At 73.0% G+C, this 55,972-nt stretch carries 55 protein-coding genes (1 of these 55 only partly in view); 26 read left to right on the plus strand and 29 right to left on the minus strand.

The genetic code is table 11. The features are described from left to right. Nucleotides 1-423: 423 nt before the first annotated feature. The 3 genes from RM446_RS11585 to RM446_RS11595 form a co-directional block, all read right to left on the minus strand. The gene (locus tag RM446_RS11585) at nt 424-564 is read right to left on the minus strand and encodes a GPGG-motif small membrane protein (protein ID WP_311545233.1); all 141 of its coding nucleotides are present in this window, start codon (nt 562-564) and stop codon (nt 424-426) included. Nucleotides 565-629: 65 nt separating this feature from the next. Beyond that, on the minus strand, nt 630-1,436 hold the full coding sequence (locus tag RM446_RS11590; RefSeq protein WP_311545234.1) for an NAD-dependent epimerase/dehydratase family protein: 807 nt from the start codon (nt 1,434-1,436) through the stop codon (nt 630-632). Nucleotides 1,437-1,616: 180 nt separating this feature from the next. Further along, nucleotides 1,617-3,881 (minus strand): anthranilate synthase component I, encoded by a 2,265-nt coding sequence (locus RM446_RS11595; RefSeq protein ID WP_311545235.1) that lies wholly within the window; start codon nt 3,879-3,881, stop codon nt 1,617-1,619. Between the two features lie 369 nt (nt 3,882-4,250). On the opposite strand from RM446_RS11595, the gene RM446_RS11600 reads away from it, so the two are divergent. Further along, nucleotides 4,251-6,779: a HelD family protein gene (locus RM446_RS11600; protein ID WP_311545236.1), complete on the plus strand. Its 2,529-nt coding sequence runs from the start codon at nt 4,251-4,253 to the stop codon at nt 6,777-6,779. Between the two features lie 309 nt (nt 6,780-7,088). Continuing rightward, on the plus strand, nt 7,089-8,291 hold the full coding sequence (locus RM446_RS11605; protein WP_311545237.1) for an MFS transporter: 1,203 nt from the start codon (nt 7,089-7,091) through the stop codon (nt 8,289-8,291). A gap of 4 nt (nt 8,292-8,295) precedes the next feature. Here RM446_RS11605 and RM446_RS11610 read toward each other — a convergent pair whose 3' ends face one another. The 4 genes from RM446_RS11610 to RM446_RS11625 all read right to left on the minus strand — a co-directional run bounded on the left by RM446_RS11610 (nt 8,296) and on the right by RM446_RS11625 (nt 11,140). Continuing rightward, on the minus strand, nt 8,296-9,330 hold the full coding sequence (locus RM446_RS11610; protein WP_311545238.1) for a LacI family DNA-binding transcriptional regulator: 1,035 nt from the start codon (nt 9,328-9,330) through the stop codon (nt 8,296-8,298). Nucleotides 9,331-9,431: 101 nt separating this feature from the next. Then, entirely contained in the window at nt 9,432-10,040 is a 609-nt protein-coding gene (locus RM446_RS11615) for an SRPBCC family protein (protein ID WP_311545239.1), read from the minus strand. A gap of 25 nt (nt 10,041-10,065) precedes the next feature. Then, nucleotides 10,066-10,413 carry an ArsR/SmtB family transcription factor gene (locus RM446_RS11620; protein WP_311545240.1) on the minus strand — a complete coding sequence of 116 codons (348 nt, stop codon included), beginning with the start codon at nt 10,411-10,413 and terminating at the stop codon, nt 10,066-10,068. Between the two features lie 82 nt (nt 10,414-10,495). Continuing rightward, nucleotides 10,496-11,140 carry a TetR/AcrR family transcriptional regulator gene (locus RM446_RS11625; protein WP_311545241.1) on the minus strand — a complete coding sequence of 215 codons (645 nt, stop codon included), beginning with the start codon at nt 11,138-11,140 and terminating at the stop codon, nt 10,496-10,498. A 328-nt stretch (nt 11,141-11,468) separates the two neighbouring features. On the opposite strand from RM446_RS11625, the gene RM446_RS11630 reads away from it, so the two are divergent. Further along, a complete protein-coding gene (locus RM446_RS11630; RefSeq protein WP_398695014.1) occupies nt 11,469-11,999 on the plus strand; it encodes a GNAT family N-acetyltransferase in 531 nt (176 codons plus the stop codon). Nucleotides 12,000-12,063: 64 nt separating this feature from the next. On the opposite strand, the gene RM446_RS11635 is transcribed toward RM446_RS11630, so the two are convergent. The 4 genes from RM446_RS11635 to RM446_RS11650 form a co-directional block, all read right to left on the minus strand. Continuing rightward, complete coding sequence (locus RM446_RS11635; RefSeq protein ID WP_311545243.1) at nt 12,064-12,957, minus strand: LLM class F420-dependent oxidoreductase; 894 nt, start codon at nt 12,955-12,957, stop codon at nt 12,064-12,066. Between the two features lie 118 nt (nt 12,958-13,075). Further along, the gene (locus tag RM446_RS11640) at nt 13,076-14,314 is read right to left on the minus strand and encodes an acyl-CoA dehydrogenase family protein (RefSeq protein WP_311545244.1); all 1,239 of its coding nucleotides are present in this window, start codon (nt 14,312-14,314) and stop codon (nt 13,076-13,078) included. Nucleotides 14,315-14,537: 223 nt separating this feature from the next. Then, nucleotides 14,538-15,401 (minus strand): helix-turn-helix domain-containing protein, encoded by an 864-nt coding sequence (locus tag RM446_RS11645; RefSeq protein ID WP_311545245.1) that lies wholly within the window; start codon nt 15,399-15,401, stop codon nt 14,538-14,540. 224 nt (nt 15,402-15,625) lie between these two features. Beyond that, nucleotides 15,626-17,062, minus strand: a complete 1,437-nt coding sequence (locus RM446_RS11650) for a helix-turn-helix domain-containing protein (RefSeq protein ID WP_311545306.1) — start codon at nt 17,060-17,062, stop codon at nt 15,626-15,628. 217 nt (nt 17,063-17,279) lie between these two features. Here RM446_RS11650 and aceA point away from each other — a divergent pair, with 217 nt between their 5' ends. Beyond that, nucleotides 17,280-18,578: an isocitrate lyase gene (gene aceA, locus RM446_RS11655; protein ID WP_311545246.1), complete on the plus strand. Its 1,299-nt coding sequence runs from the start codon at nt 17,280-17,282 to the stop codon at nt 18,576-18,578. A 245-nt stretch (nt 18,579-18,823) separates the two neighbouring features. Continuing rightward, nucleotides 18,824-19,690: a CPBP family intramembrane glutamic endopeptidase gene (locus tag RM446_RS11660; RefSeq protein WP_398694988.1), complete on the plus strand. Its 867-nt coding sequence runs from the start codon at nt 18,824-18,826 to the stop codon at nt 19,688-19,690. 88 nt (nt 19,691-19,778) lie between these two features. On the opposite strand, the gene RM446_RS11665 is transcribed toward RM446_RS11660, so the two are convergent. Beyond that, nucleotides 19,779-21,053 carry a CynX/NimT family MFS transporter gene (locus RM446_RS11665; protein WP_311545247.1) on the minus strand — a complete coding sequence of 425 codons (1,275 nt, stop codon included), beginning with the start codon at nt 21,051-21,053 and terminating at the stop codon, nt 19,779-19,781. A 157-nt stretch (nt 21,054-21,210) separates the two neighbouring features. Here RM446_RS11665 and RM446_RS11670 point away from each other — a divergent pair, with 157 nt between their 5' ends. Continuing rightward, nucleotides 21,211-21,909, plus strand: a complete 699-nt coding sequence (locus RM446_RS11670; RefSeq protein WP_311545248.1) for a FadR/GntR family transcriptional regulator — start codon at nt 21,211-21,213, stop codon at nt 21,907-21,909. Here the strand turns inward: RM446_RS11670 and RM446_RS11675 are convergent. Further along, on the minus strand, nt 21,873-22,541 hold the full coding sequence (locus tag RM446_RS11675; RefSeq protein WP_311545249.1) for a TetR/AcrR family transcriptional regulator: 669 nt from the start codon (nt 22,539-22,541) through the stop codon (nt 21,873-21,875). The genes RM446_RS11670 and RM446_RS11675 overlap by 37 nt on opposite strands. A 467-nt stretch (nt 22,542-23,008) precedes the next feature. Continuing rightward, nucleotides 23,009-23,275 (minus strand): hypothetical protein, encoded by a 267-nt coding sequence (locus RM446_RS11680; protein WP_311545250.1) that lies wholly within the window; start codon nt 23,273-23,275, stop codon nt 23,009-23,011. 144 nt (nt 23,276-23,419) lie between these two features. Between RM446_RS11680 and RM446_RS11685 the strand changes: the two genes are divergently transcribed. The 6 genes from RM446_RS11685 (at nt 23,420) to RM446_RS11710 (ending at nt 28,861) form a co-directional block, all read left to right on the plus strand. Beyond that, a complete protein-coding gene (locus tag RM446_RS11685) occupies nt 23,420-24,235 on the plus strand; it encodes a helix-turn-helix domain-containing protein (RefSeq protein ID WP_311545251.1) in 816 nt (271 codons plus the stop codon). After that, entirely contained in the window at nt 24,216-24,395 is a 180-nt protein-coding gene (locus tag RM446_RS11690; protein ID WP_311545252.1) for a DUF397 domain-containing protein, read from the plus strand. The genes RM446_RS11685 and RM446_RS11690 overlap by 20 nt, the downstream gene beginning before the upstream one ends. A gap of 164 nt (nt 24,396-24,559) precedes the next feature. Further along, entirely contained in the window at nt 24,560-25,360 is an 801-nt protein-coding gene (locus RM446_RS11695) for an ABC transporter permease (protein WP_311545308.1), read from the plus strand. A gap of 4 nt (nt 25,361-25,364) precedes the next feature. Beyond that, nucleotides 25,365-26,156, plus strand: a complete 792-nt coding sequence (locus tag RM446_RS11700) for an ABC transporter permease (protein ID WP_311545253.1) — start codon at nt 25,365-25,367, stop codon at nt 26,154-26,156. Between the two features lie 6 nt (nt 26,157-26,162). Next, on the plus strand, nt 26,163-27,107 hold the full coding sequence (locus tag RM446_RS11705; protein ID WP_311545254.1) for an ABC transporter ATP-binding protein: 945 nt from the start codon (nt 26,163-26,165) through the stop codon (nt 27,105-27,107). 188 nt (nt 27,108-27,295) lie between these two features. After that, nucleotides 27,296-28,861: an alkaline phosphatase D family protein gene (locus tag RM446_RS11710; protein WP_311545255.1), complete on the plus strand. Its 1,566-nt coding sequence runs from the start codon at nt 27,296-27,298 to the stop codon at nt 28,859-28,861. 102 nt (nt 28,862-28,963) lie between these two features. On the opposite strand, the gene RM446_RS11715 is transcribed toward RM446_RS11710, so the two are convergent. Continuing rightward, entirely contained in the window at nt 28,964-29,578 is a 615-nt protein-coding gene (locus RM446_RS11715; protein ID WP_311545256.1) for a TetR/AcrR family transcriptional regulator, read from the minus strand. An 88-nt stretch (nt 29,579-29,666) separates the two neighbouring features. Here RM446_RS11715 and RM446_RS11720 point away from each other — a divergent pair, with 88 nt between their 5' ends. Then, nucleotides 29,667-30,101, plus strand: coding sequence for a nuclear transport factor 2 family protein (locus RM446_RS11720; protein WP_311545257.1), 435 nt, complete (start codon nt 29,667-29,669; stop codon nt 30,099-30,101). After that, nucleotides 30,098-30,955 (plus strand): NAD(P)H-binding protein, encoded by an 858-nt coding sequence (locus tag RM446_RS11725; RefSeq protein ID WP_311545258.1) that lies wholly within the window; start codon nt 30,098-30,100, stop codon nt 30,953-30,955. The genes RM446_RS11720 and RM446_RS11725 overlap by 4 nt, the downstream gene beginning before the upstream one ends. A gap of 60 nt (nt 30,956-31,015) precedes the next feature. On the opposite strand, the gene RM446_RS11730 is transcribed toward RM446_RS11725, so the two are convergent. From RM446_RS11730 to RM446_RS11740, 3 genes are all read right to left on the minus strand, one after another. Further along, a complete protein-coding gene (locus tag RM446_RS11730) occupies nt 31,016-31,693 on the minus strand; it encodes an RraA family protein (RefSeq protein WP_398694992.1) in 678 nt (225 codons plus the stop codon). 198 nt (nt 31,694-31,891) lie between these two features. After that, nucleotides 31,892-32,767, minus strand: coding sequence for a dihydropteroate synthase (gene folP, locus RM446_RS11735; protein WP_311545259.1), 876 nt, complete (start codon nt 32,765-32,767; stop codon nt 31,892-31,894). 148 nt (nt 32,768-32,915) lie between these two features. After that, on the minus strand, nt 32,916-33,815 hold the full coding sequence (locus tag RM446_RS11740; protein ID WP_311545260.1) for an Lrp/AsnC family transcriptional regulator: 900 nt from the start codon (nt 33,813-33,815) through the stop codon (nt 32,916-32,918). A 354-nt stretch (nt 33,816-34,169) separates the two neighbouring features. Here RM446_RS11740 and RM446_RS11745 point away from each other — a divergent pair, with 354 nt between their 5' ends. Beyond that, the gene (locus RM446_RS11745; protein ID WP_311545261.1) at nt 34,170-35,714 is read left to right on the plus strand and encodes an LCP family protein; all 1,545 of its coding nucleotides are present in this window, start codon (nt 34,170-34,172) and stop codon (nt 35,712-35,714) included. A 109-nt stretch (nt 35,715-35,823) separates the two neighbouring features. Here RM446_RS11745 and RM446_RS11750 read toward each other — a convergent pair whose 3' ends face one another. Further along, nucleotides 35,824-36,381 carry a flavin reductase family protein gene (locus RM446_RS11750; protein ID WP_311545262.1) on the minus strand — a complete coding sequence of 186 codons (558 nt, stop codon included), beginning with the start codon at nt 36,379-36,381 and terminating at the stop codon, nt 35,824-35,826. 359 nt (nt 36,382-36,740) lie between these two features. On the opposite strand from RM446_RS11750, the gene RM446_RS11755 reads away from it, so the two are divergent. Continuing rightward, nucleotides 36,741-37,487 carry a hypothetical protein gene (locus RM446_RS11755; RefSeq protein WP_311545263.1) on the plus strand — a complete coding sequence of 249 codons (747 nt, stop codon included), beginning with the start codon at nt 36,741-36,743 and terminating at the stop codon, nt 37,485-37,487. A gap of 94 nt (nt 37,488-37,581) precedes the next feature. Here the strand turns inward: RM446_RS11755 and RM446_RS11760 are convergent, their stop codons facing one another. After that, nucleotides 37,582-38,793 carry an MFS transporter gene (locus RM446_RS11760; RefSeq protein WP_311545264.1) on the minus strand — a complete coding sequence of 404 codons (1,212 nt, stop codon included), beginning with the start codon at nt 38,791-38,793 and terminating at the stop codon, nt 37,582-37,584. A 654-nt stretch (nt 38,794-39,447) separates the two neighbouring features. Between RM446_RS11760 and RM446_RS11765 the strand changes: the two genes are divergently transcribed. Together RM446_RS11765 and RM446_RS11770 are read left to right on the plus strand one after the other, a co-directional pair. Next, nucleotides 39,448-40,935 (plus strand): TldD/PmbA family protein, encoded by a 1,488-nt coding sequence (locus RM446_RS11765; protein ID WP_311545265.1) that lies wholly within the window; start codon nt 39,448-39,450, stop codon nt 40,933-40,935. Nucleotides 40,936-40,940: 5 nt separating this feature from the next. After that, nucleotides 40,941-42,359 carry a metallopeptidase TldD-related protein gene (locus RM446_RS11770; RefSeq protein WP_311545310.1) on the plus strand — a complete coding sequence of 473 codons (1,419 nt, stop codon included), beginning with the start codon at nt 40,941-40,943 and terminating at the stop codon, nt 42,357-42,359. A gap of 128 nt (nt 42,360-42,487) precedes the next feature. Here RM446_RS11770 and RM446_RS11775 read toward each other — a convergent pair whose 3' ends face one another. After that, nucleotides 42,488-42,697, minus strand: coding sequence for a dodecin (locus RM446_RS11775; protein WP_311545266.1), 210 nt, complete (start codon nt 42,695-42,697; stop codon nt 42,488-42,490). Nucleotides 42,698-43,134: 437 nt separating this feature from the next. Here RM446_RS11775 and RM446_RS11780 point away from each other — a divergent pair, with 437 nt between their 5' ends. Further along, nucleotides 43,135-43,362, plus strand: coding sequence for a hypothetical protein (locus tag RM446_RS11780; protein WP_311545267.1), 228 nt, complete (start codon nt 43,135-43,137; stop codon nt 43,360-43,362). Between the two features lie 40 nt (nt 43,363-43,402). On the opposite strand, the gene mobA is transcribed toward RM446_RS11780, so the two are convergent. The 3 genes from mobA to RM446_RS11795 form a co-directional block, all read right to left on the minus strand. After that, the gene (gene mobA / locus RM446_RS11785; protein ID WP_311545268.1) at nt 43,403-43,993 is read right to left on the minus strand and encodes a molybdenum cofactor guanylyltransferase; all 591 of its coding nucleotides are present in this window, start codon (nt 43,991-43,993) and stop codon (nt 43,403-43,405) included. Between the two features lie 91 nt (nt 43,994-44,084). Beyond that, nucleotides 44,085-44,330 (minus strand): RtcB family protein, encoded by a 246-nt coding sequence (locus RM446_RS11790; protein ID WP_311545269.1) that lies wholly within the window; start codon nt 44,328-44,330, stop codon nt 44,085-44,087. After that, nucleotides 44,327-45,634 carry a helix-turn-helix transcriptional regulator gene (locus RM446_RS11795; RefSeq protein WP_311545270.1) on the minus strand — a complete coding sequence of 436 codons (1,308 nt, stop codon included), beginning with the start codon at nt 45,632-45,634 and terminating at the stop codon, nt 44,327-44,329. The genes RM446_RS11790 and RM446_RS11795 overlap by 4 nt, the downstream gene beginning before the upstream one ends. A gap of 179 nt (nt 45,635-45,813) precedes the next feature. Here RM446_RS11795 and RM446_RS11800 point away from each other — a divergent pair, with 179 nt between their 5' ends. Beyond that, entirely contained in the window at nt 45,814-46,257 is a 444-nt protein-coding gene (locus RM446_RS11800; protein ID WP_311545271.1) for a glycine-rich domain-containing protein, read from the plus strand. Nucleotides 46,258-46,381: 124 nt separating this feature from the next. After that, a complete protein-coding gene (locus RM446_RS11805; RefSeq protein WP_311545272.1) occupies nt 46,382-47,041 on the plus strand; it encodes a class I SAM-dependent methyltransferase in 660 nt (219 codons plus the stop codon). Nucleotides 47,042-47,160: 119 nt separating this feature from the next. On the opposite strand, the gene RM446_RS11810 is transcribed toward RM446_RS11805, so the two are convergent. Together RM446_RS11810 and RM446_RS11815 are read right to left on the minus strand one after the other, a co-directional pair. After that, a complete protein-coding gene (locus tag RM446_RS11810; RefSeq protein ID WP_311545273.1) occupies nt 47,161-47,358 on the minus strand; it encodes a DUF397 domain-containing protein in 198 nt (65 codons plus the stop codon). 8 nt (nt 47,359-47,366) lie between these two features. Continuing rightward, nucleotides 47,367-48,197, minus strand: coding sequence for a helix-turn-helix domain-containing protein (locus RM446_RS11815; RefSeq protein ID WP_311545274.1), 831 nt, complete (start codon nt 48,195-48,197; stop codon nt 47,367-47,369). 558 nt (nt 48,198-48,755) lie between these two features. Here RM446_RS11815 and RM446_RS11820 point away from each other — a divergent pair. Together RM446_RS11820 and RM446_RS11825 are read left to right on the plus strand one after the other, a co-directional pair. After that, complete coding sequence (locus RM446_RS11820) at nt 48,756-48,983, plus strand: hypothetical protein (protein WP_311545275.1); 228 nt, start codon at nt 48,756-48,758, stop codon at nt 48,981-48,983. 423 nt (nt 48,984-49,406) lie between these two features. Beyond that, the gene (locus RM446_RS11825; RefSeq protein WP_311545276.1) at nt 49,407-49,751 is read left to right on the plus strand and encodes a glycosyltransferase; all 345 of its coding nucleotides are present in this window, start codon (nt 49,407-49,409) and stop codon (nt 49,749-49,751) included. Between the two features lie 163 nt (nt 49,752-49,914). Here the strand turns inward: RM446_RS11825 and moaA are convergent, their stop codons facing one another. Beyond that, on the minus strand, nt 49,915-50,904 hold the full coding sequence (gene moaA, locus RM446_RS11830) for a GTP 3',8-cyclase MoaA (RefSeq protein WP_311545277.1): 990 nt from the start codon (nt 50,902-50,904) through the stop codon (nt 49,915-49,917). A gap of 350 nt (nt 50,905-51,254) precedes the next feature. Between moaA and RM446_RS11835 the strand changes: the two genes are divergently transcribed. Next, complete coding sequence (locus RM446_RS11835; protein ID WP_311545278.1) at nt 51,255-51,737, plus strand: cation:proton antiporter regulatory subunit; 483 nt, start codon at nt 51,255-51,257, stop codon at nt 51,735-51,737. A 12-nt stretch (nt 51,738-51,749) separates the two neighbouring features. Further along, nucleotides 51,750-52,925, plus strand: coding sequence for a cation:proton antiporter (locus RM446_RS11840; RefSeq protein WP_311545279.1), 1,176 nt, complete (start codon nt 51,750-51,752; stop codon nt 52,923-52,925). Between the two features lie 28 nt (nt 52,926-52,953). Here RM446_RS11840 and RM446_RS11845 read toward each other — a convergent pair whose 3' ends face one another. Continuing rightward, complete coding sequence (locus RM446_RS11845; RefSeq protein ID WP_311545280.1) at nt 52,954-53,823, minus strand: alpha/beta fold hydrolase; 870 nt, start codon at nt 53,821-53,823, stop codon at nt 52,954-52,956. 239 nt (nt 53,824-54,062) lie between these two features. On the opposite strand from RM446_RS11845, the gene RM446_RS11850 reads away from it, so the two are divergent. Then, a complete protein-coding gene (locus RM446_RS11850) occupies nt 54,063-54,899 on the plus strand; it encodes an alpha/beta hydrolase (protein WP_311545281.1) in 837 nt (278 codons plus the stop codon). Here RM446_RS11850 and RM446_RS11855 read toward each other — a convergent pair. Continuing rightward, a protein-coding gene (locus RM446_RS11855; RefSeq protein WP_311545282.1) for an AMP-dependent synthetase/ligase crosses the window boundary here: on the minus strand, nt 54,887-55,972 show its 3' portion. It continues 540 nt past the right edge of the window; only the last 1,086 of its 1,626 coding nucleotides appear in the window; its start codon lies off the right edge, out of view; the stop codon is at nt 54,887-54,889. The genes RM446_RS11850 and RM446_RS11855 overlap by 13 nt on opposite strands.

Here is a 55,972-nt window from a genome sequence, read left to right on the forward strand (position 1 = left end):
CCGGCGGCCCGGCGCTTGCGTGCGGTGACCCGCCGCATCCGTTGGGGCGCCGTCGGCCGCGGCAGGCGGCGCCGGCGGTGGTCCGAGCGGCGGTGTCCGTCCGAACGTAGCAAAGCGCGGGGACGATGGGCGCAGGCCCCGTGCCGCGCCGTCGCGGCGGCGGGGCCTGCGCGGAGGGGGTGGGGACGGCCGGCGCGAGGCGGGGCAGGGCCTGCACGGCCCGGCCGTCCGGTGGTTGCGGCATCCGCAGATTGCGGTGGTCCGATGGCTCCCGCGGTTCCAGCGATTCGGTGGTTCCACGGCCTGGAGGACGGCCCGCCGGTTCCTGCGCGGCCGGGCCGCCTCCCGGAGGCGGGCCGAGGACGGCGGCCCGAGCCGGGTAGCGGTCTTCGCGAGGGGGTGCGGCCGAGGGGGCCGCGGTCCTCAACCCAGGTAGGAGATCCCCGGGGCGACGATCAGGCCGACGACGATCAGTACGATGCCCCACAGCATCTGGCGGCGAACCAGTGCGAAGACGCCTGCGACAATAAGGACGATTCCGAGAATCAGCATGATTATACCCATGACCCCGCTACTATCCCCGGCGGTGCTCGCCTAACGCCCGAGTGCGCGTTCGGCGCAGGCGGAGGTCATTCCCCCAGGTGAGGAAGCAATGCCTCGGGTCCCGCGAAGTCGCCGCCCTGCGGCCCGCCGTGCCAGAAGGGGTCGTCGTCGGGGAAGTCGCCGGCATAGACCGAGGCGTCGTCGACCGGGCGGTACCCCAGCTCGCTCTCTCCGACGCTGAGGTCCCAGAATCTGCGAGCGTTGCCCGAGACCGCGTAGGCCGCCACGAAGTTCACGTTGGGCGCGGTGATCGCGGCGCGCACGAACCCGACGCAGTCACGCGGGCTGAGCCAGGTGGCGAGGTGGCGGGTCTCGGTGGGCTGCTCCTCGAAGGAGCCGACGCGCAGCGCGACGACCTCCAGGCCGAAGGTGTCGGCGTACAGCTGGCCCAGCGCTTCGGCAGCCACCTTGGTGACCCCGTAGAAGCCGTCGGGGCGGGGCGGCTCGTCGGGGAAGACGTGGTGGTGGATGGGGTAGTTGCCGGTGACGCGATTGCTGGAGAAGAGCACGACGCGAGGCACCCCGGCCCGGCGCGCCGCCTCGAGGACGTTGAGGGTGCCGCGCACGTTGGCGTCGAGCAGGTCGTCGAAGCCGGCCTCGTCGGTGATCGCGGCGAGGTGAACGACCGCGTCGGCGCCTCTGAACGCCTCGCACAGAGCGGCGCGGTCGCCGATGTCGGCCTCGACCGCGGTCTCGGCGCCGTCCTCGGGTTGGATGTCGGCGGTGTCGACCAGAACCAGGTGGTCGGCGTCCTCCCGCAGTCCCTCGCGCACGGTGGGGCCGATCCTGCCCGCCGCTCCGGTGATCACGACCCTGCCAAGTTTCACGTCCATGCATTCGAGCCTATGGGGAAGGCGGGGTGCTGGGCACATGGCCGGGCGCGTCGAGGACGAACCGGTCCCCGTCGAACACGCCGACGCCCCGACCGGCGGTCCAGCGGTGGGCGCGGGCGCAAGCGGTCCGGGTGTGAGCGGTCCGGGTGCGGGTGCGGGCGCCCGCGCCCGGACGGCCGCTCAGCGCGCCATGCGCAGGACCCGCTCGATGATCTCCTCGCCCACGCTCGCGGAGAGGATCGACTCCGGGTGGAACTGCACCGCCCACTTGCGCGCGCGGGCGTCCTCGACGGCCATGACCACGGGCTCGGTGCCCGCTCCCTCGACGACGGCGGTGACGGCGAAGCCCTTCACCCGCTCGGGCGTGGTGTAGGTGGAGTGGTACCGCGCCGCGTCGAACCCCCCGTCGAGGCCGAGCCCGTCCAGCAGGTCGCCGCCGACGACGCGCACGCGCCCCGGCTTGCCGTGGACGGGCTCGTCCAGGGTCAGCAGGTCGCCGCCCGCGTGCTCGACCATGGCCTGCAGCCCCAGGCACACGCCGAAGACGGGCAGGCCGCGCGCGTCCAGCTCGTCCAGCAGCCCGGCGGCGCCGAAGTCGGTCGGCAGGCCCGGCCCGGGCGAGAGCACGACCAGGTCGGGGGCCAGCTCATCGAGTAGGGCGGGGTCGAAGCCGTGGCGCACGGTGGTGACCTCGGCCCGGTGGCGGCGCATGTAGTCGGCGAGGGTGTTGACGAAGGAGTCCTCGTAGTCGACCAGCAGGACCCGCATGCCCGCGCCCGCGGGCTCGGCCGCGGCGGCCGGTTCCGGCGCCCCATCGGGCTCAGCGGAACCCGCGTCGGCGGCCTCGTCCAGCGCCAGGGTCTCCAGCAGCGCACGGGCCTTGAGGAAGGTCTCGCGCTCCTCGGCGTCGGGGTCGGAGTCGTGGAGCAGCGTGGCGCCCACGCGCACGGTCGCGACACCGTCGCGGATGTGGGCGGTGCGCAGCGTGAGCCCGGTGTTCATCGACCCGTCGAAGCCGATGACGCCGACGGCGCCGCCGTACCAGCGGCGCGGGGTGGTCTCGTGCTGCTCGATGAAGCGCATCGCCCAGGTCTTGGGCGCGCCGGTGACCGTGACCGCCCACATGTGGGTGAGAAAGGCGTCCAGCGCGTCGAACTCGGGGCGCAGCCGCCCCTCGATGTGGTCGACGGTATGGATGAGCCTGCTGTACATCTCGATCTGGCGGCGGCCGATGACGCGCACGCTGCCGGGTTCGCACACCCGCGACTTGTCGTTGCGGTCGACGTCGGTGCACATCGTCAGCTCCGACTCCTCCTTGGCGGAGGTGAGCAGGGATCGGATGTTCTCGGCGTCGCCGAAGGCGTCGTCGCCGCGGCGGACGGTTCCGGAGATGGGGCAGGTCTCGACCCGCTGCCCCTCTCCCGGCGTGCCGGTTACCCGCACGAACATCTCCGGCGAGGCGCCGACCAGGTACTCGCCGCCGCCCAGGTTGAAGAAGAACTCGTAGGGCGCGGGGTTGCGGGTGCGCAGGTGCTCGTAGAAGCGGGCCGGGGACTCGCAGGCGCCGTAGGTGCGGTGGCCGGGGACGACCTCGAACAGGTCGCCCCGGGCGAAGCGCTTCTTGGCCTCGGCGACGATGCGGGCGTAGCTGCCGGGCTCGGGCTGGGGCGGGACCTCGGCGCTTCGCACGGCGGGCGTGGGCTCGGTGGCGCGCTCCAGGCCGCGGGTGGCGCGCGGCGCCGCGTGCGTTTTGGCGGAGTCGGCGGGGTGGTCGCCGGACGACTCGGGCACGGTGAACTCGTAGGTGTAGCGCAGGCAGCTCTCACGCTTGCGGTCGTGGACGATGACGGCGTCGGGAAGGTGCAGCACCAGGTCGCGGTCGGCGGCGTCGCGGTCCAGGACCGGTTCGACCGGTTCGAACTGGAAGGCCAGGTCGTAGCCGAAGGCGCCGTACAGCCCGAGGTGGGGGTCGTCGGCGGCGGAGAACAGGGTCGTCACCGTGCGCAGGACGGAGAAGACGCTGGGGCGGCGGCTGCGCTGCTCCTCGGCGAAGAACCCGTCGGGCTCGGGAACCGTGACCTCGACGGACCCGCCGGCCGCGTGCGAGGCGTCGCCGTGCTCGGCGAAGGCCGCGGCGATCAGGGGCAGGAGCACCCGGCCGCGGTCGTTGAGAGCGGTGGCGGTGAGCCGGCGGCCGCGCGCGGCGATCTCCAGGCAGGGGTCGACGTAGCCCATGTGCCAGCGGCTGTACCGGCCGGGGTACTCCATTCCTGAGGACAGCACTCCGCCGCGCCGGTGCTCGACGGAGGCGACCAGTTCGGCGAGCGCGCCGGGGTCGCAGGGGGCGGCGGTGCGTTCGACGGCGATACCGCCGCCGGTGCGGTAGGCGCTGCGTTCGGGCTCCGAGGCTTGCCGGGGGGTGGCGGTGGCGTCAGGTGTGGTCACGGCCGGTCCTTTGCGCTGGGCTGGTGCGTGTGGAGCCGCGCCGGACCGGGGCCGGAAAACGCGAAAAGCGGCCGCCGGTACGGGCGGCCGCTGGGCTGAGCTGGGATATCGCGTACCTGCAAGCGCCGCCTAGGAGCGGCGCCACCACTGTCGGCGGGCGGGTGCGATTCGCATGGGGCAGAGCATAGCGCATCGGAAAGGATGCGCGAAGCTGGGCTGGCGCGGGCGCCGAAGGAACCGCGTACGGGCCGTTGCGGATCGCCGGGGAAGGATCCGGGCCCCGAGGGAATGCTTCGCCGCCCTGGTACGCTCTACGGATAGCTCACAACACAAAGAACGTACGCACCTCAGTTCAAGGATACCACCGACATGACAGAGGATCAACACGTTCACCACAGCGGTCTTGACAGCGGCGGCCGAGCTGTGGCCCTGCGCGCCGAGCAGGACTACGTGGACCGGCTCTATGCGCGGCTGGACGAGCTGCGCGCCCGGACCTCCCGCGGCCTCTCCGACGCCCTCGCCCGCGGCGGAGGCGGCGGCTACGCCGCCCAAACCGAGCGCGAGGCCCGGGCCGACGAGAACGCCGTGCGCCTGGCGCGGCTGAACGCCGTGGAGAACGGCCTGTGCTTCGGCCGCATCGACCTCGGCGGTGGCGCCCCTCGGGCCGCGGAGACCCGCTACATCGGCCGCGTCGGCCTGCGCGACGAGGACCACGAGCCGATCCTGATCGACTGGCGCGCGCCCGCCGCGCGCCCCTTCTACGCCGCCGCGCCCTCCTCGCCCGACGGCCTGGTGCGCCGCCGCCACCTGCACGTGCGCGACCGCGCGGTCGTGGGCCTCGACGACGAGGTGTTCGACCTCGACGGACTCACCGAGGACGACCGCCGCTCCCTGGTCGGCGAGGCGGCGCTGCTGGCCGCGCTGAGCCGGGGACGCACCGGGCGCATGGGGGACATCGTCGCCACCATCCAGGCCGAGCAGGACCGCGTCATCCGCGCCGCGCTGCCGGGCGCGCTGGTCGTCCAGGGCGGGCCGGGTACCGGCAAGACCGTGGCCGCGCTGCACCGCGCCGCTTACCTGCTCTACACGCACCGCCAGGTCCTGGAGCGCCGCGGCGTGCTCGTTGTGGGCCCCAATCCGACGTTTCTGCGCTACATCGGGCGGGTGCTGCCTTCTCTCGGCGAGACCGACGTGGTCGTGCAGACCGTGGGCCGACTGTACCCGGGCGTCGCCGCGACCGCCGAGGACGGCGCCGGAGCCGCCGCCGTCAAGGGTGCCTTGTGCATGGCGGCCGTCCTGGAGGCCGCCGTCGCCGACCGCCAGCGCGTACCCGATGGCGACCTGGTGGTGCGGGCGGACGGCATCGACCTGCGCGTCCCCCGCGCGACCTGTGAGCGTCTGCGCGACCGGGCGCGGGAACCGGGCCTTCCACACAACCGGGCGCGCAGGCTGTTCGTCGACGAGATGCTGTGGGAGCTGGCGCGCGCGCAGGACGCGTGGCTGGAGGAGTCGCTGCGCGAGGCGGAGGAACTGCTCGACGCGGCCGGCGACACCGGCCGATCGGAGCTGGAGGATTCCAACGCGCCGCTGCGAACCGACGAGGATACGGCCTATGCGCGCGAGACGCTGTGGGCCGATCCCGCGGTGCGCGCGGCCGTTGACGGGCTGTGGCCGCTGCTGACGCCCGAGCGCCTCGTCGGCGAACTGCTCAGCGACCCGGGGACGCTCGCCCCGGCGGCCGCGGGGGCCGCCGGCCTCGCGGAGGGGCCGGGTCCGGCCGAGGAGGAGTGGCGCGCCCTGCTGCGCCCGGCCGACTCGCCCTGGACGACGGGCGACGTCCCGCTGCTGGACGAGGCCGCCGAACTGCTCGGCACCGACGGCAGCGAGGAGCGGGCGCGCGAGCGGGCGGAGCGGCACAAGCGCAAGGAGGCCGAACGCTACGCCCAGGGCGTGCTGGAGTACACCGGCTTGTATCAGGAGGGGATGCTGGACGCCGCCGGGCTCGCCGAGCGCCAGGAGCGGGGGCCGGCGGGGACCACGGCCGAGCGCGCGGCGGCCGACCGCACCTGGGCCTACGGCCACGTGATCGTGGACGAGGCGCAGGAGCTCTCGGAGATGGCCTGGCGCACCGTCATGCGCCGGGTTCCGGCCAAGTCGCTGACGGTGGTGGGCGACCTCGCCCAGACCGGAAGCGCGGCGGGCGCCCGATCGTGGCAGGACATGCTGGGGCGCTACGTCGGCGGACGGCTGCACGTGGAGCACCTGCTGGTGAACTACCGGACCCCGGCCGAGATCATGGCGGTGGCCGCCGACGTGCTGGCCGAGATCGCCCCCGATCAGCGGGTGCCGGAGTCGGTGCGCGACGGCGGCGCTTTGCCGCGTGCGGTGCGGGTCGACGGAGCGGGCGCTGCGGCGGCCGACGGGTCGGACGGGCTCGCCGAGCGCCTGCCCGGCCTGGTGGCCGCGGAGCTCGCGGAGATCGGCGAGGGCCGGCTGGCCGTCATCACCCCGGCGGACAGGCACGCCGATGTGGCGGCGCTGCTGCCGGAGGCGGCCGCCGACGCCGGCCCGGACGCCCTGGACCACCCCGTCGCCGTGCTCACACCCGCCGGGAGCAAGGGCCTGGAGTTCGACTCCGTGGTGGTCGTCGACCCGTCAGGCATCCTGGCCGCCTCGGCGTCGGGAGGGCGCGACCTCTACGTCGCCGTCACCCGCGCCACCCGCCGCTTGACCGTCGTCCACGAGGACGGGTTGCCCGGGATGCTCTCCCGCCTGCAGGCGCAGGACGGGCGGGATCCGGGGCCGGAGGCGGGAGCGGACGCGGCCGCCGCTGCGCCCGGTGCGGGCCGGCGGGACCGGGACCGGGACCGGGACCGGCACTCCCAAGCGCGGGGCTGAGGCTCTCGCCCCGAGTCGGCCGGGCGCCGGCCCCCTGAGACCGGCGGCGGGTTCGAGCACCGGATGCCGCACCTGATCAACCTCCCGGCGACCGGCCTCCGCTGATCTTGTAGCTATCGTGAGTTAAAACGATTTCCAGTGACGATAGCTACAAGATCGGCGGCGATGCGGCGTGCGAGCGCGCCCCCTCCACCGCAGGCGGGAGCGGCCCGCCCCACTCTTGCCGCTCGCACGCCCGGTGTGCGAACCTGCTGCCATTCGTACTACGTAGTACTTCGCAATCGCGCCCCGACCGGAAACGGAACCCCCGTGCTGCAGTCGTACCTGGCCCTGCTCCGAAAACCGCACGTTTGCGCGGCTCTGGCGACCAGCATCGTGGGCCGGCTCCCCAACGGCATGGCGGTCCTCGCGCTGACGCTGCTGTTCCGCCACGAGGGCGTGGACTTCGGCGTCGTCGGCGCGCTGATCGCCGCCTACGGTGTCGGCACCGCCGCCGGCGGCCCCGTTCTGGGCAGGATCGTCGACTTCCACGGCCAGTCCGCCGTACTCGTGATCAGCGGCGCCGTCTCCGGCGCCGCCTTCGTCGCGCTCGCGCTGGCCCCCGGTGCACCGCTGGCGGCGACCCTGCCGCTGACCGCCGTCGCCGGCGCCCTGACCCCGCCGCTGGAGTCGTGCCTGCGCTCGGTGTGGCCGACGCTGGTGACCGGCGAACGCGAGCGGGAGACCGCCTACTCGCTGGACGCCGCGCTGCAGGAGGTCATCTTCGTCGCCGCTCCTCTGCTCGTGAGCGCTGTGGCCGCGCTGTTCCTGCCGATGCACGCGGTGCTGGCCACCGCGCTGATCACGGTGGCAGGCGCGGGCGCCTTCTCCGCACTGCGCCCGGTGCGCCGGTGGCGCCCGGTGCCGCGTGAGGCCAACTGGCTGGGCCCGCTGATGGAGCCGCAGGTGCGCCGCGTCCTGGTGTGCTTCGTGTTCGTCGGCGCCGCGCTCGGCGCGCTGGCGGTCGGCGCCGTGGCCTACTCCGAGGAAGCGGGCAGCCGGGACGTCTCCGGGCTGCTGCTCAGCGCCAACGGCTTCGGCGCGCTCGTGGGCGGGCTGGCCTACGGTGCGCTCCGCATCCCGCTGCCTCCCGCGCGGCGGTTCCGAATCCTGCTGGGCGGGCTGGCGCTGTGCTACCTGCCGCTGCTGCTGATGCCGGGCCTCGCGCTGATGGCGGTGCTGGCGGCGCTGTCGGGGCTGTTCCTCGCGCCCGCCCTGGCGTGCACGTTCCTGCTGCTGGGCCGTCTGGCGCCGCAGGGGACCACGACCGAGGCGTTCTCCTGGCTGATCTCGGTGTTCATGTGCGGCAGCGCGCTGGGCACGGCGCTCGCCGGCCTGGCGGCCGACGAAGCCGGGGCGCTCGGCGTATTCGCCGTGACCGCTGCGGTGACGGCGACCGCCGCCCTGCTCTCGCTGCGTGTGGGCGGCGGGCGCGCGGCGGTGGAGGCACCGGAGGAGGCGGCCTCGGCGTGACGGGTCACCCCGCGTTCGCCGGGGGCGCCGTCGAGCCGCGGATGAGCAGCCGCGCGGGCAGCCGCACGCACTCCGTCTCCGCGGCGCGTTCGCCTCCCCGTTCGGCTCCCCGCTCCAGCCGCGCGATGAGCCGGCGCATCCCGGTCGCGCCCAACTCCTCGCCGGGCAGGTGAAGGGTGGTCAGCTCCGGCGTGACGGCGGTCGCGAGGTCGACGTCGTCGATGCCGGTGACCGAGAGGTCGGCGGGGACCGAGAGGCCAGCGTCCGCGGCCGCCTTGTAGACGCCGACGGACAGCACGTCGTCGTCGCAGACCACCGCCGTGAAGCCGGGACGTCCGCCCGGCCCCGTGCGGTCGGCCAGCAGCACCGATGCCGCCGCGCGCGCCGAGTCGGGATCCAGCGCGCAGGAGGTGTGCACCCGGGTCATGCCGTTCCGCTCACAGGCCGCGTCGACCGCCTCGGTCCGCTCGCGGAAGGTGGCGGTGCGCACTTCCGAGCGGAGGTGGGCGATGCGGCGGTGGCCGAGCCGGTGCAGGTGGTCGACCAGTGCGGTCAGCGCGGGCGCGATGTCGAACCGGACCGATCCCTGGCCCTGCGGCGGCTCGGCGTCCAGCACCACCGCGGGCACGGGGTCCTCCAGCGGCCTCCCGCCGTCTTCCAGCGAGCAGGCGAGCACCGCGTCGATCTGCTGTCCGGCCACGTCGGCGGCGACCGAGTCGAGGTCGCGCTGCACGGAGAGCACGACCTGGAAACCCGCCTCGCGGGCGACGGCGCGCGCGCCGGTGAACACGCGCGCGAAGAACGGGTTCACGATGTCGGGCACGGCGATGAGCACCATGCGGGGGCCGCCGATCCGCAGCCGCCGGGCGTCGGCGTTGGGCCTGAACCCCAGCTCCCGCGCGGCGTCGAGCACGGCGCGCTGGGTGCGTTCGCCGACCCGCCCGCTGGCGGCACCGCGGAAGACCAGCGAGACGGTCGACTGCGAAACCCCGGCCAGCCGGGCGACGTCGTGGCTGGTGGGCGCTCTGCCGTTGCTCACACCGACAGCCTAGTCCCGCGCGCGGGAGCCGGAAGGCGCGGCCGCCGACCGGGCGGCGCCGCCCGGTCAGCGGCTTCCAGCCGGACGCGGCGCGGCCTCGCTTAGTCCGGCTGCGCTCCCTCGGGCGGGCCGATGGTGCCGGCCTCGGGGCCGAACCGCGCGGTGTAGTCGTCCATCAGCGCGCGGAACCGGCCCGCGAACCGCGGCGGCTCGCCCTCCAGGTGGGCGGCGAGGGCGTCCAGGCAGACGTGCCAGCCCGTGGTGTCGCGGGCGGCCTTGCCCAGTTCGTCGAAGGTGTCGGAGAAGACCAGCTCGGTGCCCGCGCCGTCCGGGCGCAGCTCGAAGCGGAGCATGTCGCCGGCCCAGTCGAACTCCAGCAGGCGGGGCGGGTCGTAGACGATCATCCGGCCCGGCATGGGCTCGTCGACGCCCTCGAAGTGGAACCGCAGCTCGGCGCCCGCCTCCCGCGGGCCCTCGATGCGGCTGGGGAACCAGGCCGCCAGGTGCTCGGGCTCGGTGATGGCCCGCCACACCTTCTCCGGCGGATGCGGCAGGCGGCGCACCAGGCGCACCGTCCACCGCTCACCCGCTTGGGCGAGGCGCCCGTAGGCCTCCTCTGCGTCCGCTTGCCGATCCGCGCGCGGTCCGCGGTCCGTTCCGCCTGCTGCGCCCGCTGTGCGCGGGTCTCGCGAGTCGTCGCCTGTATGCACGCCGGCACCCCCTGCCGGCCCCGCCTCAGCCGCCCTCGGGCGGCCGCCGGGGCCCGTCGTCGCGGTCATCGTCCATGGTCGCGAGGTGGCGTTCGAGGTCGTCGAGCCGGGACTCCCACAGCATCCGGTAGGGCTCCAGCCACGCGTCCAGCTCGCGCAGCGGTTCGGTGCGCAGCCGGTAGAGGCGGCGCTGCGCGTCGGAACGGGACTCGACCAGGCCCGCCTCGCGCAGCGTGCGCAGATGCTTGGAGACCGTGGGCTGGCTGACGCCCAACCGGTCGACCAGGTCTCCGACCGGCCGCTCGCCGCGGCGCAGGACGTCGAGTATCCGGCGCCGGTTGGGTTCGCTCAGAACCTCGAACACCCTCTCCATGGAATCCAATATGCACCCATAGGAATATTACTGTCAAGCAATAGAAGCGAGGGCCTTCCGCGCAACGGATCGGGCGCTCGGCTCACGTTCCGGCGTCGCCGCCCACCTCGCCCGCCGGGCCGTGGCCGGCGATCGCGCCGACCACCGCGGAGGCCAGGTCGTCGACGACGGTGTCGGGGGCGACCTCCGGGTGCTCCAGCCACCACTCCCCCGCCGCCTGCACCATGCCCACCACCGCGTGCGCGGTGATCTGCGCGCGCACCGGGTCGGCCACGCGCAGGTCGTCGCGGAGCACGCCGGCCAGTTCCTCGCCCAGGCGCCGCACCATCATGCCGAGGTCGCCGCGCGTGAGCGGGTCCTCGGACGTGGCACGGTCCATGAGGAACCGGTAGAGGTTGAGGTTGCCGCGGATCATGCCCAGGTAGGCGCCCACGGTCGCGCGGGCGCGCACGCGCAGCGAGGACCCGCCGTGCAGCTCGCCGCGGACGCGCTCCATCAGGGGGTCGACGTGCCGCCGGGCGAGGGCGCGGTAGAGGCCGCTCTTGTCGCCGAAGTGGCGGTAGAGGATCGGCTTGCTGATGCCCGCCTCGGCGGCGATGGCCGACATCGAGGCGTCGGGGCCGTCGCGCTGGATGACGCGGTCGGCGGCGTCGAGGATGGCGCGGCGGCGCTCGGGGCTGCGCCGACGGCCGGCGCCGGCGGCCTGCGGTGCGGGATGGGATGCCACCCGTCCGACGTTAGCGCCCGGCGCCCGCCCGCGCAGGAGGGGTCCCGCCCCCGGTCCTGCGCAGGCGGGGGCCGGAGGCTTGCTGATGCAGGCGGACCCGGCGACACACCGGTGCGCGTCGGACGTCGGCCCGGCAGCGCGGCGGCGGGCGGCCGTAGGCTGGCCGCCGGCCCGCGCGACGGAGCGCGACGCGCGCCGCCGCTCCCGGCCACCCCCGGGTGCCCTGACGGAGGGACATGCCCGGGATCCATTGCCTCCCGGGCCCGCACGTGAGCGCCCTCGCGGCCATCGGCCGTCGAGGCCGCTGAGAGGACGGCCCGTGTTCACGATGCGCCCCGCTACCGGCGGCGACGTCTCCGGCGTGGCGGCGATGATCCGCGCGCGCTGCGACTGGATGGAGGAGCGCGGCATCCCGTCGTGGCGCGAGAGCGTCGAGGATCTCGCCGGCCAGGCCGCCCGCGGCGCAATGTGGGTGCTCGGCGACGGTGGCGGGCGCACGGTGGGGTGCACGACGGTCCTTCCCCGGGCTCCCGCGAGGGACTGGACCGCCGCAGAGGCGGCGGAGCCCTCGCTGTATCTGTTCAGCACCGCGACCGACCCCGCGTACCGGGAGTACGGGCCCGGGGCCCTGATCGCGCTGTGGGCGGTCGACCGGGCGGCGAGGAGCGGGCGCTGCTGGGTCAGGAGAGGGTGCTACGCCCCCGCCCTGGCGCGGTACTACGAACGGCAGGGCTTCACCCTGGTGCGGCAGGAGTCGCGCGAGGAGCTCCGCCTGTACCTTCTGGCGCGGCGAGCGGAGCCCCTGGACCTGGACGTGCTGGGGATCGTGCGGGACTGCGCGGGACTCCGCGAGCATTGAGCGCCGCCGACACCGCCGCCGCGGCGGCCGGTGAGGGGCAGCCGGGGCGGAGGGGTCGGAGTGTTCAACCGAGGCCGAGGGCCGGGGCGAGCTCACGCAGGGCGGGCAGGGGGTCGGCGGAGGGATCGTCGCCGAGGACCTGGACGAGCACATGGTCGGCTCCAGCGTCCAGGTGCCGGGTCACGTGCGCGGCGACCGCTTCGGTTCCGCCCATGGCGACCATGCCCTCGGCCAGCGTGTCCGAGCCGCCCACGACCAGGTCGGACTCCGCGAAGCCCTGGCGCAGCCAGGAGTTGCGGTAGTTCGGCAGCTGGGAGTAGACGCGAAGGTGCTGGTGCGCGCGCTCCAGACCGGTCTGCCGGTCGGTGGTGAGGGCGACGGCCTGCTCGCTGACCAGCCACTTGTCGGGACCGAGCAGTTCGCGGGCACCCGCGGTGTGCCTCGGGGTCACCAGGTAGGGGTGGGCCCCCTCGGCCGCGGTGGCCGACAGCTCGATCATCTTCGGGCCCAGCGCGGCCAGCAGCCGGGCCGGCCGCCGCCCGCCCGGTTCGACCTCGGGCCGGACCGCGTCCATGGTCTGCAGGTACTCCCGCATGGTGCTCAGCGGCTTGGAGTAGGAGCCGGCGTAGCTGAACTCCACCAGCGGGGCGTGGCTGACGCCGAGGCCGAGCACGAACCGGCCCGGGTGCAGGGCCCCGAGCGTGCGGGCGCCCGCTTCGGCGGCCGGGGAGCTGCGGGCGTGGATGTTGGCGATGCCGGTACCGACCACCAGCCGCTCGGTGCCGCCCAGCAGCGCGGCGGCCTGCGTGAACGCCTCCTTGCCGCCGGCCTCGCCGTAGAACAGCGAGGCGTAGCCGAGCCGCTCGATCTCGCGGGCGCGGGAGATCACGTCGTTGATCGGCCACCGGTCGCTGGTCCACCAGACACCGACGCGGGAACTGAAGTCGATTTCGGCCATGCCGCCGAGCCTACCGCCGCCCCCGAACGCGCACAGGAGCGACACAGCAAGCGTTCGCGGGGCCACGCGGCCCGGGCCGGTCCCCACGGCCCGACCCCCCCATCGACCCGGGCAGGGGTCAGCGCACCGGCAGGCCGGTGACCGCTCGCCCGATGATCAGGCGCTGGATCTCGCTGGCGCCCTCGAAGATGGTGAAGATGGTGGCGTCGCGGTGCCAGCGTTCGACCGGGTACTCCCGCGTGTAGCCGTTGCCGCCGAGGAGGCGGATGGCGTTCTGGGTGACCCAGGTGGCGGTCTCGCTGGCGAAGAGCTTGCTCATCGAGCCCTCGGCCTGGGCGAAGTCCTTGTCGTGGCGGGCCATCCAGGCGGCGCGCCAGACCAGCAGGCGGGCTGCGTCGATGCGGGTGGCCATGTCGGCGAGGGTGAATGCCACGGACTGGTTCTCGGCGAGGGGCTTGCCGAACTGCTCGCGCTGGACGGCGTAGTCGCGGGCGTACTCGTAGGCGGCGCGCGCGCAGCCCACAGCCATGGCGCCGACGCTGGGGCGCGAGGCCTCGAACGTCTTCATCGCGGCCTGGCCCTTGGACCGGCGGCCCTCGCGGGCGCGGGCCAGGCGCTCGTCCAGGCGCTCCTTGCCGCCCAGCAGGCAGCGGCCGGGGACGCGGACGCCGTCGAGGACGACCTCGGCGGTGTGGGACGCGCGGATGCCGTGCTTGGAGAACTTCTGGCCCTGGTACAGGCCGGGGGTGCCGGGCGGGACGACGAAGCTGGCCTGGCCGCGCGAGCCCAGCTCGGGATCGACGGAGGCGACCACGACGTGCACGTCGGCGATACCGCCGTTGGTGGCCCAGGTCTTGGTGCCGTGGAGCACCCACTCGTCGGCGGCCTCGTCGTAGCTCGCGCGGGTGCGGATGGCGCTGACATCGCTACCGGCGTCGGGCTCGGAGGAGCAGAACGCGCCGAGCCTGATGTCGTCGGGGGCGCCGAACATCTGCGGAGCCCATTCGAAGAGCTGCTCCTGGGTGCCGTTGCCGGCCACGGCGACGGCGGCCAGCGCGGTGCCGGTGATCGACAGCGCGATGCCGGGGTCGCCCCAGTACAGCTCCTCGAAGGCGACGGGGATGCCCACGCCGCTGGGCTCCAGCCACTGGTTGGCGAAGAAGTCCAGCGAGTACAGCCCGATCTTGGCCGCCTCCTGCAGGATCGGCCAGGGGGTCTCCTCGCGCTCGTCCCACTCGGCCGCCGCCGGGCGGATGACGTCGCGGGCGAAGCCGTGCGCCCAGTCGCGGACGTCGCGGACGTCCTCGTCGAGTTCGAGGCTGAACCCGGTAGCGGGGCTGTCGGCGGTCTCGCTCATCTGCACTCGTCCTAACTCGTCCTGGTGCCGGGCCCCGGCGGGGCGGGGGCGACGGGGGCGGGAGGTCGCCGCCTGGCCGGACCCGGCGGCAGCGGGTCGACCAGGCGAGTGTTACCAACGGTAACATGAGTGGTCGCACCCGGATAGCGCCCCAGCCCCAACCTCAGCCCTCCGGCGACATCCCGCCGATCCGCGACCCGCCTCCCGGCGCACCGGCGCGGCCTCATCCGGCGGCGGCGCCCTGGGCGGGGTCGTCGGCCCACTCGGCGCGCAGCTGCGACGGCGGGCAGCCGGCCAGGTCCGCGCACTCCCGGCTGAAGTGGGCCTGGTCGTAGTAACCGCATTCGGCGGCGACCCCGGCGAGGGAGACGGGACCCCGAACGCGCAGGCGCGCGAGCGCGGCGCGGAAGCGCAGAATGCGGCCCATGGTCTTGGGCGGCAACCCGACCTGCTCGCCGAACCCGGCGGTGAGAAGGCGGCGGCTGCGGCCGGTGGCACGGCACAGCTCGCCCACGCCGGCGCGGCCGCGGCTGGCCGCCAGCACCGACCATGCCCGGGCGATGTCGGGGTGCGGCAGCGCGGCCGTGTCCAGGCGCTCCAGCAGCGCGGCGTCGAGGAGGGCGAAGCGCTCGCTCCAGTCGGGCGCCGCGGCGACGCGCTCGACCAGACCGCCGGCGCCCGCTCCCAGCGCCTCGGCCAGGTCGACGACTTCGCGGGCGTAGACGCGGGCGGGCGCCCCCAGCAGCGCATAGGCGCCCAGCGGGGACAGCGCGAACTCGATTCCGCACTGGGCGCCGGCGTCGGCGGTGAAGGCGGCGGTGTCGTGCACACCCGCCACGAACCCCGTGGCCTCGCGCGCCCGGTGGCAGGCGCCCGGCCCGCGGGCGACCCAGCCGACGTCGAACGGGGCCCCCAGGTTGAGCACCACCGTGACCACGCCCATCGGCGGCTCGCGCCGCCACACCGGGTGCCCGGCGTCGTAGCGGTAGCCCTGGTAGCCCGAGACGAGCGGCACCAGGGCGGGGTGGGCCCGCCCCGCGGTGAATTCCAGCGCGGGTTGCACGCCGGCGCCTGCGCTGTGGGCCATCGCCGCTCCCCTCGCCCCGGGCCGTGCCGTGGATCGGACCCCGCGCCGCGCGCGGCGGTCCCGCTCACCCGATCCGCTGCGCCGCGCGCGCTCACCTCACCCTGCGACCCGGCGCTACCCGCGGTCCCGCCACCAGCATCGCCCGCCCCGGTGACATTCGGGCAAAGTGCGGCCCCGGACCGCTGCGCGGTCCGGGGCCTCGGCGTACGTCGGGGCGGCGGCGCCTACTCCTCGGCGTGGCGCTCCAGGAAGGTGTAGACGTCGGTTTCGTCGACGCCGGGGAAGGTTCCCGAGGGCAGCGCCGAGAGCACGTGGGAGTGGGCGCGCGCGGAAGGCCAGACGTGGCCCTCCCAGCGGGCCGCGAGTTCGCCGGGCGGCCGCACACAGCACTCGCCGGTGGGGCAGTTGGACTTGGTGCGGTTGGTGGTCTCGCGCCCGCGGAACCAGCGCGACTCCTTGTAGGGCACGCCCAGGGTGATCGCGAAGTTGCGCTCGCGGCTGGGGTCGACGTGGGCCACGCACCAGTGGGTGCCGTTGGGTTTGTCGGTGTACTGGTAGTAGATCGAGTACCGGTCCGGCGAGGCGAAGACCTGGCGGCCCGACCAGTAGCGGCACATCCGCTGGCCCTCGATGGCGCCGGTGTCGTCGGTGGGGAAGGTGAGCCCGTCGTTCTCGTAGGCCTTGTAGATGATCCCGGTCTCGTCGTTGCGGATGAAGTGGCAGACCAGGTCCAGGTGGCGGTTGGCCAGGTTGGTGAACCGGTGCGCGGCCATCTCGTAGGAGACCGAGTACACATCGCGCAGATCCTCCACCGACAGGTCGCGCGCCTTCTTGGCCCCCTGCAGGTAGGGCACCGCGGTGGACTCGGGGATGAGCACCGCCGCGGCGAAGTAGTTGGCCTCCACACGCTGGCGCAGGAAGTCGGCGAAGTCGCGCGGCTGCCCGTGGCCGAGCACGAAGTGGCCCAGCGTCTGCAGCAGGATCGTGCGGGGGCTGTGCATGCCCAGCGACTCCCGCTTGAGGTAGAGGCGCCGGTTGCGGGTGTCGGTGACCGAGCGGACCGAGCGGGGCAGGTCCTGCACGTAGCGCAGGGTGAAGCCGTGGTGGGTCACCATCGACAGGATCTGGCCCTGGGACAGCGCGCCGCTGCTGTAGCCCACCGCGTCCAGGGTCTCCTGCGCGGACTTCTCGATCGCCTCGAAGTAGTTGCCGCGCTCGCGCATCTGCCGCCGGAGGTCGGCGTTGGCCCGCCGGGCCTCCTCGGGGGTGGCGGTGGGCTTGATGCTGCGCCGCTTGAGCTCGTCGTAGAGCCCGACGATGTGTTCGAGCACGTCGTTGGGCACGCGCTTGCCGACCTTGAGATGCGGCAGGCTCAGCGACTGGTAGACGGGGTCGCGCTGGGCCTCCTCCACCGCGATCTCCAGTTGCGCGCGCCGGCTCGGGGGCTGGCGCGAGAGCAGCTCCTCCACCGAGACCCCCAGCGCCTGCGACAGCGAGGTCAGCAGCGAGAGCTTGGGTTCGCGCTTGCCGTTCTCCAGCAGCGAGAGCTGCGAGGGCGCCCTGCCCACCCGCTCGCCCAGGTCGGAGAGGGTCAGACCGCGCGTGCGGCGCAGATGCCGCAGCCTCTGCCCGAAGGTGACCAGATCGAGGTCGCCCGGCAAAGACGGTATTTCTTCAGTCCCGAAGTACGCCATGGGTTCATGGTAGGGAAAGATATACAGATATTCACCCCAGATCGGCTAGAAAATCCCGGCAAGTTTGCCAAGAATCGTAGTTACCGGCGGGGAACATAGCCGCGGCGGGGAGCTGAGCCCCCTGTCAGGCGCCGTCCCCGGCCGGCACGACTTCCAGGGGATACACGTAAGGCGGTGACAGACCATGAGCATCAGCGGTCGTCAGCAGGAAGCGGCAGCGGCGCTCCGGCAGGAGTGGGAGACCGACCCGCGCTGGACCGGCATCGAGCGCACCTACTCCGCTGAGGACGTGGTTCGGCTTCGCGGCTCGGTCACCGAGGAGCACACGCTGGCCCGCCTCGGCGCGGAGCGGCTGTGGAAGCTCCTGCACACCGAGGACTACGTCAACACGCTGGGCGCCCTCACCGGCAACCAGGCCGTCCAGCAGGTCCGCGCGGGGCTGCGGGCGATCTACCTCTCCGGATGGCAGGTCGCCGCCGACGCCAACCTGGCGGGCCACACCTACCCCGACCAGAGCCTCTACCCGGCCAACTCGGTGCCGCAGGTCGTCCGGCGCATCAACAACGCGCTGAAGCGCGCCGACGAGATCACCTGGTCCGAGGGCGACGAGGACGCGCCCTACTGGATGGCGCCGATCGTCGCCGACGCCGAGGCCGGGTTCGGCGGTGTGCTCAACGCCTTCGAACTGATGAAGGGCATGATCGCCGCCGGCGCCGCGGGCGTCCACTGGGAGGACCAGCTCGCCTCGGAGAAGAAGTGCGGCCACCTGGGCGGCAAGGTGCTCATCCCCACCGGCCAGCACGTCCGCACGCTCAACGCCGCCCGTCTGGCAGCCGACGTCGCCGGGGTGCCGTCCCTGGTGATCGCGCGCACCGACGCCCAGGCCGCGACGCTGATCACCAGCGACGTCGACGAGCAGGACGCGCCGTTCATCACCGGCGAGCGCACCGCCGAGGGCTTCTACCGGGTCCGCAACGGGCTGGAGGCCTGCGTCGCCCGCGGCCTGGCCTATGCGCCCCACTCGGACCTGCTGTGGATGGAGACCTCCACGCCCGACCTGGAGGTGGCGCGCCAGTTCGCTGAGCGCATCAAGGCCGAGCACCCCGACCAGATGCTGGCCTACAACTGCTCGCCGTCGTTCAACTGGCGCCGCCACCTGGACGACGCCACCATCGCCAAGTTCCAGCGCGAGCTGGCCCACATGGGCTACAAGTTCCAGTTCATCACCCTGGCCGGGTTCCACTCGCTGAACCACTCGATGTTCGACCTGGCCAAGGGCTACGCCGAGGGCGGCATGAGCGCCTACGTCAAGCTCCAGGAGCAGGAGTTCGCCGCCGAGGAGCGCGGCTACACCGCCACCCGCCACCAGCGCGAGGTCGGCACCGGCTACTTCGACCTGGTCAGCACGGCGATCACACCCGACGGCTCGACCACCGCTCTCACCGGCTCCACCGAAGAGGACCAGTTCTCAGCGGCTCACTGATCTGGTCCTCGTCCGCCGACGGCGGCCCGCCCCGCTTTCGTGGCTGGGGCGCGGCGGGTCCGCCGTCCCCTCCGCCGGCCCCGCGGCATCCGTGTCACCCGCGGGGCCGGCGTCTTCTTCTCCCACGGGTGGAACCGAGGCGGCCCGGGATCCGGATGCGGTCACCCGCACGCGCCCCCGCACGTGCCCGCACCTGCTCCGGCCTGCGTGCGGGCGGCCGCGCGGGGCGTGCGATCATCGGGACCATGTCCGAGCCCACCTCCGACGAGCGCGACCGGCGGTCCACCGACGGCGGCCACGGGTTGTCGTCCCCGCCGCCGGAGGCCCCAGCCCTTCTGGCGGCCGCCCCGCTGACGCGCCGGATGCTGGTCGGCGAGGTCCTGCTCGTGCTGGCCCTGTCGCTGGCCGCCTCGGCGGTGGCCGCGCTGATCTCCTTCGTCGGCTCTCTGACGGCCCCGGAGGCGCTCGCTCAGCAGACGGCCAGCCTGGTCGGTTCTCAGGCGGCCGCCGAGCGGCCCTGGCTGGACCTCTCCCGCCAGCTCGCGTCCCTGGTCTTCGCGATGGCCCCGGTGGCGCTGGTGGTCTACCTGATGCACCGCAGCCGCGAGTCGGCGCGCACGATCGGCTTCGACGCCACCCGCCCGGGGCGCGACCTTCTCGGCGGCGCCGGACTGGCCGCCCTGATCGGCGGTGGCGGACTGGCGGTGTATCTGGTCTCCTACCAGCTCGGCCTGTCGGTGACCGTCGCGCCCAGCTCCCTCAACGACCACTGGTGGGCGGTGCCGGTGCTGCTCCTGCAGGCCGTCAAGAACGGCGTGCTGGAGGAGGTCATCGTCGTCGGCTACCTGATGCTGCGCCTGGACCGGCTGGGCTGGTCGCCGATGCGCGCGGCGGTGGCCAGCTCCCTGCTGCGCGCGACCTACCACATCTACCAGGGCGCGGGAATGTTCTTCGGCAACCTGGTGATGGGACTGGTGTTCTGCTGGATCTACCGCCGCTACGGCCGCGTGATGCCGCTGGTGGTCGCCCACTCGCTCATCGACATCGTGGCCTTCGTCGGCTCGGTCTACCTGGTCGGCCACGTCGACTGGCTTCCGGGCTCGGGCGGGTAGGCGACGGCGCGCGCGCACAGGCCCCCAACCCCGTTGATCTTGTAGCTATCGTGAGGGAAATCGATTGCCTGTGACGATAGCTACAAGATCAACGGCGAATGTGCCGGGCCAGGGAGTCCTCCAGGTGGCGGGGGCGGCCCAGCAGGAGGCCGACCGCCAGGTTGGCGGTGACCATGGCCGCGACCAGCAGCAGCGGGGCGTGCCAGCCGCCCGTCGCCTCGTGCAGCATACCGAAGAGGAACGGTCCGGCACCGGCCATGAGGTAGCCGATGCTCTGGCTGGAAGCCGACATCGCGGCGGTGGCGCCGGAGGTGCGGGTGCGCACGGCGAAGAACGTCAGCGCCAGCGTGAAGGCGGCCATGCCGATCCCGATCAGCGTGGTCCAGACCCATGTCCCCTCCAGCGGTGACACCCACAACCCCGTCAGCCCGGCCGCGTAGCAGGCGAAGAAGACCGCGACGAACACGCGATGGTCGCGCACGCGCGCCATCAGCCCCGGCAGCACGAGTGACAGGGGGATCGCCAGCGCCGTGAGGTAGGACAGCATCAGCCCCGCCTCGGCCGCGCTCATGCCCTCGTCGCGCAGCATCTCGGCGTACCAGCCGAACATGATGTAGGCGACCGCCGACTGCGTACCGAAGTACAGCACGCTCTGCCAGCCCATGGCGGTGCGCAGGACCCGGCCGAGCGCCACCGGGGTCGATCCGGAGCTGCGCGGGGGCTCGTGGCGCAGCAGCGCCAGCCACGGGACCAGCGCCACCAGCCCGAAGGCGCCGTAGACGCCCAGCGCCAGCCGCCAGCTGCCGCTCGCCTGCTGCACCGGAACCGTCGCCGCGGCCGCGACGGTGGTGCCCAGCGCCAGGAACGTGGTGTAGACGGTGGTCATCGCGCCCACGCGGTCGGGGAAGTGCTGCTTCACCAGCGTCGGCAGCAGCACGTTGCCCACGGCGCCGCCCGAGAGCGCCACCGCGCTCAGCACCAGGAACGGCAGCGGACCGTCGACCAGGGTCCGTGTGGACAGGCCGAGGGTGAGCGCCAGCAGCGCGGCGGCCAGCAGCCGGTGCTCGCCGAGCCTGCGGATGAGCAGGGGCGTCAGCGAGCCGAACAGCGCGAAGCACAGCACCGGCAGTGTCGTCAGTACGCCCGCCAGGGCCGCGGACATGCCCAGGCCGCTGCTCACCTCGGTCAGCAGCGGGCCGACGCTGGTGATGCCCGTCCGCAGGTTCAGCGCGGCCAGCGCCACGCCGGCGACGAGCAGCCACACGACGCGGCGGGGGCGGCGGTCGGCGGCCGCGGAGAGGCCGGCTTGGCCTGCCGACTGCGCGGCAGTCCCAGCTGAGGCGCCGGTCACGCTTGCCTCCATGACATAGAGATGGGATCACAGGATCTACATCATGACCGTAACGCATTCGGCGCGAGTAACGCCTAGTGGCCGGATCTGATCTAAGCTCCCGCCTAAAGCGCCCGCACATCCGACCGGCCATGCCGCCTGTGGCCGCCATCCCGTAGGAGGTAATCGCGTGCCTCTCGCTTCGACGCGCCGCACCGGCCTCGTCGACCAGGTCATCAGCCAACTGCGCGCCCAGATCGACTCGGGCGAGTGGGGCATCGGCGACCGCATCCCCACCGAGTCCGAGCTCTCCGACCAGCTGGAGGTGGGGCGCAACACCGTCAGAGAGGCGGTCCGCGCGCTGGCGCACGCCGGCCTGCTGGAGATCCGCCAGGGCGCGGGCACGTTCGTGCGGGCCTCCAGCGAGTTGGGCGGGGCGCTGCGCCGCAGGCTGGAGCGCTCCCGGCTGCGCGAGAACCTGGAGGTGCGGCGGGCGCTGGAGATGGAGGCCGCCCGCCTGGCCGCGATGCGCCACACCGACAGGGACCTGGCCGACATCGAGCACGCCGTGGCGCTGCGCGACTCCGCCTGGAACGAGGGCGACATGGCCGCCTTCGTCGAGGCCGACTTCACCTTCCACCGCACGATCGTCCACGCCACGCACAATCCGCTGCTGGTCGACCTGTACGACGACATCGCCCAGGCGGTCTACGACAGCATCGCCCACACCGCCTACGGCCTGCCCGGCTCCGACACCGAGGAAGAGGAAGCCGGCAAGGGCATCGACCACAAAGGGCTGGCCGACGCCGTCCGCGAGGGCGATCCGGACCGGGCGCTGCGCGAGGCGGCCTGCTACCTGGACGAACTGCTGTCACGCGCGGGCGAGTGAAGAAGCAGGCTGGAACCCACCCGCCACATCGCCTCCAGCAGCTCGGCGCGCGGCGGATCGGCGTCGCCGCTGAGCGCCTCGGCCATCAGCTCGCGGAACGCGCCCAGCGTGGCGGCCGCGGCCAGGCGGGGTGAGGACGCGCCGTCCACCTCCCCCTCGCGCTGCGCCTTGGCGATGCTGCGCGCGGCGATGTCGATCTGGCGCGCCAAGCGCTCAGCGTCGGTCTGCGCCGCAGCGGGTTCACGCAGCCGCCGCCCGATGATCATCCGGCCCAACGGGGCGTCGCAGAGGAAGTCGATCTCCCGGCCAAGGCGGGCGTGCTCGCGTTCGGGCCAGCTCAGCGAGTCGTCGAGACGGGTGTTGAAGACCTCGGAATCGTAGCCGTCGTAGAAGTCGTCGACAACTGCGGCCACGAGGCCGTCCTTGCCCGCGTAGTAGCGGTAGAGCAGCCCGGCCGAGACACCGGTTCGGCGGGCGACCGCGGCCACTTCGAGGGTGCCGCCGCCCTCCAGGATCTCCGCGCGCGCACCGGCCAGCAGCCGCGCCCGGGTGGCCCGCCCGCGCGCCGAAACGGCTCCCGCCCCGACCGCGCCCGCCGCACCGTTGCCCCCCGCGTCCGACCCGTCGCTCATCGTGTTCACCGGCTCCATGACTGTACCCGAGGCTCTGCTGAGACGTTCGCACCAGTCTGCAGGTAGCGCGCACCGGGCGAAGCCCTGTAGCCGGATCCGGCCGCGCTGCGCGGGTAGCGCGCGACACATCGGCGGGGCCGGAGGTTTCGGTCTGCTTCCTACCGCGCCTGCCCTTCGTGGCCGGGGGGTGCGGGAGCCACGACGTAGGGGCGAACCCGCTGCGCGCGCCGGCGCGGGCGGCGCCCCTGAGGCGGCCGGAGCCGCGGGGCCCGCCGAGGGTGCGGGACCCGCGGGACGTCCGGACTCCAGGGGAGCGGGGGCAGGGTGTGGTTGGCCCCCTCGGGGTTGCCGCAGTAGCCGCAGACCTCGCGGCCGGGTTCGTTGGCGCGGGTGCACAGGCGGCAGTCCCAGGCGCGCGGCCGCAGGTCCAGGTCTTTCCGCGCTGGCGGTGTGTGCTGTTCCACGGCTCACTCCGAGGGCAGGCGCGGCGGCGGGACGCGGTCGGGCGGGAAGTCGAGCAGACGCTCCAGGCAGATGTGGGACTCCGAGCCGAGCGTGGGAGCGAACCGGCTGCCGGCGCGGTTGAGGTATGGGCGGAGGCTGGCGTAGTAGGCGCCGAAACTGCCGTCGTCGTTCCGCGACGCCCAGACCCGGTACATGGAATTGACCCGATTGAGGTCGATGAGCCGGACTTGTATTTCCACTGGGAAGTCGGAGTAGTCGGTGTATGACATAGATCGCCCCGTCGTGAACTGGGTTTCTGCTGACACAACCAGCCTCCCGGGGATGTTCCGCGCAGCCTAGGAAACGGACAGTCTCGGGAATGGATTGGGGCCACCGGTCCCACGAATGTCCTTGATTTGTGTCAGGCTTGTCCTATGAACCGAGATTCGTGGAAGCCCTTCGGCGAGGAGCTGCGGATACGGAGGAAGGAGCTCGGGCTATCCGTTCAGGACGCAGCTGATGCGACGGGAGTGACTCCGTCACTTGTCCGCAAGCAGGAGTCCGGCGACCGGAGCGTGTCCAAGCGGTCCGCTGAGAACCTCGACGAGCTGTACCAGGCGAACGGGTCGGTAATGCGCTCCTGGTCGGCCGTCCAGAAAAGCAGTGGAAACCCGGAATGGTGGAGAAAGGTCGAGGAGTCGGAGCGGCGTGCCGCGGAGATCCGTATGTCTCACCCGACCCTCATACCGGGGGCACTCCAGACGGAAAAGTACACTGCCGAGATCTTCCGGGTCCTCGCACCGTTGGACGGCCCTGAGACTCAGCGAGAACACGTCCTACGCAAGGCGAAGCGAGCGACTCAGATGACCTCGGCGGGACTTCCGCGCCTTTGGGCCGTGATCCCCGAACTGGTGGTCACACGGCCGACCGGAGGAGCCGGGGTGATGCTGGAACAATGCGAGCATCTGCTCAAGCTGATCCGGGAAGACCGGGTGCGCATCCAAGTGATCGGCGAATCGGTGCCGGTGCAACCAGGCGCAGGCGGCGCCTACAGGATCTTGGGGTTCGCGTCCCATCGATCGGTCCTGTGGGTCGAGCACTCCAGCGGCGCCGTCATCATCGACGATCAAGCGGAAGTTCGACGCCACGAAATCCTGTTCGGGGAGCTTCAGGGTTGGGCGTACTCTCCGATTGACAGTCGAGAGGTGATCGAGGAAGCGAGAGATCGACATGGACAGGCAATGGCGTAAGTCCAGCTACAGCGGCGTGCGGAACGAGTGCGTCGAGGCCCGTGTCTCCGATACGGAAACCTCCGCCCAGCTAAGAGACACCCGACACCGCGACCACGGCCCCCTCACCTTCCCCCACCACGAGTGGGCCGCCTTCGTCGCCGAACTCCCCTCCCTCTAAACCCCCGAACCGCCCGCCACGGCCCCCGACACCTCCTGCCGGGGGCTTTCTCCTTCGGTTCGGCGCTCTCTGCCCGCCTCTGCTAAAGTCCTCGGTTCCGGCGTCCCGGACCTGCCCCGCAGGGCCGTGCCATGAACTCGATCCTGCGAGGAGGGCACGGCACGGTGCGGGTGTATGTCGCGGTGTTCGGCCACGGGCTGCGCCGGTTCTCGGAATACCGCGCGGCCACGGCCGCCGGGGTCTTCACCAACAGCGTCTTCGGCGCGATCAACGCCATGGTGCTGCTGGCCGTCTTCGCCGCCCAGCCGCGCATCAACGGATACACCGCCGCCGACGCCGTCACCCAGGTCTACGTCGCCCAGGCGCTCATCGGCCCCACCGCGATCATGGGCCCGCCGCTGGAGCTGTCCCAGCGCATCCGCACCGGCGACGTCGCCGTCGACCTGCTGCGCCCGGCCCATCCCCTGCTGTGGTTCCTGGCCCAGGACCTGGGCCGCGCCGCCTACTCCGCGGTGTTTCGCAGCGTGCCCACCTTCTCCGTGGGGATCGTGCTGTTCCCGCTGGTGCTTCCGCCCGATCCCCTGCGCTGGGCGGCCGCCGCGGCCGCTCTGGCTCTGGCGTCGCTCGTGGGGTTCGGGCTGCGCTACCTCTACGCGATTGCCGGGTTCTGGATCCTCGACACCCGCGGCGTCGACTCGCTGGGCGCGCTGCTGGGGCCGTTCTGCTCGGGGATGGTTCTGCCCCTGGTGCTGTTCCCGGAGGGGTTGGCGGCCCTCCTGCGAGCGCTGCCGTGGTCGGCGCTGGTGCAGGTGCCCGCCGAGATCCTGCTCGGCAAGGAGACGCTGCCGGGCGGTAGCACGGCGGGCGGCCTGCTGTTCCAGGCGGCGTGGGCGGCGGTCCTGCTGGGCCTCGGCGCGGCGCTGACCGCGCGCGGCACCCGCCGGGTCGCGGTGCAGGGCGGGTGAGTCCGTGCTGACCTACCTGCGCCTGGCCTGGACGTGGTCGCGCGCCCTCGCCCAGTACCCGGCCTCGCTCGCGATGCTCACGGCCGCCCAGGCCGCGGCCACCGCCGCCGAACTGTGCGCCGTGCTGTTCGTGTTCGGCCACACCGAGCGCCTGGCCGGGTTCACGCTGCACGAGGCGCTGCTGGTCTACGGGCTGGCCGCGCTGGCGTTCTCGCTGGCCGACACGCTGCTCGGCTCGGTCGACCGGCTGGGCGAGCACATCCGCGCGGGGTCGTTCGACGTGATGCTCGTACGGCCGGTGCCCGCGCTGGTGCAGATCGCCACCGACGGCTTCTCGCCGCGCCGCCTCGGCAAGACCGTGCCGAGCGCGGCCGCGCTGGGGTGGGCGCTGTGGGAGTTGCCGATCGACTGGACCCCGTTGCGTGTCGCGGCGCTCCCGGCCTTCGTCGTCTCGGGCACGGTCGTGTGCTGCTCGATCTGGGTGATCGGCGCCTGCCTGCAATTCGCGGTCGTCGACGCCCGCGAGGTCGCCAACTCGGTGACCTACGGCGGGCAGGCGCTGACGCAATACCCGCTGGCGGTCTACGGCCGCGACGCGGCGCGGGCGTTCACCTTCGTGGTGCCGCTGGCGTTCGTGAGCTGGCAGCCGGCGCTGTACCTGCTGGACCGCCCCGATCCGCTGGGCATGGGGGCGTGGCTGCGGGCGGCCCCGCCGGGTGTCGCCGTCGGCCTCGCCCTCCTCGCCGCCGCCGTGTGGCGCTCGGGCGTGCGCCGCTACCGATCGACAGGGAGCTGAGACACCGTGAACGCCGCGATCGAGGCCGAGGGCCTGGGCAAGACCTTCACCGTGGCCGAGGGGCCGCTGCTGCGCCGCCGCCGGCGCCGCGTCGGCGCCGTGGGCGGGGTGTCCTTCGACGTGGCACCCGGCGAGATCGTGGGCTACCTGGGCCCCAACGGCGCCGGCAAGTCGACCACCATGAAAATGCTCACCGGCATTCTCGCTCCCAGCGCGGGCCGGCTGCGGGTGCACGGCCTGGAGCCCGCGGCGCAGCGCACGGCGCTGGCGCGGCGGATCGGGGTGGTCTTCGGCCAGCGCACCACGCTGTGGTGGGACCTGCCGCTGCGCGACAGCCTCGCGCTGACGCGGCACCTCTACCGGGTGCCCAGGGCCGACCACCGCCGCCGCCTGGCCGAGCTCACCGAGGTGCTGGAGCTGTCGGAGTTCCTGGCCACTCCGGTGCGCCAGCTCAGCCTGGGCCAGCGCATGCGGGGCGACCTCGCCGCGGCGCTGCTGCACGATCCGCGGCTGCTGGTCCTGGACGAGCCCACCATCGGGCTGGACGTGGTGAGCAAGTCGGCCATCCGGGACTTCCTGCTGCGGCTCAACGCCGAACGGGGCACCACCATCCTGCTCACCACCCACGACCTGGGCGACGTGGAGCGGCTGTGCCGCCGCGTGATGGTGATCGACAGCGGACGGCTGGCCTTCGACGGCGACCTGGCCGGGCTGCACGCGGCCGCCCCGCTGCCGCGGACGCTGGTGGTGGACCTGGAGAGGGCGGGTGCGCCGATCGAGGTGGACGGCGCGCGCACGGCGGCCGTCGAGGGACCGCGCCAATGGTTGGAGCTGCACGGGAACCCGGCGAACGTGGTCGCCGAGGTGACGGCCCGCCACCGGGTCGCCGACATCACGCTGCAAGAACCCGACATCGAGGAGGTTGTCCGGCGAATCTATGCCGGAGCGTGACGGCGACGGTGTGTCACTGAGACTTCACCAGAGCGTGATCATAACCTCGTCCTGCGGCCATAACGGGACCGGAGCATCACCTGCGGACATACCGCCCAACCGCAGAACGACCCTGCTGGAGGTCTGCCTTGTCCGTCACCACGAGACGCCTTCCCGCCACCTCCGCATCGCCTTCAACCCGGTCGCGCATGGCGCGCAGGCGCTTCCTGGGCATCGGCTCGGCCTCGGCGGCGGCCGTCGCGCTGGGCACCGGGGTGTTCTCCGCCACCGCTTCGGCCCAACCCGGCGCACCGAAGGGCGACTACCCGTTCACCCTCGGCGTCGCCTCCGGCGAACCCGCCGAGGACGGCGTCGTGCTGTGGACCCGCCTGGCCCCCGACCCGCTGGCCGCCGACGGCAAGGGCGGCATGCCGCCCCGCGAGGTCACCGTGGAGTACCAGGTGGCGCTGGACTCCCGCTTCCGCCGGATCGTGCACTGCGGCAGCGCCGTCGCCGGACCCGAGCTCGGCCACTCGGTGCATCCCGAGATCTCCGGCCTGTCGCCGGGCCGGGAGTACTACTACCGCTTCCGCGCGATGGGCGATGTCAGCCCCGTCGGCACCACCCGCACCGCTCCCCCGGCGTCGTCGATGGCCGGCTCCGTGTCCTTCGCGTTCGTCTCGTGCCAGAAGTGGGACCACGGCCACTACACCGCCTACGAGCACCTCGCCGAGGAGGACCTGGACCTGGTGCTGCACCTGGGCGACTACATCTACGAGTACCCCATCGAGGGCGACCTGCGCGGCGGCGTCCCCGGCCACCTGCTCGTCGAGACCACCCGGCTGAAGCACTACCGGGTGCGCTACGCCCTCTACAAGCTGGACGAGCACCTGCAGAACGCCCACGGCCGCTTCCCCTGGCTGGTCACACCGGACGACCACGAGATCGACAACAACTGGGCCAACGACCTGTCCCAGGGCGGCGACCCGCGCGCGGCGTTCCTGAGCCGGCGCGCCGACGCCTTCCAGGCCTACTACGAGAACATGCCGCTGCGGCGCTCCTCGATGCCCGTCGGACCCGACATGGGCCTGCACCGGCGCATCGGCTACGGGCGCCTGGCCGACTTCACCATGCTCGACACCCGCCAGTACCGCGACAACCAGGCCTGCAGCGGGCGGTTGGAGGACGACTGCGACGCGCGCTTCGACCCCTCCCGCAGCATCCTCGGCGAGCGCCAGCGCGACTGGCTGCTCAACGGCTTCGGCGACTCGCCGGCGCGCTGGCAGGTGCTGGGCAACCAGTCGCCCATGACCCAGACCGACAACAACCCGGGCTCGGGCACCAGCGTGTGGATGGACCCCTGGGACGGCTACGCCGCCGACCGCGAGCGGGTGCTCGACGCCGCGGTCCAGCGGGGCGTGCGCAACCTGGTGGTGGTCACCGGCGACCGGCACCAGAACTACGCGGCCGATCTGAAGGCAGACTACCGCGACGAGAACGCGCCGACGGTGGCGACCGAGTTCGTGGGCACCTCGGTCTCGACCAACGGCGACGGCGAGGACCTCGGCGCCGACGGTCAGCGCTTCCTGAAGGCCAACCCGCACTTCGCCTTCATCAACGAGCAGCGCGGCTATGTGCGCTGCACCCTGACTCCCGAGCAGTGGCAGACCGACTTCCGGGTGGTGTCCTACGTGACCCGCCCGGGCGCACCCGTGTCGACGCGGGCGAGCTTCGTGGTCGAGGACGGCACCCCGGGTGTGACGGCGCAGCCGTGATCCGCCCGGTGCACCGCGCCGGTCCCGCCGCCGAAGGCCCCCCGCGTGTTGCGGAGGCCGCCGCGGCGTGCGGGGCGGGGCGGGCGCCGGTGGGCGGGCGGCTCACCCCCGGGCGCCCGCGGACCCCTCCCCCTGCTGCGGCCGGCCCAGGACGCGGGCGGTGAAGTCGGCGAGGTCCGCCCGCAGCCGCTCCCGGGAGAGGCCCTGCCGGCCGGCCAGGTGGTCGACCAGGTCGGCGCGGACCGCGGCGAGCAGAGCGTGGGCCGCGAAACCGCCGTCGCCGAAGCCGGGGACGGCTTCCAGCATGCCGCGGATGAGGCCGTGCGCCCGGTCGTAGTGCGCCGCGCTGTAGGGGCTGTCGGATCCGACCGCCTCAAGCGCCACGGACAGGTGGCGGTTGTCCAGCTTGAGGCACAGGAGCGCGTCGAGCACCGCGGGCACGCGTTCGGCCGGCGGGGTGCCGGGGCCGAGGGGGGCGGGGCCTTCGGCGACGGCGCGCAGCACCGGTGCGGACCGGGCCTCGTAGAGCGCGCGGATCAGGCCGGTGCGGTCGCCGAAGCCGCGGAAGAGGGTCCCTTTGCCGACTCCGGCGGCGGCGGCGATCTCGGCCATGGTCACCTCGTCCGGGTCGGCGCAGCGGGCGAAGAGGCCGTCGGCCGCCGCAAGCACCGCTTCACGGTTGCGCGCGGCGTCCGCGCGGGGTTTGCGTTCGGGCACGGGTCTCCTCCGGTTGCAAAAGCGGACCTTTGGTCCGTATAGTCATTCTATACGGACCGCCGGTCCGCATAATATCGGAAGGAATCCCATGGTGACCGCACACAGCCCCGCGGCGGAGCTGGCCCGCCGCAGCGTGCGACTGCTGACCGCCAACGACTTCGCCGCCTGGGTCGACCTCTGGGCCGACGACGGCGTGCTGGAGTTCCCCTTCGCTCCCGCCGGATGGCCGCGGCGGCTGGAGGGCAGGGCCGCGATCGCCGACTACATGAGCGGCTACGGCGACCACATCGAGATCCAGGACATTCCCCGCCTCGAGATCCACCGGACCACCGACCCCGCCACGGCCGTCGTCGAGATGCACAGCACCGGGCGGCTGGTGCGGACCGGCGCCCCGTTCGAAGCGGACTACATCATGGTGCTCGCGGTCGCCGGCGGACGGATCGCACACGCCCGCGACTACTGGAACCCGCTGATGCTCTCCAGTGACGGCGGCGCGGCCGACTTCCTGCAGGGCTCCCGGTGACCGGCGGCTCCGCCGTACTCGTCGTCGGCGCCACCGGTACGACCGGCAGCCGCCTCACCGCCCGGCTGACCGCGCAGGGGGTCCGGGTGAAGGCGGCCGGCCGCAGCGCCGCCGACGTCGCCGGCGCCCCCGGCGTCCGTTTCGACTGGTACGACCCCGCGGGCCACGAGGACGCGCTGCGCGGGGCGGACCGCGTCTACCTCGTCCCGCCGGTCGGCGCGACCGAGCCCGCCGCGATCATGCTGCCCTTCCTGGAGCGGGCGCGTGCGGCGGGCGTGCGGCGCGCCGTCCTGCTCAGCTCCTCTGCGCTGCCCTCCGGCGGCCCCGCCGCCGGGCGGGTGCACGCGGTGCTGCCGGAACTGTTCGACGAGTGGGCGGTGCTGCGACCGTCGTGGTTCATGCAGAACCTCACCGGCGACCACGTGCACGCGCGCAGCATCCGCGAGTCGGGTGAGATCCTGACGGCGACGGGCGGGGGCCGGGTGGGGTTCGTCGACGCCGACGACATCGCGGCCGTCGCCGCCCGCGGGCTGACCGACGAGCGCGCGCCGGACACCGACCTGGTCGTCACCGGCCCCGAGGCGCTGAGCTACGCCGATGCGGCCGCCGTGCTGTCCGAGGAGACCGGGCGCGCCGTCGTCCACCGGCCGCTGAGCTACGAACAGATGCGCGACCGCCTTGTGCGGGAGGCGCCGCACATGCCGCCCGCGTTCGCCGAGGTGCTCGCCGGGCTCGACGCGGCGATCGCCGAGGGCGCCGAGGACCGCACGACTGACACCGTGGAGCGGGTCACCGGGCGGCCGCCCCGCGGTTTCCGCACCCATGTGCGGCGGAACGCGGCGCGTCTGCGCTGAGGCGCGCAGCGGGCGCCCGGTCCGCGGCCGGGGTCGGGCACGCGGCGGCGGGCGCGGGGGTCAGCCGGCCCGCTCGGCCGAGCGGGCGGCATGGGCGGCGGGCGCGCCCTCCCAGCCGGCCACGCGCGAGGGGTCCAGGTTGAGCAGGTCCAGCGTGCTCGCGCCGGCGGCCAGGGCGTCGACCATGCGCTGTTCAGCGGCGACCGCCTCGACCGTGTCGGCCACGATCGCCGTGGCCCGCCCGCGCGGCAGGCACACGGTGCCGTCGTCGTCGGCCACGATCCAGTCGCCGCGGCGCACAGGCACGGGCGTGCGGCCGTTGTCGAGCCGGACCTCGCGCCCGACCTCGCCTCCGGCTTCATGGACCGGCGCGCGCACCGACACGCCGGCGCTGACCACCGGGACTCCGGAGCGGGCGAGGGCGGCGACGTCGCTGACGCAGCCGTCGACGACGATCCCGCTGATGCGGCGCATGCGGGCCGCCACCGCCAGGATCTCGTCGACGTAGCCGTACTCGGGCTCGCCGGAGGCGTCCACCACCAGGGCGGTCTCGGGCGGGGCCTGGGCCACGGCCACGTGGAGCGCGAGGTTGTCGCCGGGCGCGCAGCGCACGGGGAGCGCCGTGGCGGCGAAGGACGCCCCGGGCCAGACCGCGAAGAGGTGGGCCCCCAGCGGTCGGGCACCGCACCGTGTCAGCGCGGCAGTGCCCATCGCAGTCATGGTGTCCGCAAGCGCCACGTCAGCCTCCCATTGCAAGCGCGCCTCGCGGGCCGCTGCGCCTCATCGCACCCGGCGGGGCCCGTCCCCGGCCGCGGGCGGCGCTGCCGGGGAGAGCCGGGGCTCTCCGCTGCGACCCGACTGCTCTTATACTCATGGGTAACTTAACCGGCACGCAAGACGTGTGAAGCGGAAAATACAAAAAAGCGCTACCGGCGGTTACACGCTCCGACCTCCACCGCCGGACGCGCGCAGGCCCGCCACAGCGTCGAGCGCGGCGCGTGCTGCGCCCGCGTCGTGCACGCGGAACACCCGCGCGTCCTGCCATGCCGAGACCGCCAGCGCCGCCAGCGTGCCCGGCCCTCGCTGCTCGACGGGCGCGTCCAGGGTCTCGCCGATGAAGTCCTTGTTGGAGACCGCGACCAGGACCGGCCACCCCGTGGCGGCCAGTTCGCCCATCCGGCGGGTCAGCTCCAGCGAGTGGTAGGTGTTCTTGCCGAAGTCGTGGGTGGGGTCGATCAGCACCCGGTCTGGGCGCACGCCCAGCGCGACGGCGCGGCGCGCCAGCCCCGTGACGGTCTCCAGGACGTCGGCGACCACGTCGGCGTAGTGCACCCGGTGCGGATCGGTGCGCGGCGCCAGGCCGCCGGTGTGGCTGCACACAAGCCCGGCTCCGGCCTCGGCCGCCACGCGGGCCAGGTCGGGGTCGGCGCCGGCCCAGGTGTCGTTGACCAGGTCGGCGCCCGCCTCAGCGCAGGCGCGGCCCACCTCGGCGCGCCAGGTGTCGACCGAGATGACCACCTGCGGGTGGCGTGCGCGCAGCTCGGCCACGAACGGGGCGGTGCGCCCGATCTCCTCGGCGGCGCCCACGTGGGCGCCGTGGCCGGCCTTGACGCCTCCGACGTCGACGATGTCGGCGCCGCTCGCCACGGCGGCGTCGGCCGCGGCGAGCGCTGCGCCCCAGTCGTAGGTGGCCCCGCGGTCGTAGAAGGAGTCGGGTGTGCGGTTGACCACCGCCATCACCGCGTGGCTGCCCGGGCCGAACTCGCGTCCGCGCAGACGCAGCACCCCTCCCGGCGCCGCCTCGTCGCTCATCGCCCCCCGCTGCCAACCGTGTGCCCGCGTACCGGCGCGCCCGCCGGCCGCACCGCCGCCGCTGCGCCCCTCCGGCGCGGACGCGTCCCCGCCGCGAAGCCGCTCGCGGCGGGGACGGCCGGAACCCGGTGCGCGGGCGCCGGAGCGCTCAGGCGACCGGTGCGGCGTCGCCGCCGTAGCGCTCCTTGGTCACCGCGAGATGCTCCCAGGTCTCGACGTAGGTCACGTCCGAGCAGGCGCGTACGGCCTCCAGGGCCTCCACAAGCGCGGGCCGGTCGGCGGCGCTGGCCGAACCGATGACGTCGTAGCGCCCGAAACCCGTCGCGAGGAAGGAGACCCCTGACAGGCTACCGAGCCGCGCCGCCACCGCGCCCGAATCGCCGCGGCAGCGCAGGCCGAAGCCCACCTGCTCGCTGGCGCCCACCGCGGCGGGTTCGGCGATGGCCGTGACGTGGATGACGCCGGCGTCGATCAGCCGCACCACGCGCGAGCGGGCGGCCGCCTGCGAAAGGCCGACCCTGCGGGCCAGCTCGGCGTAGGACGCGCGCCCGTCGCGCTGGAGGTGGCGGACCAGCCGCCAGTCCAGCGGGTCGATCGAGACGTCGCGCAGCTCGCGAACGCTGCTGTAGGCGTCCTTGGCGATCTGCCCGCCGCGGAAGGCCTCGGCGCCGGTGACCCCGCTCAGCGAGCGGAGCACCCCCAGCTCCTTGGCCAGGGCCTCGTCGTCGCGGACCCTGACGTGGGCCACCACCGGGAAGCGCCCGGCGGCCTGCGCGGCGAAGACCACCGCCTCGCGCTCGGCCAGCTCCTCCAGCAGCGGGCCCACGGGGCCCGAGACGCGAAAGGATATGTGTGCGAACACCTCCATCCCCAATACACCGGCGTGCAGCACTCCCACGATCCGGATGGCGCCGGCGCCGACGAGCTGCTTGACGCGCGCCCGCACCGCTGTCCGGGACAGCCCCACTCCGTCGGCGAGTGCCTGGTATGTCGCTCTTCCGTCCCCCTGCAGCGCCCTGATCAGCGCCGCGTCGACCGCATCGAGCACGATTGCATGCCTTTCCCTCACATGACGGCGCCCATTCCCCCCGGGCGCCGCCCCCTCCTGCGGCCAGATCATGGCAGTTGTTGCGACGGTTAACTACTGATCACGAAAGAAACAAGGACGACTTTGGCCGTCCATCCCCGGAGATCCGGACAACGAGCCGGGTATACCGACATCCCGGACACGTAACAAACATGCCGTGGTCGGACCCTCGTGTGCGAACAACTCCGGCAAAGCGAGACACTGATCTGCGGCATGTTCGGCGCCGTGCGCGGTAGGAGAAGGGCGACGTCCCACCGCCCCATGATCCGTACCGTCGACGGCGCCTCGGGGACGGGGCAGTGAGAAGGGGAGTCCATGGCATACAAGGGAGATCCGCCGGACCGAGGCGCGTCCGAGTTCGCCTCCCGGCCCGCGAGCACCTGGCGGGCGCTGCTGTGGACCGCCGGATCGCTGCCCCTGCCCGGCCTGGCCCACCTGCGCATGCGGCGGCGCCTCGCGGGGGGGATCATCCTGGGCTGCTATCTGGTGCTGGTCGCCGCGGGCGCCGCGGGGGCCTTCGCGGTCAACGGCGACGCCATGCGCGGAGCGCAGCTCGCGGTTCAGGGGCGCTGGCTGTTCACCGCGGCTGCGGCCGCCTTCGCGATCGCGGTGCTGTGGATGACGGTGATCGTGCACTCGTGGGTCATCCTGCGGCCACCGGGCTCGCGCATGCTCGTCCGCGCAACGGGCGGTGTCGTGGTTCTGGCACTGTGCCTGGCGGTGGCCGTCCCGGCGGCGGCCGTGCTGCGCACCGCCTACACCGCATACGACACGATCAACTCCGTGTTCGGCCCCGAGCCCGAGGGCGAGCCGCACGACGAGGCCGACCCGTGGACCGGGCGCGACCGGGTGAACGTGCTGCTGCTGGGCGGCGACGCCGGGAGCAACCGCTACGGGCTGCGCACCGACTCGATGATGGTCGCCAGCATCGACGTGCACCACGGCGACGTGGTCCTGATCGGCCTGCCGCGCAACCTGGAGAACGCGCAGTTCCCGGAGGGGACGGCGCTGGCCGAGCGGTACCCGCCGCCCTACGGCTTCGACGAGCTGCTCAACGAGGTGTACCAGACGGTCGCCGACAACCCGAAGAAGCTGGCGATCGACCCGTCGGCCCAGGACCCGGCGGCCGACACCCTCAAGCGCGTCATCGGCAACCTCGTCGACCTGGATCTGGACTACTACGCGCTGGTGGACATGCGGGGTTTCGCGTCGCTGATCGACGCGATCGGCGGCATCGACGTGCACATCGACGAGCCCATCCCCTACGGCCAGGAGGGCGGCGTCCTGGAGAAGGGCGACCAGCACCTCGACGGCTACGAGGCGCTGTGGTACGGCCGCAGCCGCACCAACAGCGACGACTACGCGCGCATGGGCCGCCAGGGCTGCCTGCTGATGTACGTCGCCGAGCAGACCGAGCCGACCACGGTGCTGACCAGCTTCCAGGAGCTGGCGGGCGCCACCAAGAAGACGCTGCGCACCGACATCCCCCAGTCCAAGGCGCCGGCCTTCATCGACCTGGCCGACCTGACCACCGACGAGGGGCGGATGGCGACGCTGCAGCTTTCCCCGCCCCAGGTCAACACCGCCCACCCCGACTGGAAGAACATCCGCTCGCTGATCGCCGACGCCATCAGCGAGCAGGAGGACGCCCAGTCGGCCCGGCAGGAGGCCGAGGACGGCGGCGACGACGCGGTCCCCTCGTCCTCGCCGTCTGCCAGCGGCGCTGCCGACGAGCAGACCGGCGGCGGTGCCGACGAGCAGACCGAGTGGCAGGAGTACACCGGCCTGGACGAGCCCTCCCCGCCCCCCGGCCGCCAGGTCGGCGAGGACGCCACCGCGCTGGACGCGCTCTGCCCCTGACACGCGCCGCGCCCCGGGCCGCCGGCCGAGCCCGCGCCGTCGATCTTGTAGCTATCGCAAACGGAAATCGTTTTCCTTCACGATAGCTACAAGATCGGCGGGTTCCGCATCAGCGGTCGAGGGAGGAGAACCTCCCGTAGCGGCCCCGCTGGTAGAGCAGCGGGCGGCCGTCCTCGGGCGAGACGCGCGCCTGAGCGACGCGGCCGACGACGAGCCAGTGGTCGCCGACTGCAAGCACGTCGTGCTTGCGGCAGAGCAGGTGGCCGATCGCGCCCTGCAGCAGCGGCAGGGCGTCGGGGCCGCGGTCCCAGCGCGCGGGCGGAGCGAACCGGTCGACTCCGCGGGTGGCGAAGCGTGCGGCGACGTCCTGCTGGTGCTCGCCGAGGATGTTCACGGCGAAGCACGGCGCCTCGCGCAGGCCCGGCCACGTCGAGGAGGCGTCGCCGATGTAGAAGGAGACCAGGGGCGGGTCGAGGCTCACACTGGTGAAGGAGGTCGCGGTGACCCCGACCGGTCCTTGCGGCGCCTCGGCGGTCACGACCACCACGCCCGCGGCGTGCGCCCCCATGACGCGGCGGAACCCGTCAGCGGCGACCGCGCCCTCCTGCGGGAGCCGCTCCGACCGCCAGGACTCCGAGCCGGCTTCCGCCTCCGCCGATCTGCGCAACGCGTCTCCATCCGTGGTCCGGGCCTTCGTGGTGGGCGTTTCCCTCGGCCGCCGTTGCAGACGTCCTACGTCCGGTCAGCTTCCCGCGCAGGCGCGCTATTCCCGCGGGACCCTCCATGTGCGCAGGTTCTCACACGCCGGCCCGGCGGCCTCGGGCCGGCTCTGCCGGCCCGACGCCGGGCACTCGTCACCGCGGGTGGCCGATTTCGCTCACAGCGAAACTCCGCGGCACCGGACCGCGGCAACGGGCAGCCCCGCACGTAGGCGGTCCCGCACCCGCGCCGCCGCCACTCGGCGGTGACGCGCCGCAGCCGACGGGAGCGCGACTTCACTCCCCCCGGCGGGCTAAAGTCCGGAATATGCCCGCACGCACCTCCCGAGGCCTCCGCGTCCTGGTGGTCCTGGCGGTCTTGGCGCTGTGCGGAGGCGGCTTGGCGGCGGCCGGCCCCTGGCTGCTGGCACGCTCGGGGATCGACGGGACGGCGCTGCCCTGGGCCGCCCCCTGCTCGGTGGACACCGCCGACGGCACGGTCATGCTGACGCTGGAGGAGGCGCGCCTGGCCACCACGGCGGTGGCGCTGCGGGCCCGCGGCGCCGAGGCGCCCGACACCTCGGGCATCGACAGCGCGGCGCTCCAGCGGCTGCGCAACGGCCCACCCGGTGAGCCAGGACCCAGCTTGACCTGCCGCGTCTCCTCTCCCGAAGGGCTGCAGAAGCAGGAGCTGACACAGAGCGGGCTGACGCCGCGCGCCCAGGATGTGCTCGACTCCGTGACCGAGGTGTTCGGCACCATGAGCGTCGGCGGCTACGAGCCCGGCGGCATCTCCAGCGGGCACGGCGAGGACTCGGCGCACTACGAGGGCCGCGCCGTCGACTTCTTCTACCGCCCGGTCAGCGAGGAGAACAGGCGCGAGGGGTGGCTGCTGGCGCACTGGCTGGTCGCCCACGCCGAGGACCTGCACGTCGCCAACGTGATCTTCGACGACGAGATCTGGAACTCCCGCGGCTCGCGCGGCGGCTGGTGGCCCTACGACGCCCCCGCCCCCGGCAACGCGATCCTGCGCCACCTCGACCACGTCCACGTGGACGTCTGGGAGGGCGGGTAGGCGGCGGGCCGGGTCGGCTCGGGACCGGCCCGCCGCTGTCGGGTGCGCGCTCCGGGCGCCGGGGGCGCGCACCGCACCGCCTCCGGCGTCGCGCTCAGATCCCGGCGGAGACGGCGGGCTCGTCCGCGGGCGCCTGCCGGGGAACGCCTTCGGCGCCGCCCCGGGCTCGCGTGCGCGCGACCCGCGCCGCCACAGCGAGCGGGGCCAGGGCCGCCACCGCCACGAGGCCGGCGGCAACGGCGAGCGCACTCATCCCGGCGGCCTCGATGACACCGCCGCCGACGATTCCGCCCAGGCCCATGCCCAGCCACACCACGGAGACGTTGAACGCCACCACCGAGCCGGCGGCCTCGGGCGCCGCGTCGAGCAGCTTGGCCTGCACGGCGGGCAGGACGCCCCAGCCGCCCAGGCCCCACAGGGCCAGCGCCGTTCCGGTGAGCACGGGCGAGCCGCCGACCAGAGGCAGCGCGATCAGTCCCGCACCCAGCAGCGTCAGCGCGATCAGCATCGCCCAGACGGCGCCGATGCGGTCGGTCACCCAGCCGGCGGCGGTGTTGCCCAGCGACCCGGCGACGCCGTAGACCACCAGCAGGACGCTCACGGTCTCGGGGGCGGGGTCGCCCACGTGCGACAGCAGCGGGACCGCGAACGTGTAGGCGGTGAAGTCGCTGACGGAGGCCAGCAGGGAGACCGCCAGCACGGCGGGGACGAGCACGCCCTTCAGCGCGCCGAACCCGGTGCGCAGCGGAACCCGGGGCACGCCGCCGGTACGGGGCAGCGCCCGCAGCGTGGCCAGCGCGCCCACGCACAGCAGGCCGATGCATGCGTAGACGCCCTGGTGGCCGAGCGGGCCGGCGAGCACCACGCCGGCGGGCACACCCAGCACCGTGGCCAGCGTGGACCCGGTCACCACCAGCGCGACGGCGCTGCCGCGCCGGTGCAGGGGTGCCAGGTCGGCGGCCATCACGATGGCGGCGGGGGCGTAGAGCGCGGCTCCGGCGGCCGCGAGCACCCGGGCGGCCGCCAGGGTCGCGAAGCCGGGCGCGAGCGCGGTGAGCACGTTGCCGACAGCGGACAGCACGAGCGCGGCGGCCAGCAGCCGCCGCCGGTCGCCGTGCCCGAACAGCGCCGAGAGCACGGGCGCGGCCAGGCCGTAGGTGAGCGCGTAGACGGTGACGAGCTGCCCGGCCGCAGAGACCGCCACGCCGGTATGGGAGGCGACGTCGGCGAGCATTCCGGCGATGACGTAGGCACCGGTGGCGACGGCGAAATTACCCAGTGCGAGGGAGAGGATCCTCACCGGCATGGCAGCTCCTGCGGACAGTGGAGAACGGCGGGTTGAAGGCGCGGTGCTTCCGCCGGGAGCGCACCGGGGCGCGCCGCAGTGCCCGGTCCGGCTGTATTCGGGCATGCCGAACAAGCCGACGGGTCAGCGCCGACGAGCCACCGGTTTCCGGGCAGGCTGAACGGACCCGGAACCCGCGCCGCGAAAAGCGACCGGATTCGGGCATGACCCGCCGGGGTTACGCACCGGTTGCGGATATGGGGTGTGCGGAGAACGCCGCTGAGCGGACACGGTCCGATGCGTTCCGCTCGGCCGAGGGGCCGACCGAGCGGGACGTCGCTACCCGTGGACGGCACACGCGTGTGCGCCGCCTCGTCTCAGGATTCTCCGACGCGGAGACCGTCCGCGCCGAAGCGGTGAAGCCGCCTGGTCGGCCCACAGACGTGGACCGTGTCGACCGTGCGGCAAATCCACGCTAACAGGGCGGAAATCCCCTATGCGACCTGCGATCGCTGCGATTTCCGTGTGGCATGCCACAGCCCGGCCGCGGCGCCGCGCCCCGCCGTGCGATACGGCCGCGGGGGCGGGGCGGGGGCGGCGGGTCCGCCGCCTCCGTCGTCCACAGGCGGGGGTCCTTCCTGGCACCGGCCCCGGTGGCTCGCTAGGTTGGCGAGCGTGCCTGATATCGATGCTGACTTCCTCGCCCTGCCGATGCGGCGGCTCGCCGACGCCGCACTGCAGCGGGCCCGCGACCTGGGCGCCGAGCACGCCGACTTCCGACTGGAGCGGATCCGTGGCCGCTACCTCACACTCACCGACGCCGAGCTCGACAGCGAGTACGACAGCGACACGCTCGGCTTCGCCGTCCGTGTCGTGCACGACGGCGTATGGGGCTTCGCCGCCTCCACCGAGCTGAGCCCCGACTCGGCGGCCGCCGTCGCCGAGCGCGCCGTCACGGTCGCCGCGGTCTCGGCCGCGGCGAGCACCGAGCGCATCGAGCTCGCGCCCGAGCCCGCCCACCCCGACGCCGCCTGGGTGTCCTCCTACGAGGTCGACCCCTTCGCGGTCGGGCCGCGCGAGCAGACCGCGACTCTGGCGGGCTGGAGCCGCCGCCTGCTCGACGACAGCCGCGTCGACCACGTCGACGCCTCGGTGCTGGCGGTCAAGGAGCAGAAGTTCTACGCCGACACCGCAGGCACGACCACCACCCAGCAGCGGGTGCGGATCGCCCCCGAGGCCGAGGTATTCGCCACCCGCGGCGGCGTGCTCGACAGCATGCGCACCATCGCGCCGCCGGCCGGGCGCGGCTGGGAGTACCTCGCCCAGGTCGAGCCCCAGCTCGACCGGCTCCCCGACCTGCTCGCCGAGAAGCTGGCGGCGCCCAGCGTCGAGCCCGGCGACTACGACCTGGTCGTCCACCCCTCGAACCTGTGGCTGACCATCCACGAGTCCATCGGCCACGCCACTGAGCTCGACCGGGCGCTGGGCTACGAGGCCGCCTACGCCGGGACCTCGTTCGCCACGCCCGACCTGCTGGGCGGTCTGCGCTACGGCTCCGACATCATGAACGTGACCGGCGACCGCAACGTCGAACACGGCCTGGCCACCATCGGCTACGACGACGAGGGCGTGGCCACCACGTCCTTCGACCTGGTGCGCGACGGCGTCCTGGTCGGCTACCAGCGCGACCGCCGCATCTCCCGCCTCCAGGGCTACCCCTCCTCCAACGGCTGCGCCCACGCCGACTCCCCCGCCACGATGCCCATCCAGCGCATGGCCAACGTCTCGCTGGCGGCCGACCCGCGCGGGCCGTCCACCGACGGGCTGATCGACGGTGTCGAGCGCGGCATCTACATCGTCGGCGACAAGAGCTGGTCCATCGACATGCAGCGCTACAACTTCCAGTTCACCGGCCAGCGGTTCTACCGGATCGAGAACGGCCGGATCACCGGGATGCTGCGCGACGTGGCCTACCAGGCCACCACGACCGACTTCTGGGGTGCGATGCGCGCGCTCGGCGGTCCGCAGACCTACGAGCTCGGAGGATCGTTCATGTGCGGCAAGGGCCAGCCCGGCCAGATCGCCGCGGTCAGCCACGGCTGCCCCGCGGCGGTCTTCTCCGGCATCCGCGTCCTCAACACAGTGCAGGAGGCAGGGAAGTGAGCGGGATGACTCCCCAGGCGGTGGTGGAGCGCGCGCTGGAGCTGGCGCGCGCGGACGGCTGCATGGTGCTGGTCGAGGACAGTGCGAGAGCCAACCTGCGCTGGGCCGGGAATTCGCTGACCACGAACGGCGCCACCAGATCGCGCACGGTCACGGTGATCGCTCTGGCCTCCTCGGGCCGGGGGGTGTCGATCGGGGCCCGCACCCGCACCGGAGGGGCCGAGGACGACCTGGAGGGCCTGGTGCGCGCGGCCGAGGAGGCCGCCGGCCAGGCGCTGCCGGCCGAGGACGCCGCGCCGCTCGTGGAGCCGGGGCGGGCCCGGGTGCCCGAGGCCGCCGACTGGGACGCGCCGGTGCCCACCACCGACATCTCGGTGTTCTCCGGGTTGGCGCCCGGGTTGGGCCGGGCCTTCGAGCGCGGTTCGGCGGCCGGTCGCCGGCTCTACGGCTACGCCGAGCACACCGTCGACTCCGTCTTCTTCGGCAGCTCCACCGGGGTGCGGCTGCGCCACGACCAGCCCTCGGGCACCGTCGAGCTGAACGCCAAGACGGGTTCGTCCTTCTCCGCCGCCGACGGCGGCCACTCGGCGTGGGCGGGCCGTGCCACGCGCGACTTCACCGACGTCGACGCGGCCGAACTGGAGGACGAGGTGGAGCGGCGGGTGCGCTGGGCCCGGCGCCGGGTCGACCTTCCGGCAGGGCGCTACGAGACCCTGATGCCGCCCAGCGCGGTCGCCGACATGATGTTCTTCCTGTACTCGGCGGCCACCGCACGCGACGCCGCCGAAGGGCGCACCGTGTTCTCCGGCGGCGAGGGCGGCGGCGCCACCCGGATCGGCGACCGGCTCGCCGGTATGCCGCTGTCCCTGCTCAGCGACCCCGCCTATGCGGGACTGGAGTGCAGTCCGTTCATAGCGGCGCCGGCGGCTGGGCGGCGCGTGACCGCCTTCGACAACGGGCTGCCGCTGACCCGCACGGAGTGGATCTCCGACGGCAAGCTTGCGGCCCTGCCCCAGACCCGTCGCTCGGCGGAGCTGACGGGGCTGCCGCTGACCCCGCACATCGACAACCTGGTGCTGGAGGCCGGCGGCGGTACGGCGAGCCTGGAGGAGATGGTCGCCCAGACCGAGCGGGGCCTGCTGCTGACGTGCCTGTGGTACGTGCGCCAGGTGGACCCGCAGACCCTTCTGCTGACGGGCTTGACGCGCGACGGCGTCTACCTGGTCGAGGACGGCGAGGTCACCGGAGCGGTGAACAACTTCCGGTTCAACGAGTCGCCGGTGTCCCTGCTCGACCGCGCCGCCCAGGCCGGAGCCACCGTCCCCGCCCTGGGGCGCGAGGTCGGCGACAGCTTCCCCCGCACGGCCATGCCGCCGCTGCGGATCCCCGACTTCAACATGTCGACGGTCAGCCAGGCGTCGTAACCGCCGCCCGGTGCGGTCCGCGTCCGCCTGCGCGCCCGTGGACCGCACCGGTTCGGCCGCCCCGGCCCCCTCCTCCGGCAGCGAGCGGTGCAGGGCCGGGCGGGAGGGCAGGCGTGCTCGCCGCGGTGCTACTCGTCGAGGCGGAATCCGACCTTCATGCCGACCTGGAAGTGCGCGATGGCGCCGTCCTCCAGGTGGCCGCGGATCTCGGTGACCTCGAACCAGTCGAGCTGGCGCAGGGTCGCGGACGCGCGTTCGATGCCGTTGCGGACGGCCTGCTCCAAGCCGTCGGGCGAGGTGCCGACGATCTCGCTCACGCGGTAGGTGTTGTGCGACATGGGCACTGCCTCCTCCTGGGACGTCTCCCGACACACTCTCCGCCGCCCGCGCCGCGGGCAACGGGGCACGCGGACCGCGCTGACCGCTTGACGCGCGAACAACCGGCGCGTTGCCCGGCCTTGGGAATGCACTGCGTGACACATGTGAACCATGCCTGATTGTTCACGTTTCGGGCGCGGGACTGCCGGGGCGCTGGACTTTCCCGAGATCACGTCGTAACTAAGTCTTGACGTACACAGGGGATGTGCGGTGTACATTGGGATCCAGCGCTTCGGTCCCCCGTCGGAGCGCTGACGCGGTGTTTCGAGCCCCCGTCGGAACACCGGTTGCGACGTCGGGTGGTTTGCCCCCGTAGCCACCCGACGTCGCTTTTTCATGCCTGTTTGCCGGTACTTTGCGTAGCGGCCGGCCGTCGAGCGAACGTGGAGCGCACCAGGTGACCGAAGGCGGAGCCGCGCCCGAGGACGAGGCGCCGCACTGCTCGCGCAAGGGCTGCCGCGCCCCCGCCGAGTGGGTGCTCGTGTGGAACAACCCCAAGGTGCACACCCCCGAGCGCCGCAAGACCTGGGTGGCCTGCGACGAGCACCGCGCCTACCTGGCCGAGTTCCTGAACGTGCGCGGGTTCCTGCTGGAGACCGTGCCCGTCGCCGACTTCTCCGGCTAGCGCCGCGGACGGCCGGACCCGCGCGCCGCGCCCGCTGCGCTCAGCGCCACCCGTCGCCGTCGACGAGGCCCCGGCCGGACGCACGGGCGCGGGCCAGTTCCTCCGGCGTGTCGCAGTCGAAGGCCGCGCGCGCCGCGGCGGCCGCGACCCGGCGCGGCTCCAGCGGTCCCAGCAGGCCGCGCAGCGAGCGTCCCGTGTAATCGGCGAGGGCGCCGCGCACTGCGTCGGTGCGCCACACGCCCAGCAGCCACTGCACGCGCCCTTGGGCGTCGACGAGCACCGCGCCGCTGCGACCGCTGGCCTCGCGCCGCAGCGCACCGACGTCGTCGGCCGTGAGGAACGGAAGGTCCCCTGCCAGCAGCGCGAAGCTCGGGAGCGCGACCTCGTGCAGGCCGGCGCGCAGCGCGGGCACCGGTCCGGCGCCCGGCGGATCCTCACGCACGTAGCGGGCGGCGGGGCGCTCCCGGGGCGGGCCGACGACGACCACGCGCTCGGCGCCGACCGCGGCGGCGGCCACACGCTCGACCAGGCTCACACCGCCGACGTCCAGGCCGGGCTTGTCGCCGCCACCCATCCGCCGCGCAGCACCTCCCGCCAGGATCACGGCGTCGAACGGCGCAGGCTCACTCATGGCGTCCCCTCCCCGGCCCCATACCTCCACCCCAGCATGCCACCCGCCCCGCCGCCGAGGCCTGGAGCGGGCCCGGCGGAAAGGCGCCCGGCTATCCCTTCACGCACACGACCTGGCGCAGGCGGGCGGCCACCTCGACGAGGTCGGTCTGGGCGTCGATGACGGCGCTGATGTCCTTGTAGGCGGCCGGGATCTCGTCCGAGAAACGGCTGCGGGGATCGGTCGGGACCGTGGAAACGGACCCTCCCACCCACAGAGGTGGGGATGGAGAGGCCCCCCGAGCCACCCAGCGCAGGCCCGGCACCAGTTCCCACGGTGCCGGGCCTTTCGCGTTCACCCCAGAGCCCGAACCCGCTCCTCCAGTCCCCGCACCCCAGGCGTCTCCTGACCACTCAGGTCAGCCACCAGCGTCCGCAGACGCGCGCGTGTGGTCTCCCGCATCCTTTCCGGCGGCACCGCGTCCAGAACCTCATCAGCAGCCGTGCACGCGGCACCCGAATCGTGCCGGGCCGCGTGAGTCCGCGCGAGAACAGCGGTCGCCGCCGACCACCCCGGCGACCCCGTGCGCTTCAGCCCAGCCGACGCCTCCGCATGCCGGGCCGCCCCCGCCGGGTCCCCAGCCACCAGAGCCTCAGCCACATGTAGCTCGAACTCCGCACGGTCGAACCCGAACCGGCCCGGCTGCTCCTCCCCCTGGTCCATGTGCCGCCGCGCCGACGCAACCGCCCTCGCGAGCACGTCCGCGTTTCCCATAGCCGCCAACGGCCGCAGCCGGCACCACGCCACCACCTGGGCACGCCGCAGTGCCGTGTCCGCGTAGGGTTCCGCTTGGTCGGCCAGCTCCAACGCCTCCGCATACCGGTGCTGGCTTGTGGCCACCATGGACTGGGCGCCGAGCGCCCACCCCGCCAGATGCGGTTCGCCGACCTGGGCGCCGATGCGTGCGGCCGTACCGAGGTGGATGAGGGCGCCCGTCGCGTCCCCGGTGTGGTGGGTGAGGTTCCCGAGCATTGCGGAGAGCCACCCCAGCACACGGCGGGTGTCCGAGTCCTGGTGGGTGATGAGCAGGCCCCGGCACCGGGCAACCTCGGACGCGAGCACCCGAGGCGGGTAGTCGCTGTAATGCTGGTTGTAGTACCCCAACGCGCGTTCGGCCAGGTCACCCGTCCCCGAACCAGGTCCGTGTAGCGCGATGCTGTCAGCGACAGCGGAGAGATCGGGGTGCTCGGCGGGCATCGGGGGCTCCTGTCGCGGCTGCGGTATCCGGTGACCGTACCAACCGGGTACCCGCGTGGGCAGGGAGACACCCAGACGGGACGGATCAACCCGGTACACGCGCGCCAGGGCGGCCACGTACTCCCACCCGGGGCGGGCCTGGCCGTGCTCCCACCGGCACAGCATCGCCGTGGTCAACCCCGGCGGCGCCAACCCGTCCGACCGGTACACCTCCCCCACCGCGTCCACCACACTCGGCCGCGACCACCCATACGCCAACCGCCACGCCTCCAACTGGGTGATGGGCAGGTCCCGGGTGATCTGCGCGGCGATCGCGTGCACAGGGGCGCCGTGGCGCTGCTGGTCAGCGCGGATACGGGCGGCGCCGCGGGCGAGCTGGGCGCGGGTGGCTCGGGTGGGGTTCACGCGCGTCTCCCAGAAAGAGGGCCGGGAAGCCTGGGTGTACCCGCCCGGTAACGCCGCAACATTGCCGCCTTAGTCAATGTGTGCTCACCCGACGCGCATTGTCGCGCACATGCTGCGGAGCGTTCTCTGTAACCAGCCCGGCAGGGACCGCCCCCGCCGGGAGGAAGGAGCCACCGACCATGACGGCAACCGTGGAAACTCCGACCACCACCCGCGACCCCCGCGCCTTCGTCACCCCCCAGGTGTGGGACCGCCAGATCCAGCTGCTCACCCGCGACCACCCTTGGGACACGGTGATGGCCGGCCGGTGCTTCGGCCAGGCGGTGGCCTACCTGATCACCGCCATGGAGAAGCACGGCCAGCACCTCGGGCTCGGGTGCGGGCCGCTGATCGACATCGCTGTGCACGGGTTCATCCTCGACACCGTGAACTACCGCGAGTTCTGCCAGCTCCACTTCGGCGGCTTCCTGGAGCACGTCCCCGAGATCGATTTCAAGTACGACGGGTCGGTCATGAAGACCGCTCAGATCATCGAGGGCAACGGATTCCAGGTGGACTGGCCGCTGTGGGAACGCGACGGCGCCAAGTGCACCCCCTGCTACCACGGGTCCGACTGCCACTGACCCCGCACCCGCGACGCCCCGGCACCCCAACGGTGCCGGGGCGCCTGCCGTGTTCTCCTGCCCGCTCCGCCCCGACACAGCTACGGTGTGACCCATCCTGATCGTCCGCCACAGGGGCCACACCATGACCGCAGTCACCGACCTCACCACCTACTGGGACCGCTACGCCGGCCAACTCCCCACCCCGCCACGAGAGGACGCGCTCAAAGACGCGCTGCGGTGGTGCCAATACCCCGACCACGGCCCCGGCCCGGAACTCCTCGGAGAGCCCGCCACGACCCTGGAGCTGGGGTGCGGGCGGGGAGATGCTGTCGCAGCACTCGCGACCACTGGGGTCGACGCGACCGGGGTGGACCTGTCCGCTGAACACGTGCGCGCCGCACACGAGTGGTGGGGGGACCTGCCCAACGCCCGGTTCGTGCACGCCGACGTTGTCGACTACCTGTCCACCACACGGGGACGGTGGGAAGCGGCGTACTCGATCTGGGGAGCGGTGTGGTTCACCGACCCCGACGTGCTGCTGCCGCTCGTCCGCGAGCGCCTCGTGCCGGGCGGCCGGCTCACCTTCGCCCAAGCCCCCGCTGTACCCGGCGCCTACGGCGTGCAGGGCATCTACGCCACCGGATTCCGCGGCCGGAAGGTGTGGGTGTACCGGTGGGCCTACGAACCCGAGACGTGGGAGGAGATCCTGACCCGACACGGGTTCACCGGGGCACGGGCATGGGTGGAGCCCGCACCGGAGCCCGACCATGTGGGGACACTGATCGTGCGGGCGTCGGCGTAAGACCGGCATCCCTCCAACGGGATTGCGTAGACCCCGACATACGGACCAGCTATACTCACCCGCGGGAATTGAGCACAGAAGGCCCCAGGTAACCACCTGGGGCCTTCCTGTTGCGTCCCCTAGAGGCGACCGTCCTTCACATCAGCCAGGAACTCCTGCCACGCATCCGCCGGGAACTCCAGGTGCCCCAAATGGCGGTGCTGAGTGTCGCGGACGGCCGAGCCTCCCACCAGGTCGGCGATCTCGACACAATTGGACCCGTTCGGCTGGCTATAAGAGGACTTGCGGAACTGGGAATCGGGAATCGAGCTGTGCATCATGGTTCCTAGTCGATCATGTGGCGTAGGCGGTCTATGGTCTCCCCCGGCTTCAACGCCGCGAGGCGCAGCCGGTTGAACAGGGCACGGTAGAACGTGATGTCCTCCGGACGCTCCAGATAGATACCATCCGTCGCTGTCTCCAGGTGCACGATCGTCGGGTCCATCGCGTCTGGAAACTCCGTGATGACGAACGGCCCACCGGTCCCCGGGTTCATCCGATCAGCCCGGGTGATCTGAATGGTAATCGTCTGCTCCTGGGACATCGCCACCAGGTGCTCCACCTGCCCCCGCAGCACGTTCGGCCGGTCCGCGAGCCGCATCAACGCGGTCTCATCGAAGATCGCCCAGAACTCGGGCGGGTCCTCCCGCAGGATCTCCTGCCGCCGCATCCGCGAGTCGACCAGCCGGTCAGCGTCCACCGGGTGGGCCTCGGCTGCCGCCGCCAACTCCCGCACATAGTCCGGGGTTTGCAGCAAGCCGGGGACCAGGATCGGTTCCCACGTGGAGATCTCCGACGCCTCCGCCTCGAACCCGACGTGCTCACCCTTGACCACGTCGCGGTACTTCGCCCGCCAGTCGCGCTCCCTGGCTTGCCGGCAGAAGTCGAGTACTTGTTCGCGTTCGGGGTCCGACACCTGGTAGGCGTCCAGCAGCGCCCGCACCTCGGCGAGCTGGGGGCGTTTCTTGAACCCGGACTCGATGTTCCCGACCGTGGACCTGGCGAGTTCAGTCGACTTGGCGGCGTCGTCCAGGGTCATCCGTGCGGCGAGTCGGAGCCGACGCAGTTCGGCGGACAGGCGGCGCCTGCGGATGGTGGGTGAGTATCTGGTCGCCATGACTCCCCTGTGTGATCGTGCTGCTGGTCCTGATGGTAGGAGCGTGCGGGCGATCCGGACATCTCGGAATCCCGGATAGGGATTTCAATCTTGGATTCCACGATTCACTTGAAACCATGGAATCCATGTTTCAGTATAGGGAGTGCTCAAGTTCCCTGCCGGGCCGTCCCAGCCCGGCGTGACCCCCTGGGGGTTTCTGTTGCCCGATCACTACCGGGGTAGGCACCGGTCCGCCCGGCCCTACCTCGCAGCACGCCCTGAACCCGACACGATCCCGATCCCGGTCGTCACCGACCCGCCGCCGCGCGGCCGCCACCACCGCCCCGACAGGCCCCGCCCCTACGCGGGCGACACCCCGCCCCGGAAGGACACCTGGGCTGATAAGTGCCGCGGGTGCCGACAGCCCGTGAGCCCCACCCGCCCGCACATCTGCCGCGGCGGCACCCGGGTGCCAGCTGCGGACATGCGGGAGCTGGCGGAGCTGACGCAGCGCCTCATCTCTGAGCGGCCGGACCTGGCCCACCCCGTGCGCGAGATGGTTGGGGCCAGGTGATGCCGATGGTGCCCCACCAGCGGGAGTACACCCCGCCCCGACTGGACGATGGGGAGTACGCGAGGTTCGCCGCCCTGTCGCTGGAGCACCGGCGGTGGGCTGTGCGGCACACCGCCGACGCCGAAGGGGAGCTGTTCGAGGCCACCCGCGCCACCCACGCAGAGACCGTCGTGCGCGCCCGTTCCCTGGACGAGTTCGCCCGTCTCCTCGACAGCGCCGAGGGGGTGGACTGACCATGGCCGAAACCGACCGCACCGGGCCTGACGCCGACCTGGAGGACCCAGACGCTGAGGGGCGCATCGAGCGCGAGCGCCAGCGGCGCCGCGGCGCGCCCCAAGCCTGAGGCGCCCGCGCGCCGGGATGCGGGGTCGTGGGGATGGCCCCGGTAGGGCTCCCGGCGCGCGGGTCCACACCTGCGGGGCAAGTCGACGCACCGTGTCCGCCCTGGCCCGAAGGTGCAGGACGCGCCCCTCTGGCGCGGCCTTCCGGGCGCCCCCGCGCCCGTCCGCTGCCCCCTGCCGCCCCCGTGGCGGGGGGCAGCACCAAGAAGACCGCCTCGCCCCTGGTTCGTCACACCCCCGGCCAGGCCCCCGCTCACCCCCACCCGACACGGCGGTTTCTGCTCCTCCGCCCCCTTTTCGAGGAGATTTTTCAGCATGATTGGTGATGTACTGCCCCACCGCCAGCCGGGTCCCGTGGCCCGCGCCATCCGCGCCCACACCATGCGCATCCCGCGGATTGTGCACGTGATCTGGGTCGGAGGGGCGACGTACCCCTACACCGAGAATCTGGCCACGTGGGCGGACCACAACCCGGGCTGGGACGCGTGGCTGTGGACCGACGCGAACCTGCCCAGCATCCGCCTGCATAACCAGGACCTGTACGACGCCCTCAGCCACCTGCACCCGGCGGTGCGCGCGGACTTGCTCCGCCTGGAGCCGCTGAACATGTTCGGCGGCCTCTACTCCGATGCGGACTCGTGCCGGGCGAGGCCGGGGTGAACCTGACCCGCCGCCCGTCTCGGACTGGGGAGCCCCGAACACATCCCATCGATCTTGTAGCTATCGCAAATGGAAATCGTTTTCCTTCACGATGGCTACAAGATCAACGGCGATGTGCCGCCGGGGCCGCCGGGGCCGCCGGTCGGAGCCGGTGTCGGGGCTCTCAACCGCCGATGGCCGACATCGGGCGGGAGGGCTGCAGGAAGCTGGGGTCGTTGATGCCGTGGCCGGGCAGTTTGGTGGCGACGGCGGCGCGCCAGCGTTCGGCGATCTCCTCGTCGGTCGCGCCGCCGCGCAGCAGCGCGCGCAGGTCGGACTCCTCGCGGGCGAACAGGCAGTTGCGGATCTCGCCCTCGGCGGTCAGCCGCACGCGGTCGCAGGCGCCGCAGAACGGGCGGGTGACCGACCCGATCACGCCGACGGTCTCGGGCCCGCCGTCGACGTAGAACAGCTCGGCCGGAGCGCTGCCGCGCGTGTGGTCGTCCGCGGGCTCCAGGCGATAGGCGGCGCTCAGCCGGTCCAGGATCTCGTCGGCGGTGACCATGGTGTCGCGCCGCCAGCCGTGCTGGGCGTCCAGCGGCATCTGCTCGATGAACCGCAGCTGGTAGCCGTGCTCGAGGCAGTAGCGCAGCAGGTCGGGGGCCTCCGCGTCGTTGACGTCGCGCATCAGCACGGTGTTGACCTTGACCGGGGTGAGCCCGGCGGCGGCGGCTCCGGCCATGCCTTCGAGGACGTCGGGCAGCCGCCGGCGGCGGGCGAGCTGTTCGAAGACGTCGGGGCGCAGCGTGTCCAGCGACACGTTGACGCGGTCCAGTCCGGCCTCGGCCAGGGCCGGTGCGGTGCGTGCCAGGCCGATGCCGTTGGTGGTCAGGGCGGTCTGGGGGCGGGGGCGCAGAGCGGTGCTCGCGGCGACGATCCCGGTGAGGCCGCGGCGCAGCAGCGGCTCGCCGCCGGTGAAGCGGACCTCCTCGATGCCCAGCATGGTGACACCGATGCGGATGAGGCGGTTCACCTCGTCGTCGGCGAGTACCTCGTCCTTGGGCAGCCACTCCAGTCCTTCGGGCGGCATGCAGTAGGAGCAGCGCAGGTTGCAGCGGTCGGTGAGCGAGACCCTCAGGTCCGTGGCGACCCTTCCGTAGGAGTCGGCCAGCATGGGGCGTCACCTCTTCCGTCTAGGGTGGCCGTCCGGCCTCGGCGATGCGTTCGCGTCAGCGGTGACGTCACTTAGGTGGTTCCCGGCGCAGCTCCAGCCTAAAAGATGCCTGCTTGGTCGCGTCTGTCGATCACTGAGCCGTTAGCGGCGATTTTTCCGATCAGCGAACATCGTCCTACTTAGAGGCAATACTACTTCGGCGGTCCACGCCTGTATACAATCCTACCAATCGTGTCGCCGCTGGAGGCTTCGCAGATCCCGGCCGGATCGGGCCACGCCGCGCCCGGCTTTGCGCACACCCGCCGCGCGCCCCCGCGCGTAGCGGGACCCGCGCCGGGAACATGTCGTCCATGGAGGTCACTGAAGTACTTCTGCCCGGAGTGGGCATCCGCTACGAGTTCACCACCTCGCGCGGCGCGCGCGTGGGGATGATCGCCCGCCGCACCGGCGACGCCGAACTGCTCGTCTACGGCAGCGGCGATCCCGACACGCCGCGCCACCTGCTGCACCTCAACCGCGACGAGTCCGAGGCCTTCGCCGAGATGCTGGGGGCGCCGCGCGTGGCCGAGCGCTTCGCCGACCTGACCCGCGAGGTCCCCGGCCTGGTCTCGGGCCAGATCGAGATCGGCGAGCGCTCCCCTTACCGGGACCGGACCCTGGGCGACACCCGGGCGCGCACCCGCACCGGCGCGTCGATCGTGGCGATCGTGCGCGGCGACCACGTCATCGCCTCTCCAACGCCCGCCGAGGAGCTGCATACGGGCGACGTCCTGGTCGTGGTGGGCACCGACGAGGGCATCGCGGGCGTCGAGCACATCGTCGGCGCCTCCTAGCAGGCCCCCGACATGGAGATCTCCGTTCCCCTCTTCCTGGAACTGGGCGCCGTGCTGGTGGTGCTCAGCTTGATCTCGGCCGCCGCACGGCGCTACGGCCTCTCCCCGGTCCCGCTGTACCTGCTGGCCGGGCTGGCTCTGGGCGAGGGCGGCCTCGCTCCGGTACCGGCGGCGGGCGACTTCATCGGCACGGGGGCGGCGATCGGCATGGTCCTGCTGCTGTTGCTGCTGGGGCTGGAGTTCTCCCCCGAGGAGTTCTCGCAGAGCCTGCGGCTGCACCTGCCGTCGTCGGTGCTGGACGCGGTGCTCAACGCGCTGCCCGGGGCCGCGGCGGGCTGGCTGCTGGGGCTGGACTGGCGCGGCGTCGTCGCGCTGGCGGGTATCACCTGGATCTCCTCCTCGGGCATCGTCGCGCGGCTGCTCAACGACTTGGGGCGGCTGGGCAACCGCGAGACGCCCTCGGTGCTGTCGGTACTGGTGCTGGAGGACATCGCCATGGCGGTCTACCTGCCGCTGCTGGGTGCGGCGGTGGTCGGCAGCACATGGGGGCGGACCACGTTCACGCTGGCCACGGCACTGCTGGCGGTGGCGGTCGCGCTGTTCGCGTCCCACCGCCTGCACGAGCCGATCAACCGCATCCTCGACACCGGCGACTCCGAGCAGTTCCTGCTGCGCATCCTCGGCCTCACCCTGCTGGTGGCGGGCGCGGCCGAGGCCGCCCACGCCTCGGCCGCGGTCGGCGCGTTCCTGGTGGGGCTCGCACTGAGCGGCCAGCTCGCCCAGCGCACGCGCCTGGCCATGGAACCCCTGCGCGACCTGTTCTCGCTGGTGTTCTTCCTCGCCATCGGGCTGACCATCGACCCGCGCAACCTGGTGCCGATGCTGCCCGCTGCAGCCGCGCTGGCCGCCGTGACCGCGCTGGCGAAGACGGCGGTGGGCTACTACGCGGCCGGCCGCGACGGCGTGGGCCGCCGCGGCCGGCTGCGCGCGGGCACGGTGCTCATCCCGCGCGGCGAGTTCTCCGTGGTCATCGCCGGGCTGGCCGCGGGCGTCGCACCCGGTCTGGTCCCCTTCGCCGCGGCCTACGTGATCATCCTGGCCGTCGCGGGCCCGGTGGTCACCTACCTCGCGGGGACGGTGCGCACCCCCCTCTGGGCGGGCGGGACCCGCAACGGCGCCCAGGCCTGAAGGCCTGCTCCGCGGGCCGCCGGGCCCCTCAGATCCCGGCGTGCGCGAGCAGCGCCGCCGCCGCGTCCTCCGGCGCGTCCTCGGGCAGGAAGTGGCCCGCGTCGGCCACGGTGCGCAGGCGGGCTCCGGGGATGGCGGCGGCGAGGCGCTCGCCGGTCTCCGGCGGCAGCCACGCGTCCTGCCCGCCCCACAGCACCAGCGTGGGAACCGCGACCGAGCCCAGGCGCCGGACCGCTTCGCGGGTGTCCTCATGGCTCACGGCGGCGACCTGGTCGAGCCAGCGCCGCTGCCCGCTCTGACCCGCCCACGGAGCCAGGTAGGCGGCGACGGCCTCCTCGGGCAGCGGCGCCCGGGTGGCGCTGCGCAGGCGCAGGGCCGCCAGGTCGGCGAAGACGTCGGCGGGCATGGTGCGGTAGGCCTCGGCGTGGCGCTGCTGGTGGTCGGTGAAGGGGGTGTTCCACGGGCCCAGCACGGCGGCGTCGACCAGTGCCAGCGCGCTCGCCGGCACACCCTCCACCAGGTGGGCGCGCGCGACCACTCCGCCGCCGATGTCGTGTCCGACCAGGGCGGGCGCCTCCAGGCCCCAGTGCTCCACCAGTTCGGCGAGGACGGCGGCCTGGCGGGCGATCGTGGGCGCGACGCCGGCGGCCGGGTGGGAGTCGCCGAAGCCGAGCATGTCCCACAGGTACACGGTGCGGTGCTCGGCGAGCCGCCGGGCGACGCCGCGCCACAGATAGGACCAGGCCGGCGTGCCGTGCACCAGGACGACGGGCGGGCCCTGTCCGAACACGCCGGCGGCGACGGTGCCGCCGGAGACGGCGATGCGCTCGGGCAGGCCCCAGGCGGCACAGACGGGCGGGTTCGGCACGGGCGCGCCGGTTCCGGCGGGGATGGGCATGGGGGCCTCCGGATGTAATCGGTAAGTCCAACCTTTAGGCGCAACGCTAGCATCAAGTAATACTTCTAAAAACACTTTACACATTACATCCCGCATGGTGCGGCGCCCGCCGCCATCGCCGCTTCGGCCGCCCTCACCGCCCCGCGGGCCGCGGGCCGCGCAACGCGTGCGTGTCGCAGACGCGTACGGGTCGTTAGGCTGCCCGCGACAGCATCGCCCCGGAAGGGTCAGGAGTCGCAGTGGTCGTATCGCGCGAATGGGAACTGCCCGGCGGACGCAGCGGCTCCGAGCGCCTGTACGCGCGGGCGTGGGCGCCGCAGAGCGCCGAGCCCGCGTGGCTGGCGGTGCTGGTGCACGGCTACGGCGAGCACATCGGGCGCTACGAGCACACCGCCGGGGCGCTGTGCGCCGGCGGCGCCGCCGTCTACGGCCTCGACCACCGCGGGCACGGCCGCTCCTCGGGAGAGCGTGTGCTCATCGACGACTTCGACGGCGTGGTCGAGGACGTGCACCGGCTCGTCACCCAGGCCCGCACCGCCTACCGCACGCTGCCACTGGTGCTCGTCGGCCACTCCATGGGCGGCATGATCGCCGCCCGCTACGCCCAGCTGCACCCCGGCGAGGCCGCCGGGCTCGTGCTCTCGGGCCCGGTGCTTGGCCGCTGGACCAGCGCGAGCGAGCTGCTGGCCGCGCCGGAGATCCCCGACGTGCCGCTGGACACCACCACCCTCTCGCGCGACCCGCAGGTCGCCGCCGACTACGCCGCCGACGACCTGGTCTGGCACGGCCCCTTCAAGCGGGAGCTGCTGCAGGCCCTCCACACCGAACTGGCGCGCATCCGCGGGCACGGCCGCCTCAGCGGCACGCCGCTGCTCTGGGTGCACGGCGCCCAGGACAGCCTTGTGCCGATCTCCGACACCCGTGTGGGGATCGCGGAGTTCGCGGGCGAGGACCTGGCCGTGCGGATCTTCCCCGGAGCCCGGCACGAGGTCTTCAACGAGACCAACCGCGACGAGGTGCTGGAGGAGGTCGTGCGCTTCGCCCGGCGGTGCGCGGCCCCGGCTCAGCCGGCGTAGAGGGCGCTGATGGCCTCGGCGTACTTGCGCTGCACCACCCGGCGCTTGATCTTGAGCGAGGGGGTCAGCTCCCCGCCCTCGACCGTCCACTCCTCCGGCAGCAGCCGCCAGCGCCTGACCCGCTGGACGTGCGCCAGCCGGGAGTTGGCGGCCTCGACCGCCCGCTCCACCTCGGCCAGCACCTCGGGGTGGACGGCGAGCACGGCCGGGTCGGTCTCACCGAGCCCCTGCGCGGCCGCCCAGCCCGGCGCCGCCTCGGCGTCCAGCGTCAGCAGCGCCGCCGCGTAGGGGCGCCCGTCGCCGCAGGCCATGGCCTGGCCGATCAGCGGGTGCTCGGTGAGGCGGCTCTCGACGGCGGCCGGCGCGATGTTCTCGCCGCCCGCGGTGACGATCAGCTCCTTCTTGCGGTCGAGCACGTAGACGAATCCGTCGTCGTCCACGGAACCGAGGTCGCCGGTGCGCAGCCAGCCGTCTCCGGCGTAGAGCGCCGCGGTGTCGCCGGGCCGGTTGAGGTAGCCGGCAGTGTTGACGGGGCCGCGCACCAGGATCTCGCCGTCGGGGGCGGTGGCGACCTCGATGCCGTCGCAGGGCCGACCGACGCTGCCGAACTTGTAGGCACCGGGGCGGTTGGCGGTGGCCGGGCCGCAGTTCTCGGTCATGCCGTACACGTCGCGCAGCAGCACACCGAGCCCGCTGAAGAAGCGCAGGGTCTCCTCGGACATCGGTGCGGCCGCCGTCGTGAAGGAGGTGCAGCGGTCCAGTCCGATCAGGGCGCGGATGGGCGCCAGCACGTTCGCGTCGGCCTCGGCGAAGCTCTTCTCCAGCTCGGGGCTGCGGGTGCGCCCGTACTGGCCGGCCTCCAGGTAGGCGCGGGCGGCCTCGGAAGCCTCGGCCATGGCCAGCCGCTGCTCCTCGGGCGCCGCGGCCAGGGCGGCCGCCAGGCGCGACTGCAGCTTCTCCCATACCCGCGGCACGCCGAACAGCGCGTGCGGGCGCACCAGGCCCAGATAGGTGCCCAGCTCGGCGGGGTCGGGGCAGAAGTGCACGTGCCCGGCCGTCTGGATCGGCAGGTA

This window comes from Streptomonospora wellingtoniae (assembly GCF_031845375.1).
Taxonomy (GTDB): Bacteria; Actinomycetota; Actinomycetes; order Streptosporangiales; family Streptosporangiaceae; genus Streptomonospora; species Streptomonospora wellingtoniae.

Excerpts from the sequence above, each read along its gene's own strand:
- RM446_RS11585 (WP_311545233.1), bottom strand. The coding sequence starts at position 564 with ATGGGTATAATCATGCTGATTCTCGGAATCGTCCTTATTGTCGCAGGC.
- RM446_RS11590 (WP_311545234.1), bottom strand. The coding sequence starts at position 1,436 with ATGGACGTGAAACTTGGCAGGGTCGTGATCACCGGAGCGGCGGGCAGG.
- RM446_RS11600 (WP_311545236.1), top strand. The coding sequence starts at position 4,251 with ATGACAGAGGATCAACACGTTCACCACAGCGGTCTTGACAGCGGCGGC.
- RM446_RS11620 (WP_311545240.1), bottom strand. The coding sequence starts at position 10,413 with ATGGAGAGGGTGTTCGAGGTTCTGAGCGAACCCAACCGGCGCCGGATA.
- RM446_RS11630 (WP_398695014.1), top strand. The coding sequence starts at position 11,469 with ATGCGCCCCGCTACCGGCGGCGACGTCTCCGGCGTGGCGGCGATGATC.
- RM446_RS11635 (WP_311545243.1), bottom strand. The coding sequence starts at position 12,957 with ATGGCCGAAATCGACTTCAGTTCCCGCGTCGGTGTCTGGTGGACCAGC.
- RM446_RS11640 (WP_311545244.1), bottom strand. The coding sequence starts at position 14,314 with ATGAGCGAGACCGCCGACAGCCCCGCTACCGGGTTCAGCCTCGAACTC.
- RM446_RS11645 (WP_311545245.1), bottom strand. The coding sequence starts at position 15,401 with ATGGCCCACAGCGCAGGCGCCGGCGTGCAACCCGCGCTGGAATTCACC.
- aceA (WP_311545246.1), top strand. The coding sequence starts at position 17,280 with ATGAGCATCAGCGGTCGTCAGCAGGAAGCGGCAGCGGCGCTCCGGCAG.
- RM446_RS11660 (WP_398694988.1), top strand. The coding sequence starts at position 18,824 with ATGTCCGAGCCCACCTCCGACGAGCGCGACCGGCGGTCCACCGACGGC.
- RM446_RS11665 (WP_311545247.1), bottom strand. The coding sequence starts at position 21,053 with ATGGAGGCAAGCGTGACCGGCGCCTCAGCTGGGACTGCCGCGCAGTCG.
- RM446_RS11675 (WP_311545249.1), bottom strand. The coding sequence starts at position 22,541 with ATGAGCGACGGGTCGGACGCGGGGGGCAACGGTGCGGCGGGCGCGGTC.
- RM446_RS11680 (WP_311545250.1), bottom strand. The coding sequence starts at position 23,275 with ATGTCATACACCGACTACTCCGACTTCCCAGTGGAAATACAAGTCCGG.
- RM446_RS11685 (WP_311545251.1), top strand. The coding sequence starts at position 23,420 with ATGAACCGAGATTCGTGGAAGCCCTTCGGCGAGGAGCTGCGGATACGG.
- RM446_RS11690 (WP_311545252.1), top strand. The coding sequence starts at position 24,216 with ATGGACAGGCAATGGCGTAAGTCCAGCTACAGCGGCGTGCGGAACGAG.
- RM446_RS11710 (WP_311545255.1), top strand. The coding sequence starts at position 27,296 with ATGGCGCGCAGGCGCTTCCTGGGCATCGGCTCGGCCTCGGCGGCGGCC.
- RM446_RS11720 (WP_311545257.1), top strand. The coding sequence starts at position 29,667 with ATGGTGACCGCACACAGCCCCGCGGCGGAGCTGGCCCGCCGCAGCGTG.
- folP (WP_311545259.1), bottom strand. The coding sequence starts at position 32,767 with ATGAGCGACGAGGCGGCGCCGGGAGGGGTGCTGCGTCTGCGCGGACGC.
- RM446_RS11745 (WP_311545261.1), top strand. The coding sequence starts at position 34,170 with ATGGCATACAAGGGAGATCCGCCGGACCGAGGCGCGTCCGAGTTCGCC.
- RM446_RS11755 (WP_311545263.1), top strand. The coding sequence starts at position 36,741 with ATGCCCGCACGCACCTCCCGAGGCCTCCGCGTCCTGGTGGTCCTGGCG.
- RM446_RS11760 (WP_311545264.1), bottom strand. The coding sequence starts at position 38,793 with ATGCCGGTGAGGATCCTCTCCCTCGCACTGGGTAATTTCGCCGTCGCC.
- RM446_RS11770 (WP_311545310.1), top strand. The coding sequence starts at position 40,941 with ATGACTCCCCAGGCGGTGGTGGAGCGCGCGCTGGAGCTGGCGCGCGCG.
- RM446_RS11775 (WP_311545266.1), bottom strand. The coding sequence starts at position 42,697 with ATGTCGCACAACACCTACCGCGTGAGCGAGATCGTCGGCACCTCGCCC.
- mobA (WP_311545268.1), bottom strand. The coding sequence starts at position 43,993 with ATGAGTGAGCCTGCGCCGTTCGACGCCGTGATCCTGGCGGGAGGTGCT.
- RM446_RS11800 (WP_311545271.1), top strand. The coding sequence starts at position 45,814 with ATGACGGCAACCGTGGAAACTCCGACCACCACCCGCGACCCCCGCGCC.
- RM446_RS11805 (WP_311545272.1), top strand. The coding sequence starts at position 46,382 with ATGACCGCAGTCACCGACCTCACCACCTACTGGGACCGCTACGCCGGC.
- RM446_RS11810 (WP_311545273.1), bottom strand. The coding sequence starts at position 47,358 with ATGCACAGCTCGATTCCCGATTCCCAGTTCCGCAAGTCCTCTTATAGC.
- RM446_RS11815 (WP_311545274.1), bottom strand. The coding sequence starts at position 48,197 with ATGGCGACCAGATACTCACCCACCATCCGCAGGCGCCGCCTGTCCGCC.
- RM446_RS11820 (WP_311545275.1), top strand. The coding sequence starts at position 48,756 with ATGGTGCCCCACCAGCGGGAGTACACCCCGCCCCGACTGGACGATGGG.
- RM446_RS11825 (WP_311545276.1), top strand. The coding sequence starts at position 49,407 with ATGATTGGTGATGTACTGCCCCACCGCCAGCCGGGTCCCGTGGCCCGC.
- moaA (WP_311545277.1), bottom strand. The coding sequence starts at position 50,904 with ATGCTGGCCGACTCCTACGGAAGGGTCGCCACGGACCTGAGGGTCTCG.
- RM446_RS11835 (WP_311545278.1), top strand. The coding sequence starts at position 51,255 with ATGGAGGTCACTGAAGTACTTCTGCCCGGAGTGGGCATCCGCTACGAG.
- RM446_RS11840 (WP_311545279.1), top strand. The coding sequence starts at position 51,750 with ATGGAGATCTCCGTTCCCCTCTTCCTGGAACTGGGCGCCGTGCTGGTG.
- RM446_RS11845 (WP_311545280.1), bottom strand. The coding sequence starts at position 53,823 with ATGCCCATCCCCGCCGGAACCGGCGCGCCCGTGCCGAACCCGCCCGTC.